General features: G+C 60.8%; 59 protein-coding genes, 1 tRNA gene and 1 pseudogene (2 of these 61 only partly in view). 20 read left to right on the top strand and 41 right to left on the bottom strand.

The window, feature by feature from the left end; all coding sequences use genetic code 11:
- A protein-coding gene (prfB, locus tag K1X15_RS07660; RefSeq protein WP_220306882.1) for a peptide chain release factor 2 occupies positions 1 to 288 on the bottom strand; the annotation gives its coding sequence in 2 pieces (ribosomal slippage) (positions 1 to 218 and positions 220 to 288; 1,125 coding nt in all) (it extends 838 nt beyond the left edge of the window).
- A gap of 48 nt (positions 289 to 336) precedes the next feature.
- Positions 337 to 858, bottom strand: coding sequence for a peptide deformylase (locus K1X15_RS07655; RefSeq protein WP_220306881.1), 522 nt, complete (start codon positions 856 to 858; stop codon positions 337 to 339).
- 53 nt (positions 859 to 911) lie between these two features.
- Here K1X15_RS07655 and K1X15_RS07650 point away from each other — a divergent pair.
- Positions 912 to 988: transfer RNA gene (locus K1X15_RS07650), tRNA-Arg, on the top strand.
- Between the two features lie 125 nt (positions 989 to 1,113).
- Here the strand turns inward: K1X15_RS07650 and K1X15_RS07645 are convergent.
- Entirely contained in the window at positions 1,114 to 1,524 is a 411-nt protein-coding gene (locus K1X15_RS07645) for a hypothetical protein (protein ID WP_220306880.1), read from the bottom strand.
- Between K1X15_RS07645 and K1X15_RS07640 the strand changes: the two genes are divergently transcribed.
- Positions 1,514 to 1,885, top strand: a complete 372-nt coding sequence (locus K1X15_RS07640; protein ID WP_220306879.1) for a hypothetical protein — start codon at positions 1,514 to 1,516, stop codon at positions 1,883 to 1,885. The genes K1X15_RS07645 and K1X15_RS07640 overlap by 11 nt on opposite strands.
- Before the next feature lie 72 nt (positions 1,886 to 1,957).
- Positions 1,958 to 2,293 (top strand): hypothetical protein, encoded by a 336-nt coding sequence (locus K1X15_RS07635; protein WP_220306878.1) that lies wholly within the window; start codon positions 1,958 to 1,960, stop codon positions 2,291 to 2,293.
- Here the strand turns inward: K1X15_RS07635 and K1X15_RS07630 are convergent.
- From K1X15_RS07630 to K1X15_RS07565, 14 genes are all read right to left on the bottom strand, one after another.
- Positions 2,290 to 2,538, bottom strand: a complete 249-nt coding sequence (locus K1X15_RS07630) for a hypothetical protein (protein ID WP_220306877.1) — start codon at positions 2,536 to 2,538, stop codon at positions 2,290 to 2,292. The two genes, K1X15_RS07635 and K1X15_RS07630, sit on opposite strands and share 4 nt — an antisense overlap.
- Positions 2,539 to 2,592: 54 nt before the next feature.
- Positions 2,593 to 3,414, bottom strand: a complete 822-nt coding sequence (locus K1X15_RS07625; protein WP_220306876.1) for a metallophosphoesterase — start codon at positions 3,412 to 3,414, stop codon at positions 2,593 to 2,595.
- Entirely contained in the window at positions 3,411 to 3,971 is a 561-nt protein-coding gene (locus tag K1X15_RS07620) for a metallophosphoesterase family protein (RefSeq protein WP_220306875.1), read from the bottom strand. Before K1X15_RS07620 ends, K1X15_RS07625 begins: the two co-directional genes overlap by 4 nt.
- 62 nt (positions 3,972 to 4,033) lie before the next feature.
- Positions 4,034 to 4,507, bottom strand: a complete 474-nt coding sequence (locus K1X15_RS07615) for a helix-turn-helix domain-containing protein (RefSeq protein ID WP_220306874.1) — start codon at positions 4,505 to 4,507, stop codon at positions 4,034 to 4,036.
- A complete protein-coding gene (locus tag K1X15_RS07610; RefSeq protein ID WP_220306873.1) occupies positions 4,504 to 6,051 on the bottom strand; it encodes a DNA cytosine methyltransferase in 1,548 nt (515 codons plus the stop codon). Before K1X15_RS07610 ends, K1X15_RS07615 begins: the two co-directional genes overlap by 4 nt.
- A 101-nt stretch (positions 6,052 to 6,152) precedes the next feature.
- Positions 6,153 to 6,902, bottom strand: a complete 750-nt coding sequence (locus K1X15_RS07605; protein ID WP_220306872.1) for a hypothetical protein — start codon at positions 6,900 to 6,902, stop codon at positions 6,153 to 6,155.
- A complete protein-coding gene (locus K1X15_RS07600) occupies positions 6,902 to 7,321 on the bottom strand; it encodes a hypothetical protein (protein WP_220306871.1) in 420 nt (139 codons plus the stop codon). Before K1X15_RS07600 ends, K1X15_RS07605 begins: the two co-directional genes overlap by 1 nt.
- A gap of 85 nt (positions 7,322 to 7,406) precedes the next feature.
- Positions 7,407 to 7,553: a hypothetical protein gene (locus K1X15_RS07595; RefSeq protein ID WP_220306870.1), complete on the bottom strand. Its 147-nt coding sequence runs from the start codon at positions 7,551 to 7,553 to the stop codon at positions 7,407 to 7,409.
- A complete protein-coding gene (locus K1X15_RS07590; RefSeq protein ID WP_220306869.1) occupies positions 7,550 to 7,909 on the bottom strand; it encodes a hypothetical protein in 360 nt (119 codons plus the stop codon). The genes K1X15_RS07595 and K1X15_RS07590 overlap by 4 nt, the downstream gene beginning before the upstream one ends.
- Positions 7,906 to 8,415: a hypothetical protein gene (locus K1X15_RS07585; RefSeq protein WP_220306868.1), complete on the bottom strand. Its 510-nt coding sequence runs from the start codon at positions 8,413 to 8,415 to the stop codon at positions 7,906 to 7,908. Before K1X15_RS07585 ends, K1X15_RS07590 begins: the two co-directional genes overlap by 4 nt.
- Complete coding sequence (locus tag K1X15_RS07580; protein ID WP_220306867.1) at positions 8,415 to 8,921, bottom strand: hypothetical protein; 507 nt, start codon at positions 8,919 to 8,921, stop codon at positions 8,415 to 8,417. The genes K1X15_RS07585 and K1X15_RS07580 overlap by 1 nt, the downstream gene beginning before the upstream one ends.
- A complete protein-coding gene (locus K1X15_RS07575) occupies positions 8,921 to 9,166 on the bottom strand; it encodes a hypothetical protein (protein WP_220306866.1) in 246 nt (81 codons plus the stop codon). Before K1X15_RS07575 ends, K1X15_RS07580 begins: the two co-directional genes overlap by 1 nt.
- Positions 9,163 to 9,558 carry a hypothetical protein gene (locus tag K1X15_RS07570; protein ID WP_220306865.1) on the bottom strand — a complete coding sequence of 132 codons (396 nt, stop codon included), beginning with the start codon at positions 9,556 to 9,558 and terminating at the stop codon, positions 9,163 to 9,165. The genes K1X15_RS07575 and K1X15_RS07570 overlap by 4 nt, the downstream gene beginning before the upstream one ends.
- A complete protein-coding gene (locus K1X15_RS07565; RefSeq protein WP_220306864.1) occupies positions 9,558 to 9,905 on the bottom strand; it encodes a hypothetical protein in 348 nt (115 codons plus the stop codon). Before K1X15_RS07565 ends, K1X15_RS07570 begins: the two co-directional genes overlap by 1 nt.
- Before the next feature lie 299 nt (positions 9,906 to 10,204).
- On the opposite strand from K1X15_RS07565, the gene K1X15_RS07560 reads away from it, so the two are divergent.
- Positions 10,205 to 10,684, top strand: coding sequence for a hypothetical protein (locus K1X15_RS07560; RefSeq protein ID WP_220306863.1), 480 nt, complete (start codon positions 10,205 to 10,207; stop codon positions 10,682 to 10,684).
- Positions 10,685 to 10,730: 46 nt separating this feature from the next.
- Here K1X15_RS07560 and K1X15_RS07555 read toward each other — a convergent pair whose 3' ends face one another.
- Both K1X15_RS07555 and K1X15_RS07550 read right to left on the bottom strand, forming a co-directional pair.
- Positions 10,731 to 10,949, bottom strand: a complete 219-nt coding sequence (locus K1X15_RS07555) for a hypothetical protein (protein ID WP_220306862.1) — start codon at positions 10,947 to 10,949, stop codon at positions 10,731 to 10,733.
- A gap of 71 nt (positions 10,950 to 11,020) precedes the next feature.
- Positions 11,021 to 11,857 carry a hypothetical protein gene (locus K1X15_RS07550; RefSeq protein ID WP_220306861.1) on the bottom strand — a complete coding sequence of 279 codons (837 nt, stop codon included), beginning with the start codon at positions 11,855 to 11,857 and terminating at the stop codon, positions 11,021 to 11,023.
- Positions 11,858 to 12,350: 493 nt separating this feature from the next.
- Here K1X15_RS07550 and K1X15_RS07545 point away from each other — a divergent pair, with 493 nt between their 5' ends.
- Positions 12,351 to 12,713, top strand: coding sequence for a hypothetical protein (locus K1X15_RS07545; protein ID WP_220306860.1), 363 nt, complete (start codon positions 12,351 to 12,353; stop codon positions 12,711 to 12,713).
- Positions 12,714 to 12,975: 262 nt separating this feature from the next.
- On the opposite strand, the gene K1X15_RS07540 is transcribed toward K1X15_RS07545, so the two are convergent.
- The 4 genes from K1X15_RS07540 to K1X15_RS07525 form a co-directional block, all read right to left on the bottom strand.
- Positions 12,976 to 13,380 carry a hypothetical protein gene (locus tag K1X15_RS07540; RefSeq protein ID WP_220306859.1) on the bottom strand — a complete coding sequence of 135 codons (405 nt, stop codon included), beginning with the start codon at positions 13,378 to 13,380 and terminating at the stop codon, positions 12,976 to 12,978.
- A 41-nt stretch (positions 13,381 to 13,421) separates the two neighbouring features.
- Positions 13,422 to 17,591 (bottom strand): hypothetical protein, encoded by a 4,170-nt coding sequence (locus tag K1X15_RS07535; protein ID WP_220306858.1) that lies wholly within the window; start codon positions 17,589 to 17,591, stop codon positions 13,422 to 13,424.
- Between the two features lie 799 nt (positions 17,592 to 18,390).
- Positions 18,391 to 19,659 (bottom strand): ATP-binding domain-containing protein, encoded by a 1,269-nt coding sequence (locus K1X15_RS07530; RefSeq protein WP_220306857.1) that lies wholly within the window; start codon positions 19,657 to 19,659, stop codon positions 18,391 to 18,393.
- On the bottom strand, positions 19,656 to 21,470 hold the full coding sequence (locus K1X15_RS07525; protein WP_220306856.1) for an ATP-dependent nuclease: 1,815 nt from the start codon (positions 21,468 to 21,470) through the stop codon (positions 19,656 to 19,658). Before K1X15_RS07525 ends, K1X15_RS07530 begins: the two co-directional genes overlap by 4 nt.
- A 466-nt stretch (positions 21,471 to 21,936) precedes the next feature.
- Between K1X15_RS07525 and K1X15_RS07520 the strand changes: the two genes are divergently transcribed.
- From K1X15_RS07520 to K1X15_RS07510, 3 genes are all read left to right on the top strand, one after another.
- On the top strand, positions 21,937 to 22,857 hold the full coding sequence (locus tag K1X15_RS07520) for a LysR family transcriptional regulator (protein WP_220306855.1): 921 nt from the start codon (positions 21,937 to 21,939) through the stop codon (positions 22,855 to 22,857).
- A gap of 158 nt (positions 22,858 to 23,015) precedes the next feature.
- Positions 23,016 to 23,477 carry a cytochrome P460 family protein gene (locus tag K1X15_RS07515; RefSeq protein WP_220306854.1) on the top strand — a complete coding sequence of 154 codons (462 nt, stop codon included), beginning with the start codon at positions 23,016 to 23,018 and terminating at the stop codon, positions 23,475 to 23,477.
- Positions 23,474 to 24,157 carry a DUF4405 domain-containing protein gene (locus K1X15_RS07510; RefSeq protein WP_220306853.1) on the top strand — a complete coding sequence of 228 codons (684 nt, stop codon included), beginning with the start codon at positions 23,474 to 23,476 and terminating at the stop codon, positions 24,155 to 24,157. The genes K1X15_RS07515 and K1X15_RS07510 overlap by 4 nt, the downstream gene beginning before the upstream one ends.
- On the opposite strand, the gene K1X15_RS07505 is transcribed toward K1X15_RS07510, so the two are convergent.
- Positions 24,154 to 25,038, bottom strand: coding sequence for an alpha/beta hydrolase (locus K1X15_RS07505; RefSeq protein ID WP_220307469.1), 885 nt, complete (start codon positions 25,036 to 25,038; stop codon positions 24,154 to 24,156). The two genes, K1X15_RS07510 and K1X15_RS07505, sit on opposite strands and share 4 nt — an antisense overlap.
- 483 nt (positions 25,039 to 25,521) lie before the next feature.
- Here K1X15_RS07505 and K1X15_RS07500 point away from each other — a divergent pair, with 483 nt between their 5' ends.
- The 3 genes from K1X15_RS07500 (at position 25,522) to K1X15_RS07490 (ending at position 28,771) form a co-directional block, all read left to right on the top strand.
- Entirely contained in the window at positions 25,522 to 26,403 is an 882-nt protein-coding gene (locus tag K1X15_RS07500) for an aldo/keto reductase (RefSeq protein ID WP_220306852.1), read from the top strand.
- A gap of 103 nt (positions 26,404 to 26,506) precedes the next feature.
- The gene (locus K1X15_RS07495; RefSeq protein WP_220306851.1) at positions 26,507 to 27,496 is read left to right on the top strand and encodes an aldo/keto reductase; all 990 of its coding nucleotides are present in this window, start codon (positions 26,507 to 26,509) and stop codon (positions 27,494 to 27,496) included.
- A 120-nt stretch (positions 27,497 to 27,616) separates the two neighbouring features.
- Entirely contained in the window at positions 27,617 to 28,771 is a 1,155-nt protein-coding gene (locus K1X15_RS07490) for an aldo/keto reductase (RefSeq protein WP_220306850.1), read from the top strand.
- 381 nt (positions 28,772 to 29,152) lie between these two features.
- Here the strand turns inward: K1X15_RS07490 and K1X15_RS07485 are convergent, their stop codons facing one another.
- Positions 29,153 to 29,926, bottom strand: a complete 774-nt coding sequence (locus K1X15_RS07485; protein WP_220306849.1) for a glutaredoxin family protein — start codon at positions 29,924 to 29,926, stop codon at positions 29,153 to 29,155.
- Between the two features lie 167 nt (positions 29,927 to 30,093).
- Here K1X15_RS07485 and K1X15_RS07480 point away from each other — a divergent pair, with 167 nt between their 5' ends.
- Positions 30,094 to 30,960 carry a DUF6692 family protein gene (locus K1X15_RS07480; RefSeq protein ID WP_220306848.1) on the top strand — a complete coding sequence of 289 codons (867 nt, stop codon included), beginning with the start codon at positions 30,094 to 30,096 and terminating at the stop codon, positions 30,958 to 30,960.
- A gap of 47 nt (positions 30,961 to 31,007) precedes the next feature.
- On the opposite strand, the gene K1X15_RS07475 is transcribed toward K1X15_RS07480, so the two are convergent.
- From K1X15_RS07475 to K1X15_RS07450, 6 genes and pseudogenes are all read right to left on the bottom strand, one after another.
- Positions 31,008 to 31,940, bottom strand: a complete 933-nt coding sequence (locus K1X15_RS07475; RefSeq protein ID WP_240549744.1) for a 2Fe-2S iron-sulfur cluster-binding protein — start codon at positions 31,938 to 31,940, stop codon at positions 31,008 to 31,010.
- A gap of 38 nt (positions 31,941 to 31,978) precedes the next feature.
- Positions 31,979 to 32,251 (bottom strand): glutaredoxin family protein, encoded by a 273-nt coding sequence (locus K1X15_RS07470; RefSeq protein WP_220306846.1) that lies wholly within the window; start codon positions 32,249 to 32,251, stop codon positions 31,979 to 31,981.
- A gap of 112 nt (positions 32,252 to 32,363) precedes the next feature.
- Positions 32,364 to 32,974: pseudogene (gene wrbA, locus K1X15_RS07465) on the bottom strand (NAD(P)H:quinone oxidoreductase).
- A 214-nt stretch (positions 32,975 to 33,188) separates the two neighbouring features.
- Positions 33,189 to 34,604, bottom strand: coding sequence for an MFS transporter (locus K1X15_RS07460; protein WP_220306845.1), 1,416 nt, complete (start codon positions 34,602 to 34,604; stop codon positions 33,189 to 33,191).
- A 136-nt stretch (positions 34,605 to 34,740) separates the two neighbouring features.
- A complete protein-coding gene (gene cueR, locus K1X15_RS07455; RefSeq protein WP_220306844.1) occupies positions 34,741 to 35,202 on the bottom strand; it encodes a Cu(I)-responsive transcriptional regulator in 462 nt (153 codons plus the stop codon).
- Positions 35,199 to 37,727 (bottom strand): heavy metal translocating P-type ATPase, encoded by a 2,529-nt coding sequence (locus K1X15_RS07450; RefSeq protein ID WP_220306843.1) that lies wholly within the window; start codon positions 37,725 to 37,727, stop codon positions 35,199 to 35,201. Before K1X15_RS07450 ends, cueR begins: the two co-directional genes overlap by 4 nt.
- 171 nt (positions 37,728 to 37,898) lie before the next feature.
- Between K1X15_RS07450 and K1X15_RS07445 the strand changes: the two genes are divergently transcribed.
- The 3 genes from K1X15_RS07445 to K1X15_RS07435 all read left to right on the top strand — a co-directional run bounded on the left by K1X15_RS07445 (position 37,899) and on the right by K1X15_RS07435 (position 40,618).
- Positions 37,899 to 38,099 (top strand): heavy-metal-associated domain-containing protein, encoded by a 201-nt coding sequence (locus K1X15_RS07445; protein ID WP_220306842.1) that lies wholly within the window; start codon positions 37,899 to 37,901, stop codon positions 38,097 to 38,099.
- 122 nt (positions 38,100 to 38,221) lie between these two features.
- Positions 38,222 to 38,701, top strand: coding sequence for a DUF411 domain-containing protein (locus tag K1X15_RS07440; RefSeq protein ID WP_220306841.1), 480 nt, complete (start codon positions 38,222 to 38,224; stop codon positions 38,699 to 38,701).
- Positions 38,702 to 39,154: 453 nt separating this feature from the next.
- Positions 39,155 to 40,618 carry a multicopper oxidase family protein gene (locus tag K1X15_RS07435; protein WP_220306840.1) on the top strand — a complete coding sequence of 488 codons (1,464 nt, stop codon included), beginning with the start codon at positions 39,155 to 39,157 and terminating at the stop codon, positions 40,616 to 40,618.
- Here the strand turns inward: K1X15_RS07435 and K1X15_RS07430 are convergent.
- The 7 genes from K1X15_RS07430 to K1X15_RS07400 all read right to left on the bottom strand — a co-directional run bounded on the left by K1X15_RS07430 (position 40,609) and on the right by K1X15_RS07400 (position 49,257).
- Positions 40,609 to 40,962, bottom strand: a complete 354-nt coding sequence (locus K1X15_RS07430) for a hypothetical protein (RefSeq protein WP_220306839.1) — start codon at positions 40,960 to 40,962, stop codon at positions 40,609 to 40,611. The two genes, K1X15_RS07435 and K1X15_RS07430, sit on opposite strands and share 10 nt — an antisense overlap.
- Before the next feature lie 61 nt (positions 40,963 to 41,023).
- Entirely contained in the window at positions 41,024 to 43,393 is a 2,370-nt protein-coding gene (locus tag K1X15_RS07425; RefSeq protein WP_220306838.1) for a heavy metal translocating P-type ATPase, read from the bottom strand.
- Between the two features lie 84 nt (positions 43,394 to 43,477).
- Complete coding sequence (locus K1X15_RS07420; RefSeq protein WP_220306837.1) at positions 43,478 to 44,365, bottom strand: c-type cytochrome; 888 nt, start codon at positions 44,363 to 44,365, stop codon at positions 43,478 to 43,480.
- Between the two features lie 4 nt (positions 44,366 to 44,369).
- Complete coding sequence (locus tag K1X15_RS07415; protein WP_220306836.1) at positions 44,370 to 44,987, bottom strand: cytochrome c; 618 nt, start codon at positions 44,985 to 44,987, stop codon at positions 44,370 to 44,372.
- Positions 44,988 to 45,484: 497 nt separating this feature from the next.
- On the bottom strand, positions 45,485 to 46,411 hold the full coding sequence (locus tag K1X15_RS07410) for a FecR domain-containing protein (RefSeq protein ID WP_220306835.1): 927 nt from the start codon (positions 46,409 to 46,411) through the stop codon (positions 45,485 to 45,487).
- 303 nt (positions 46,412 to 46,714) lie between these two features.
- Entirely contained in the window at positions 46,715 to 48,004 is a 1,290-nt protein-coding gene (locus tag K1X15_RS07405) for a diguanylate cyclase (RefSeq protein WP_220306834.1), read from the bottom strand.
- 242 nt (positions 48,005 to 48,246) lie between these two features.
- Entirely contained in the window at positions 48,247 to 49,257 is a 1,011-nt protein-coding gene (locus K1X15_RS07400) for a PAS domain S-box protein (protein ID WP_220306833.1), read from the bottom strand.
- 420 nt (positions 49,258 to 49,677) lie between these two features.
- On the opposite strand from K1X15_RS07400, the gene K1X15_RS07395 reads away from it, so the two are divergent.
- Complete coding sequence (locus K1X15_RS07395) at positions 49,678 to 49,902, top strand: VOC family protein (RefSeq protein ID WP_220306832.1); 225 nt, start codon at positions 49,678 to 49,680, stop codon at positions 49,900 to 49,902.
- Between the two features lie 100 nt (positions 49,903 to 50,002).
- On the opposite strand, the gene K1X15_RS07390 is transcribed toward K1X15_RS07395, so the two are convergent.
- From K1X15_RS07390 to K1X15_RS07385, 3 genes are read right to left on the bottom strand one after another with little or no spacing between them, the layout of a single operon-like run.
- Complete coding sequence (locus K1X15_RS07390) at positions 50,003 to 50,884, bottom strand: sensor histidine kinase (RefSeq protein ID WP_338033494.1); 882 nt, start codon at positions 50,882 to 50,884, stop codon at positions 50,003 to 50,005.
- Between the two features lie 30 nt (positions 50,885 to 50,914).
- Positions 50,915 to 51,145: a PAS domain-containing protein gene (locus K1X15_RS21500; RefSeq protein WP_338033493.1), complete on the bottom strand. Its 231-nt coding sequence runs from the start codon at positions 51,143 to 51,145 to the stop codon at positions 50,915 to 50,917.
- Entirely contained in the window at positions 51,132 to 51,920 is a 789-nt protein-coding gene (locus K1X15_RS07385) for an alpha/beta fold hydrolase (RefSeq protein ID WP_220306831.1), read from the bottom strand. Before K1X15_RS07385 ends, K1X15_RS21500 begins: the two co-directional genes overlap by 14 nt.
- A gap of 156 nt (positions 51,921 to 52,076) precedes the next feature.
- Here K1X15_RS07385 and K1X15_RS07380 point away from each other — a divergent pair, with 156 nt between their 5' ends.
- The 4 genes from K1X15_RS07380 to treY form a co-directional block, all read left to right on the top strand.
- Entirely contained in the window at positions 52,077 to 52,442 is a 366-nt protein-coding gene (locus tag K1X15_RS07380; protein WP_240549685.1) for a response regulator, read from the top strand.
- Positions 52,443 to 52,739: 297 nt separating this feature from the next.
- The gene (locus tag K1X15_RS07375; protein ID WP_220306829.1) at positions 52,740 to 52,949 is read left to right on the top strand and encodes a DUF2934 domain-containing protein; all 210 of its coding nucleotides are present in this window, start codon (positions 52,740 to 52,742) and stop codon (positions 52,947 to 52,949) included.
- A 23-nt stretch (positions 52,950 to 52,972) separates the two neighbouring features.
- Positions 52,973 to 54,661, top strand: a complete 1,689-nt coding sequence (gene treZ / locus K1X15_RS07370; RefSeq protein WP_220306828.1) for a malto-oligosyltrehalose trehalohydrolase — start codon at positions 52,973 to 52,975, stop codon at positions 54,659 to 54,661.
- Positions 54,658 to 55,384: the start of a malto-oligosyltrehalose synthase gene (treY, locus tag K1X15_RS07365; protein WP_220306827.1), read on the top strand. The gene runs 1,538 nt beyond the window's last position; 727 of the gene's 2,265 nt are visible here — the first part of the coding sequence; its start codon is at positions 54,658 to 54,660; its stop codon lies beyond the right edge, outside the window. Before treZ ends, treY begins: the two co-directional genes overlap by 4 nt.

Here is a 55,384-nt window from a genome sequence, read left to right as displayed (position 1 = left end):
TCACGCACGATCTCCTCGTCGCCCTCGGCCTCGCCCAGTTCGATCAGTTCGACATTGTCGCGAATGCCGGCCTCAAGCTCGCGAACGGTCTTGACCGCCACGTCGAGCTCATCGCGCTCGCGCATGGTGACGCGCGCCTTTTCGGGGTCATTCCAGAATTCGGGAGATTCGGTTTGCGCGGTCAGCGCGTCGAGACGGAGTTGAGCTGTATCCCAGTCAAAGATGCCTCCTCAGCAGGGTCAGAACCTGCTCGATTTCGGCGACGGTCTTTTCGATTTCCGTGCGCATTGGTCTTCCTTTTGTGTGGCTGTCGTTTAGCGAAGCGCCGCTCCAGGATCAACCCATGCGGCGCTTGAGCTTGGTGTAGCGCTTGATCGCCGCGTCACGTTTGAGGCGGGAGACCCGCTCAAGAAAGAAGACGCCGTTGACCTGATCGATCTCATGCTGGGCAACGCGTGCGGCAAAGCCGGACAATTCGAGGGTCGCGGGATGCCCCGCCTCATCGTGGAAGGCGATTCTGGCCCTGTCCGGTCTCAGTACATCGACCTCAATTCCCGGCATGGATACGGACCCCTCCTTGCCAGTGACCATGTCTCCAAAGGTCTCGACTATGCGCGGGTTGAAAAGAACCCGGTAGTCGCGGCGTTCGGCCTCATCCAGGCTGATGACGGCGACCGGCGCGACCTGACCGATATGGACCGCTGCCAGACCATAGGCCTGCGCCGCTTGCGCCGCCCGCAGCAGACCAGCGCCCAATTCGCGCAGCGCCTCGTCCACGGGGCACTCCGCAGCGGCGGTGTGAAATCGGCTGTCCGGAAAATAGATGAAGGCAGGTACGGTCGGGTGCAAGCGGGTCATTCCTTTCGGCCATCTTGCAAGTCCTGCCCCCTGCTGGTACGTCGATCAAGGCTGGTCCCGTAGCTCAGCAGGATAGAGCACAGGATTCCTAATCCTGGGGTCGTGGGTTCGAATCCCGCCGGGACCACCATCTAATTTCCTGCCAGCCTTACATTTTCTGTTTTGGTCACTGGGGCGACTAGCCTACTGGGGCGACATTGGGGCGACTTCGGCGGAATCAATGCTCGATAGCAGGATGTCCCTGTGGGCAACCTATCAGCGATTCAGCGGCTCCAATCCTGTGGGCACGTGGCCCGGATCGGTCTCCCCGAAGCGCATCCCGGCCTGCTGATAGAACTGAATCGCCAGCGACGTGGCCTCTGGCGATGCCTTTGCGAGGTGTCCCCAAATCTCACGCCCGTAGATCCGCAACTCGGGATACATGAGCGCCCGTGCCGAGTGCAGCCAGACATGCAGGCCGACGCCGCTCGCCGACCGGTCGCGCTGCAGGGCTTTGATGGAGCGGCCGAGCTCCACAGGGAACATCAAGCGCTGCGGCAACCACGAATCCATTTCGTAGAGATCGATACCGGTCTCAGAATACTTCTGCGCCCAGAACCAAGCCAGAGCGGCGATGCTGTCCAGACCATCCTGGTCTATGCCTCGCAGGCTGTCGATGAAGCGCACTGCCTCCTCACGCTGCGTGTTCTCAGCCTTCTTCGCGAACCATCCGAACATTGGTGCCCCCACTTATGCCGGATGCAGTCTATTCCATTTCTGGGACGTCACCAGCCTGGAACAGAACTTCGCTGTCGCCAAATTCGCCTTCGTCCGGCTTGGCAAGTCGCTTCCAAGCAATCACGCCGGCATGAGCCCGCGACATCAGTTTCGCTCGCTGCACGGCCGCATGCTCGCTGGGCATCTGCTGCGCCTCGAATGCGGGCCGCAGTTCGCCTTCCTCATCGCTCGAAGGCAGCCAGGACGATCAGCGTCGTGCTCTTTGCCACTGGCGGCTGGCCTGTGGATTGCTGTTGAAGTCGCATCGTGAACGCTCCCGTCCTTGCCATTCTCGACCCCCCGAAAGTAGAACAGAACGAGAACACAAAGCAATCAGGATTCGATGAGCAACAGCCCGCCCAGCTCCATGTTCTACCGCCCTCGCCTCGGCGCCGCCGCCGACAAGGGCCTGCTGCTGGTGGCTCGATGCAACTTTTGCCGGCGCGCTCGCGCGTATCTCGCAACCGATCTCCTGCAGATCTATCACCGCGACACCTTCCTCGACGATCTGTTCGATGGCTGCTGCCCGCGGTGCGGCAAGAGCGACTTCTGGCGTGTGCGGCAGCGGTATCCAAGCAACAGCGATGTCGGCATGCTCGTCGTTCGCCGGCTCGCGGGGACGCGGACCACTCACCTATGGCGCGACGAGCTCTACAGTGCGCCAGCGAAAGACGTCTAGACGTCGGCCAGGAACTCGTCGATCGTCATCAGCGTGACGGCGCCATCGCTGGTCTGCTGCGACCGCTCATGCCCGGGGGCACCGAGATCTGCGAGCAGCGCCCTGCACGTGTCCTCGCCGGCGTCCGCACATTCGCCCTCGCGGCGGCTCGCTGGAATCGATTGGAAATACGCCAGCTTCTTCTCAAGCCGCCGGATCAGGGCCTGTCGCTCTCGCTCGGCTTTCCCCGAATTCGGAACACGCATGCTGCCCCCCTGCCCTGACTGGACGATAGCGAGGGCGTAGCGGCGGCGCCAGCCCTACGGTACCTGCGGTCGTGGCACCGGCTCGCCGATTTCGACGACGAGCTGAGGGTCAAAGCCGTGCCGGTTCTCGAGACGATACCCCTTCGGATTCGTCATGATCCGCGTGCGACCGATCGCATAGTCAAAGGACTCATGCACGTGGCCGTGGTACCACAGCGCTGGCTGGTATTTCTCGATCAGCCATTCGAGGTCGCTGACGTACGCGGCTGTCAGCGCGTCGTTCTTGTATCGCTCGCCGATAGACCCGCGCGCCGGGCCATGATGGGTCACCACCACGGTTTCACCGTCAAACGGCTCAGCAAGAACTGACTCAATATATGCCACGCTGCGCTTGTGGATCTCCCGAGCATGGGCAGGGATGAAAGGCCTGCTGCTGCTGTCGACGAGCCTGACGATCCGGTGGTCATTCAAGCCGCTGCGCGCTGTGTACATTGCGGCGTCGCGCAGGATTGGATCGCCGGCGGGATTCCACAAGTCGTAGTCGGTCCACAGTGTCGCTCCCACGAACCTGACGCCTTCGACGGTCCAAGTCATATCATCCAAGACACGCACGTCGCCCCATGCGCTGGCCCTGCCGGCAGCGAGGCGTTCGGACTCGATCGATGACCGGTAGAATTCGTGGTTGCCCAGCACCGACACCACACCGCTGCGCGTATGCGGCGCGACGTTCTCCTGCAGCCACTCGACGTGCTCCCGCCCGCCGCGCGCGATATCACCGGCACACAAAGCAACGTCGACGTCGTCGGGCACACCGAAATGGGCGACGTTGTGGTACTCGACTTCGAGATGCAGGTCGGATAGCAGCCAGATTTTCATGGCTTGATCTCGATGGCTTCGACGACATCAGAGTCATCGCGGAAGTCCAGCTTCGGCTGCAGTTCGAGCCGAGCTTTGATCTGAGGCCACGTCACCGGCGCATAGCCCATGACATCCACTCCCACGTCGATACTCTGCGCCGTCCCCGGGAGATTCCCGTGGCTGTGGCCATAGAGCTGGACGGCGCCCCTTCTCATATTGCGCCAGACGCGCAAGGAGTAATGGCAGAGAACGAGTGTCTGGCCATCGACCGTGGTCTCGGTCAGCTGGTCGATCGAAGCCCACGGCAGCTTCAAAGTCTCGCCCTTGAAATCATGATTCCCGACAACGAGCCTTTTGGTGCCGTTCAACATCTCGAACAGGCGGCGGGTCCACTTCGGCGACGCACGATATGCGAAATCGCCCAGGTGCCAGACCTCGTCGTCAGGCCCGACGACCACGTTCCAGTTCTCGACGAGGCCCATGTCGTGGGCGGTGATATTGTCGTAGGGGCGATGGCACATGCCGATGACGTTGGCATGCCCGAAATGCGTGTCGGCGGTGAAGAAGGTGGTCATCTCGATCTCCCGGTGATGACCAGCTTCTGCCCCGGGGACATGAAAGGCACACGCGAAAACTTTCAGGGCGCGGCCACGCTGTCAGTCTGGGTGACTGACAGCCCATCCCATGCCCGCTGCCGGCGCTCGCTGCGCGGTGCCTTCGACCTGACCTCGTCGTCGAGCGGCGTACAGAGCGTGCGGCCGGGACTGACTTTCCGCAGCCGCAGGTAGGACAGGACGGCAGGACCCGGCTCGCGGCGACCGCTCATCACGTCAGCGAGGCTCTGGCGCGTGATGCCGATCTGCCGAGCGAGAGCAGCATCGCTTCCGGCTTTCCGCGAGGCGGCACGAAGGCGGGTGTCCACGCCGAGTGTATCGAGCATGGCTGGCCCCTGTCGGAGGCTTTCGAGACCACGCAATATCTGCTGGCGCAGTTCGGCAGCGGTCATGATCTCGCCGCCGATCAGCATGCCGGCGTCGTCGGGGTCGACCTCTTCGAAATGGCTGACGAAATGTAGCGCGGCCTGAAGGGCGATGGTGGCGGTGGCGGTCATGCTGCGACCTCATCGAAGAGCCAGCCCTGATTAGCGGGAACGAATGCCCGCTGCTGCGGCCGGAAATTGGCAGCGACAAGAGCAGCTGCGACAGGTGGGCAGACGCTGTTGCCGATCTTGCGCCGCTGCTCCGTTTCGCAGAGGAAGCCGTCCTCGAACGGTGCGGCAAGGATGTAGTCGTCTGGGAATCCCTGCGCCCTTGCCAGCTCGCGCGGCGTTAGCATGCGCATGCCAATGTCGACGATGACACGGTCGCCCAAGGTGACCAGGCCGTCGCCATTCCATGCCCCATATCGTCGCAGGAAGTCGGCGACACGCTGCGCGCTGGCATATTGCTCATGCGACAGCGGCGGCTGGGCGAGCGTGCTGACGACTGGCTCGATCTTGGGAATGCCCGTGATAGTCCGTATCGGCGCGTCGACCGGCGAGCCGACGTCGGTGCCATAGTGCGCTGTCATGAACGGTGCGCACATCGCTTCGACGACACCGAACCTCGGTTCGGTTGTAATCGTCCGAAGCGGCTCGTCAACGGGAGCAGCGCGGTCATTCCGGCCGCCGCTTTCGCCATAGCAACTAGTGATGAAAGGCATCGTGGTCGGGACGACCCTTCCATGGGCGTCGCGAGCGCCTGCAATGGTCAAGAATGGGTCGCGCAGCCCCTGCCCCCGGAAGCCTGAACCGCTGTGATTGCAGGTTACGATGAATGGATCGGCGGCTTCGAGCACATAGCGCCGCACGCCGGCGGCGATGCGTGCCATCGTGTTGTCGGCCAAGGGTCGAATGATGCGCCGGCCGGTGGACTTGGTGTAGACTTTGGCGTCGTTCTTGCTCATGAGGATAGATGGGCAAGGAAGGTCCCAGTCTATGATCTCGGCCGCAGTCACCCACGGCATGCGCTTGCCATTGCGGACACCGGGCGAATTCGGAGCGCCGTGCGTCGGCGACGGCCAGACAATCTTCTCGCCGTCGCGCCGCATGATGATGTAGAGCCGCTTGCGAATCGTAGGTGCCCCGAAGTCGCAGGCTCTCAGGACGCGCCACTCTACACGGTACCCAGCCTTCTTGAAGCGTCCGATCCACTGCTGAAAAGTCTCACCAATCCGCTCTGGGTCCGGGATCTCTTTCCCCTTCGGACCCATGATCAGCGGGCCCCAGCCGAGAAACTCTTCGACATTCTCGAGGAAGATCATTCGGGGCTGCACTTGCTCGGCCCAATGGGCGATGCTCCACGCTAGCCCGCGGATCTTCTTAGACACGGGGGTGCTCCCCTTCGCACGGCTGAAATGCCTGCAATCAGGGGACGTCCAGAGCAGACCCACGGGCCGGCCGGCCGTTGTCGAGAGCGGGTCCACAGTCCAAATGTCCGACTCCATGTGCAGCGTACCCGGGTGGTTCGCGGCGTGCATCGCCAAGGCCGGGCCGTTGTGATTGATCGCGATATCCACGATCGGGTCGCCGTGGCCCATGGCCTCAAGGGCTAACTCGATGCCGGTGCTGGCACCGCCACCACCGGCAAAGCTATCGATAATAATCTCTGACTGCATGCATTCACTCACTCGAATCGATGTCGTTGACATGATTGTCGAATCAGCGGTGCAATTCAGGCGAGCGGTTTCGAAATCGAGATTAACAGCCGTTAACTCTGTCATATCGCGAAGCCTTCCAGAGCGGTGATATCGGCCGGGGCCAGAATGGTGGACTTCGGCATGTGGCGAACGGTGGCCCACGTGTTCTTGAGCGCCATCGTCGTCGTGTAGGGCTCGTTCGCTTCCATCGCGTCGATGCAGTCGAGGATCAACTGCTGGCAAGACCCGACGTCGTCGAACCCGGCGATGGCGAACTTCTCCAGCCTGCCGCTCAGCTTGGTCTCCGGGGCGCGATCGACGATCGCATCGAGCAGGACCTTAATCTGCGGACCGAACTCAGCGATCTCGCGCAGCCGGGCGCGCTCTCGCCTGCCCAACCCTCCCTTCCAGAGCTTGGCGGCGACAAGGGCTTCGCCTTCGTCGACATGCCCCCGGACACGAAGTGACCGCTCATTCCGGTGCCCGCCGATGATTTCGAACTGGCGCTCCGTTTCCAGCAGCCGCCAGATTTGGCCCCCGAGGACGCGCTCGACGATGCCATGCTCCAGCGCCCATCCGAGGCTTTCGCCAACGCGCAGCGCGCAGAATTGCTCGCTCCAATCAGGATGCTGCTCGGACATATGCGCGATCAACTCGGAACTGGTGCGCTCGCGGCGGTCGCCGAATCCAGCGAGGATCTCGCGGTTGCGGATGGCATCCGCACACGCACCAAGGTCATAGCGGTCGTGGCCGCGGCGCGAGGCAAAGTCGAGGACCGTCAGGACATCGTGGGCATGAAGCGGTTTGCCGGCGAGGAAGATCATAGCCATCACGCTGCCTCCTCATTGCCGAACTGCTGCTCGAACAGCAGGCCCCTGGTGTTGGCGGCAGACATGATGCGGTCGCCAAGGTTGTCGCTGCCAAGGATCTCGCGGATGAGATAGTAGGCCCGCCCGGGCGTCATGGGCTGCTGGGCCAACCGGACGAGGTCGAGGATCAGGTGTGATAGCGGACGGACGTAGCCGCGATCGTCGTGGATACGGATGCCGGCGCGCTGATCGAGCAAGTGCGGCTCATCGAAGATGCACATCCACACGGCGCGCATCACGGAACCGCAGAACTCGCCCCTGTGCATCGGGTTAACGTCGAAGAGCCGGCTGCGGATCTCGTTCCAGCGCTCATCGTGCTTTCCGAGATCGTAGCTGCCGTCAGCGCGGCGGCGAATGGCGATGTGGTTACGAGAATTCATGGTGTCCCTCCTAGGACGATAGCTGTGACGAACATCGCCGCTGTGATCAGCCCCGCCGCCGCGGCGATACGGGGGGCGATGCCGGTCATGTGGAACGGCTCCAAGCCACGATGGCGCTGGCGACAAGGACACCGATGGCGGTGTTGCCGATGCCGAAGCAGAAGGCGCTGGCGATGAGCATGCCGGCGACGGCGATATAGGCGGCGGTGATGATGATGTTGGGCCGGGTCATTGGGCACCGCCGCGCAGCTTAGCCAGCAGCGCTTTCGCACTAGCATCGATGACCGCCTGATCTTCGATGTGGCGCTCATTCAGCACGCGCTCGCGGATACGACCAGCGATCCTGCCGGACATGTTCTGAGCAGCGGGAGGGCGTTGGACGGAGACGCCGTATGTTTCAACAGGCATGAACAAGAAGGTTCCGCCTCGGAATTCGATCTCGACGTACTTTCGCTCCGAGAAGAAGTATTCCTTGCCGATCCTGACGACCCGAACTTCTTGCCAGTTGTTCAAGATTTCGAGGCCGATCTGATCGGCAGCAGAAACCTGCTTCGGCGGCAGACGGAGAAGTTTGCGGAGAAAGCTCATTTCATGAACTCCCAATCCACTGGCAGCGGGTAGTAATCGGCGAGGCGCTCGGTCTGGTTGCGGTAGTGCTCGACGAACAGCCGACCAACAGAGATCGCACGGTCACGATCAATACTGAGCATCGCCGCGCACCAATGCCCTTTCGAGGAGACCTCAGGCCCCCAGCCGAGGCCATTGAGGGCCTCAGCGCGATCTCCGTCGAGGCGCGTCATGGTGCGAATGACATGCTCGACATGATGCGCCGGCCAATCGACACCGCCCTCGACCTTGAGCGCGTCCATTTCGATCAGCTTGATCTTGGTCTTGCGGATCAATGCGGAAAGCTGCCGGCCCTCATGGGCGGTCAGGGGGCGCTCGATGGCGACGAGGCCGCGGACCCTCTTCTTGTCGGCGACGAAGGCACCCCAAGTATCGAGCATGTCCTGCGCCTCGGTGCGGATCTCCTCGGGGGTGCGGGGGATGAAAGTGCGACGCGGACGGTCGCCGAGATCGAGAACGGTCTGCATCACGCATACTCCTCGCGGAAAAAGGTCTTGGTGCCGATCGCGTGCCCCGGCGGGCAGCGGGTGATCCTGCCGGCGGCGATGGCTTCATCAGCCAAGCGGCGCATCTCGTCGCGATCACGCTGGCTCAGAGGGCGCTGCTTGCCGAACAGACCCTTCATGGATTCGCGAATGGCTTTGTCCTTCGGCCGCGGCTGGGGCACCCGCACATGCAGTGCGATGCCGTGCCGATCGCAGAAAGACCGGATGGTGCCATCGTTGCAGCCCAGTTCCCGGGCGATCCCCCAGGCACTGACATTCATCGCTGCCAAGGCTTCGATCCGGTCGCGCTGGCCTTCGAGACGGGCGCGGACGTCATTGCCGCCGATCTTGATGCCGGCGCGGGCAAAAGCCCCGGCGATAACGCCCTTGGTTGTGCCGAGGTCTATCGCGACTTCGGCCATGCTGCGGTGATCGGGGCGCTTCATTTCGAGCCGCAGCTCTTCGATCTGGTCGCGAGTGAGGGCCATCAGTTGGCTCCTTTCCATGCGCGGTCGAGCTCGGTCGCAGCGCGGTCGACGCGGTTCAATTCCGGCGTATGATCGCTGGCGGCGAGCTCGCCGAGCCAGTCGTGGATCATGCGATCGACGCCCTCGGCCTCTTTCGCCTGGTCGATTTCGCGCAGGCGAAAGAGGCCGAGGGCCATCGAACGGTCGCCGGCGTTGTGCCGGGCTACCCAATACGGCTCGTCAACAAGGGTGGCAGGCGCCATCATTTCGAGCCCCCGAGGCCGTGGCCGGGCCGCAGGCCAAAGACGTAATCCGGGAAGCCGCACCGGCCCGGTCGGCGAGTACGCTTGAGATGGCGCCCTTCGCGGATGTCGGCGACGGAGAGGCCCTTTTTCTTCACTGCGACGTGGACTGCAGAAGTAGTGACACCGGACTCGGCGGCAATGTCGCGGGGATGCTCGCCAGCTTCGATGCGGCGCACGATCTCGGCGAGAGGCGGCAACTTGCGCGCCGCGCCACGACGGCCGTAACTGAGCCCATGGTGGGCCAGCAGGTCATACACTTGCCTCCGGCCGAGGCCGGTGATGCCGACGAGATCTTTGTGGGTGGCACCGGCGGCGATGCGGTCGGCAAGGAAGGCCTTGGTGATCTTTTCCATCAGCGTGCCCTCCTCGATGCCAGGCGCAGCCGGGCGATGCCTTCTGGAGAGCTGTCGTTGACCGCTGGCGTGGCCGCGATCGTGGTCATCATGTCGTAGGCGTCGATGATGTCGCCGAGTCCCGGATACTCGACGTCGGGGCGGCGGCTGGCGCGGAAGAGCAACTTCGCAAGCGTCATGGGCGCAGTCTCTTTGGTCTGCCACCCGAATTGCTGGCGCATGCCTTCTTCCAGCAGCTCGATCGCGCACTGCAGCGCGTCCCTGTGAATGGTGATGAGGTCGGCTGCAGCCTTTTCCAAGGCGAGCGATTCCGTGGCGCCTGAAGGCGCATTTTTCGCGTTTGTCATTGTGGTCTTTCCGATGTCAGTCTGTGCTGTGCAAAACAGGTTCAGGTCTTGACTGCATGATTCGATGCTCGCCTAGCTTTCGAGAAACTCAAAGGTTAATTTTGATCAAATGTCGAAGAAACCGCCGGAAAGGTCCTGATTTCGCTCTGAAATGGTGTCAACAATTTTGATCACATTCATATGGGAGAGGGCCTGTCGGGCTGGTGTGGCAGATTTGCCACGCGCCGATCACAAAGTTGCGAGGGGTGGTTTCTTGCTGGCCTCGATGCCATCTTTCGGCATCGAAAACGGAGGCTTTGATGCTGAAACAGATACTGAGATCGATTCGCGCCATGCTCGCCGCCCTGCCCCGATTCGTGACCGAACGATTCTTCGATGGGGTGCGGTGGATCAGCCGGCTGGTGGCGATGCCGGCACCGGTGCTGGAGCCGGATGTCGATCCGGCAGGCACAGCGGCTGACACCGGTGATGCCGAGCACATCGCCGCCTTGAGGACCGTCGCCAGCCATTTCGCTGCCGGCAGCAATCCCCCGGCCGATGCCGTCCAGCGCCTGCGCGAGGCTGATCTGGAATGGCTGATGGCCCTGCCTAGGCCGATGCTGTGTCGAGTCGCCGTGGCGAGCGATGTGGCTTTGGCGGCTCATATCAGGAGACAGCGTCCAATGCCGGGGCTACTTGCTCATGACCCGGCGGCGGTGGCTGACTACCAGAGATCGGTCAGGATGGAGCGAGCGCGGCGGGACGATACCGAAGCCAAGCTCGATTTCATCGCCGCATAAGAGAAGGGGCCCTCGCGGGCCCCTTTCGATTCCATGCTATCAGCGATCAGTGCTTGGCGAGATAGGCGGCGATGCGCTGCTGATGCCGCCCTGCCCGCTCCGCGATCAGCTGGCCGTTCTCGCGCTCAAGCTGCTGGATGCGGCGGCGTAGGCGATTGATCTCGGCATCACGACCGGCGACGACTGCCTGCGCTGCGCGCTGGTCCTGCCGGATGCGGCTGGCAAAGCCCATCGCGAGACCCATTTCGGTATCGGTGATATGCATGCGCGCCCTCCTTGGTTGAGATGGTGATAGCACCATTCTCCTGGTGAAGTCCGGAGGGCATCGGCGGCATTTTATCCATCGGCCTCACGGGCCTTTGCCGGATCCGTGACGATGTGCTTCCGCTCATCGTATTCAGCCTTCGCCTTCATGGCTTCATTCAGCTCGCGCAGCGACGGCACTGCTCGCAGCTTGGACATGCTGATCTCGACATATGACCATGCCCGCCCCCTGCCCCTCTCGGGCACTGCAGGGCGAGCGTCGACGACTTGCCCATCGATCGCCGTCCAAAGGTCTTTGACGGCGGGCGCAATGAGCTGCTCATGGATTCGAGACAGGCTCGTCCACTGAAAGGTCCCTTCGGATTTGGTGGTGCGCTTGATGGCGGCACGTTGGGCATAGGGGCCAAAGATGGCCACGGCATCCATGTCGGTCAGGCGCAGGCGAAAGTCCTCGTTGCTGCCTGACTGCCTCTCGATGGCCAGCCTGAGCCACAGCAGGATGCCAGGCACAGTGGTCAGCTTCACCAGCTCGCCGGTGTCCAAGCTGACCTTCTGGCCGCGCCATTGCAGGCGGCTGATCTCGTCCATGAATTCCGGCGATATCGTCCCGCTGATGATGCCGGCAAGGCGCTTCTGGACGCCGGGTGTGTATTCGATGGAATCGAATGCCGGGACAGCGACGCCGTCCACAGCGAGGGTCGAGGACCGCAGGCGCTCGAGTAAGCGGTCGGCGTTATCGAGGCGCAGGCCGGCCAACTGCTCGAGCTCGGGCTTCGTGATGCTGAATGAGCTGCCGTTGCCAGCGCGGCTGATCAGCACCAGCGCAGCACGATAAGCCGGCGCGGTCAGGCCGGTCAGCATGCGGCCTGAGGCAAGGGCAAGAGGCACAGAGACGGCGATGCTTGGCATATCCATTTACCCGCGTTTTACGTCCACTATTAAGATATGCAGAGCCGATGAAATAAGCAAGAGCCGCTGAAGTTTCATAAAGTTCGGGTTGCTATATAGAGATCTTACTTATAGATAGCTTACAGACGCACGCACGCGCGCGAGGGCAGCGTTGGCTCTGGTGGCCCGCTGGGCCACCATTCGCACTCGGGTGAGCAGGGCTATCGTTGCATCATGATAGCGCGCCTCTCCGAGGCGCAGGGCACTACGCCGACAGCCGAGTTGATTCTGATTTTAAGATGGGCCGATCCCCGCTACGCGGGGGAAGTGATGGCATTGCGCTGACTATGTCGATGATACGCTAGCGCTGCTGCCTCAGCACCCTGCCCTTCATGAGCGTAGCGGGACGGCCTTAGCTCACCTGCCGCCGGTGGCCGGACACGTCCGTGGACATTGCCGTTGTGCCTTGCTGCGGCGGTGGACATTTTCGCCTCATCGAATCGGAGGGCAGCACATGCCACGCACAATCGCCGAGATCCGTCGCCATGACCGCGAGCGCAAGCGGGCGCAGCGCGCCGCTGCGGCTGCCGCCGGCATTCCCAACAGCGCCCAGGTGCACAACGCCATCGTCGAGGCGGTCAGCTACGCAGCGAGCGCTGGTGTCAACATTGAAGCAGCTCGATCTGGTGGGGAGCCCGCGATCACGATGTCAGCGATCCTGAGCGCAGCTCACCGCGTTCTCGTCGACCGCCTTGGCTTCGATGCCGATGCCAGTCGTGCGGCGCTGCTCAAGGCGTTGGCGCCGCGGCCAGAACATCGCTGGCCGTCTTTCGTGCCGTCGCATGCAGCGATGCCGACCACCCGCCACGATGCCTAGGATCAATTTTGCGGGCATGAAAGGTGCGAGATCGACCCGTGCCCCATCGGCGGCGGTTTGACCCTGCCAGCGTCGATCCTGGGACGCGTCCGACATGGAATTCACGACAGCCCCGTTACTCCCTCAGGACACGTCCACGGAGGTAACAGAAATATCGAAGATCGCGGGGCCTCTTGTCGCATGCTGCTGCCCAGCGTATATTCCTGACTGTCCGCGATCGTCAGTCGCAGAATTCGAGGGCCAGTGTTTCCAGCGCTGGCCCTCACCTATTTCCCGACATCGATATCGGCATGGTTGGATACAACGGCGTCCCCCACCTTCCCCCTGCCGTCCACCGGGCAGTCGCCGCAATACGGTGTTGATAGTCGCCGGCGCGACGAACACCGCCGTCGATCTGGTACTTGAGGTACTGCGACTGCATCGACCGGACGAAGACCGTGAATTCGATGTCGTCCTGCCTTGTGCCTGACTTGTAGATCCAGATGCCGCGCTTGGTGAAGTCGACAGGCATGTCGAGATCGCGCTCGAGCTCCGCTGTCAACTCCTGCCGCACCTTATCTGCGGCGGCCTCCAACCCTGCCGAAATAGCCGGGCGTACGGTCGTGTCGATGTACGCCGCAGCTTCGGCGGCGAACTGGCTGCTGTCATAGTCTAGATCGATCCTCATGAGCGCAGCCTCGCCCGCGCCCATGCATCCGGCAATGCCGATCAGCCAGTTGCGGCACCGGGCAAGTAATCTCCGCGACCTAGCCTGATCTCGAACTCCGACCGCGGAATTTCGGCATCCATCTCGCGATGCAGCCTGCTGACCTCAGCCTCGAGCGCAGCTTGATCGTCGCGATTGACGTCGCGCTTGTCGGCTGGCTTCCGCTTCGCAACCGGTGCCGCCAGCCGTGCTGGTTTCTCGACGAGATCTTGAGGCAGTTCGCCGTGACGCTCGCTCAGCGCAAGCCAGGCGTCAACAGGATCGCCGTCGATCCAGCCCGCCAGTATCAGCGCGCGGCGCCGGCGACCAGGTGCGGATGCAAGCTCATAACCCACGCTTTGGAACGCACCGGCGAACCGCTCTAGGAAGCGCTTGTCGCTGGGCAGTGTCGCCTTGATCATCGTTTCTAGATCGCTTCCCTGCAGGATATCCTGTGACCCCGGAATGCGCGGGGTGACATTGTCAGCCAGCACCCCGCCGCCGAGACGAACAAGCTCTGCCATCGGCGAGATCTTGATCATCGACTGCATCTCAACAAGCTCGTCGACGACTATGCCCGCGGGCAGGATCTTGCCGACAGCCAGCCAAACAGGTGGCGGTAGATCATCGTCGACGCCGCGATACACCGGGCGCAAGCGACCCACGAATTGCCGGATCTCTTCCTCGCGCCAAGACTCCTCAAGCTCCGTGGCCCACATACGGTGCGTGGCCTTCAGTTGGCCATCGGGCCAGCGCTCCTCTCGCTTGGGCATCTCCGGCACAAGATGCTCGACGTCCTGCCCGGATCGCATGGCGATCGTGCGCCACCCTTGCTTGCGGAAGAGCACCTTGCCCTCTTGCGTGATACCGGTGCCGAGGGCGTCGTAGGGCTCTTCGGGCTCGTCGTCGTCGAATGTCAGTGCAGCGACATAGCCATCAACGATCGAGATTGGCTGCTCGGAGCGACCGATGCTGATCGCCGCGACATGGCCCTTGGCGAAGTCGAGACCGCGCAATGCGCCGTAGTGCACGAAATCGATGTTTGGTGGCGGCACCCAGCCGCCGCCGGTCAGGACCTCGCGAACGGCGATGGTGGTGCCGACAAGGACGCGGCCATGACCGTAGAGGACAGCCGTGGTGGTGATGAGGCGGCGGGCTTCGGAAATCGTCTGCGCGATGGCTTTGATCTCGTCGGGCGCGGAATCGGGCCGTGGGACGAAGGCCGAGTTCGCCCAGGTGCGCTCGATCATTGCCACGCACCTCACATGCAACGGCGCGGCGACGTCGCGGACCTCGGGCTTGTACCCGAAGGTCTTTTCTATGATGCGCCCGTTGGCGCTGGCGTCGAGGAGCAACATGGGAATGCCCGACCAATTCGGACCGCGGCGCCAGCTCAGGCGCACATGGGGCGTCCACTCGACGCGCTTGCCCTCCTCGGTCTCCTTCGTCTCCCAGTCCATGACCATTTGCCACCTGGCATCGCGCTTGCCCTTGGCTGTGCCGGCGCGCGTCCATTCGATGCGCTCGCGGACAGTCTTCCAGAAGCGGATCTCGGCGATGAGATGACGGCCCACTGGCTCCTCGGAAAGCGTGACCACCTGCATGGCGGTCAGGTCGGGGCGCACCTTGCGGTCGAGCATGTGGCTGCGATCGCAGACAGAGATCGCCGACATCAGCAGCGTATAGCACCGGTCGTGCTTCATCAGCTCGGCGGCGACATCGAGACCGTCGAGAAGCCATTTCGTGACGATGCCACAAAGCTCTTCGCGGTCCTGCACCATCGATTCCGCGATCTGTTCGTCGCTGGCGCCGGGGTTGAGCTTGCGGTCGAGCTTCGTCACGTAGGGCTTCTGACGGGGTGCGTTCAGCGTGGAGACTGGGAACCGCGTCTGCTGCAGGAGCTGATAGGTGGTGCTCTCGTCGATGATTACAGCCCGGGGATTCTTGAGCTCCTTCGGCAGCGAATTCAGCGTGAGGTATGCATGGGCGACGATGACGACGTCGGCCGTCTCCAGTTCGTTGAATTGCCGATAGTACTCGCACTCACCACGCTCGCGGAACGGGCACTGAATAGTCTTGTAAGGCAGCTTCTTGCCTTCTTTCCAAGATTCGCGGGCGTCACGGGCATCGCCATCCTCGACGCGTGCTTCGCACAGACCAGTCGAGCGAATGCCCTTGTCCGACAGTGCTCGCATCTCCGCGCTGCGCTGGCAGCCGCTGGCCTCGCGCCCGCGGAAGCGGGCGATCTTGACGCCGGCCTTCTTCCCCTCGGCGATGAGCTCGACGACCTCTGCTTCGGTCATGCCGGGCACGATCATGCCGTTGCGCTCGGCCATGGCGATGGCTTCGTCGGCATTGGCGTGGGTCGGCAGCACCAGCAATATGGGGCCGTCGCCCGGCTGGCGCGGGTGCTCATGACAGAAGTCAGCCAGTGAAACGATGACCGAAACGGTCTTGCCGGCACCGGTAGGGGCGCGCAGCACCCACGGCGCTTGAGGCTCCTTCGTCTCCTGCTGCAGGTAGACCGAGACCGATTCCATCAGCCAGGCACCGATGTGACCACGAACGCCCGACGACACGACATCGCCTGTGGCCTTGCGCTGCGCCTGCGTATCGATCAGGGCCCTAGCCGCATAGTCGCGAAAAACCTCCTCGGCCTTCTTCTTGACGATGGTAGTCTTCGCCCGCGGCTGGATGTCGGAGAATGCCGCAACGGGGCATGTGTCCACCGGCAGCCAGTCCAGCGACCCGTCCTCCGGGCGTTCAGATCGAACGCGCTGGGGTGTCGGGCGTCGGCCATCCGATGCGACCTTCCAAGGCACGGTGGCCTTGTGATAGCCATCGCCGCGCTCGAAGCTGGCGATGGACGCTTTCCACTTCTCGACCGCACGCTTGAGCTTGGTGACAACGGCCCGCTCGACCGCCGACTCCGAGCTGAGGGCTTTGTTCTCGCGACGCACGCTGAGGAGCTTGCGCTTCGCGAGGGAAATCAATCCCTCTTCTATGTTTTGAACCCCTAGACGGTCGAGGTCGTGGGCATTCGCCCCACATGCCGCCCAGACCTGATCCGTCAGCCACTGCTCTGCGCCATCGACGACGTTGCCATTCTCGTCCACCGTCCAGTCGCCACTGCCAGCGCTGGGAATCCACAGGCGCCTGCCGTGATGGTCTCTCTTCTCGCTGAAATCGGTGATCGTCGCCTTGCCACCGAATGGATTCGACGAGGCGCCGGCTCTGGTCTTGATGATGGGGCGAAGTGCCTGGACGGCATTCACGAAGTCCCTCATCATCGCCTTGGTGACAATGGGCGCATGCTCGGGCCCCGCGGCTGCAGGATGCAAAGTTCCAGTCGACCAGTCGAAGTCGCGGCCTGTCTTGTGGTGCACGCCGTAAGCAGTAATGATCGCGCCTTCGCCAAGATATTCGACGATATTAAGCGGCTTCCCTTCGTCGTCGAGGTCCGGATTGCCATCGGCATCGCCGAGAACCATCGTTTCCTTCTTCAGCGCCAGATCCTCCTCACCCTCTACTCGATAGATGAGCATGAGCTTTGGGGCGCTGCCGATGCGGACGAATGGCGTGGCGCCAAGATGCTTGAATGCAAGTTGCTTGATGGCCTCGGCCACTTCCGGCGTACGGCAGTCGATGTCCCAAGCTCTGGCGTTGCCGCTGGCGGCGCAGCACTGAATTGCAAGGTTCGCCTCGAGCAGTTCGTGGAGCTGCACGAACTGGCGCAAGGTCATGAGCCGATCGCGCCATTTCGCCGGATAGAATTGCTCCCAGAAGACCTTCGACCCGCCCTTCGACTCGTACGAATACGGAATGCGCGACGGCTTGCGGGCCTCGCCGCCGTCTGGAGCACCCCACGTTCCCGGTCGATCCTGCGGCAAGATTGACCAGCCATGGTGCAGGCAGGCACCGCCTAGGTGCTGGACAGTATAGAGATGAGAGTACGGCCCGTCCGGCTCGACGCCCCAGTTCGCGATCACCTTGGCATTGTTGTCGACGTAGATCTGCTTAATCTCGTCGTCCGTCAGCGCCCACGCCGTCACCAACTTGGGATTCGTATAGCGATGCGTGGCGAGGATCTTGAGCTGTTCAAGCGAGCGGTTCGCCGGGTCGCGCCATGATGGCTGTCCCTGCCCTGCCCGGCTTGTCGGCCGGTTCAGCGCAGCAAGGGGTGAGATATTCATTGTTCGTCCGTGGTGTCGATGTCAGTCGGCGTTTCCAGCGCCACGCATAGGATCACCTGGTATCTCGAAATCCGCAATAAGAAATCGTATAGTCTCTGTAAGTTTCTATTCGACAATTTTTTGTCGCATAGGTTTTATTGAACAGCGTTCAGTAAAACATGACTGCTTTATCGATCCATCACCTTTTACGGATTTGTTAGCCACTGCTTGATATTTTCATCGATTCGTAGCACGATTTCATTGCACACTTGTCGAATCGCGCCTGAGTTCTAAAGATGTACCCAATACAGCCGGACAAGCATCGCAGTCATCGAGAGCGGAAATTCCGCGATCAACTGATGTCGGCTGTTCACAAAGTGGCCTATTCCGAGACATCATCGTCTCCGACCGCCCCTTGCTGACGGTCGTTCGCACCCGTATTGTGCGCGGCGAGATTGACGGCATCTCGCTCTCAAGGGCACTGCTGATCGCCGACGCCGTGAGTCTCGATCTCAATGAAGACCTCGTCGCCAATCCCACACCGCCCGCACCTAAGCCTGGACCTCCCGGTCCGGCTGCCGCCCGTATGGTGAGATCGACCTGGACTTTGCCCAACCGATGCCGGGAGCCAAGGTTCCAGACATGCTGCGAACGATGTGGTTCACATTCGCCACACGATAGGACGGCGACACGACGCGATAACCTTCACTTATCGCGTAGTGAAGGTCTAGCAGCCGATGCTCGATACAAGGAAATTGAAGCTTGCGTCTCCAAGCTTCACATATAGTACGTATTCGTCACGACATCCCGCAGCACCTCACTAGAGGAACGGAGGCGCGTTTCGAATATTCTGGCCCTGCACGATCACGTTGCACCATTTCCGGGCTCTGGTGACTGCGTTGTAAAGCAGACGTCTCTTTTGTTCGGCGCTCCCCGCGACGGTGTGAGGCCATACCACGACCACGCCGTCGAATTCCCTGTTCTTGGCCTGATGAACGGTCATTGCGGTGAAGCGACTTGATTGGTTGCCGCCATACTGGCGCTGCATTGTCACGAAACGTCCGATCATCGTTTCGATCTCGACGCGTGTAAAATCTGTCCGACCGGCAGCGTGAACCTGCCTATTTACCCATATCATCGTCTGTTGAACTGGCCCGATCCGGGGCAAGAGATGCAAAGCCGCAAGAGCTGTGGCTCCTGAGGCCTCCGTGTCCATATCTAGCGTGGCAGTGATGGCGTGCGTCTCATCACTATCGGACCCTTCCCAGGCAATCGGGTACGGCCCGTTCCCTTGATTGGACGTGGTGGTGCCGACGCGATCCACGACCTGCTGGGCGAATCCTCCTGTCCTCGAAGGCGTGATGATGGCGATATCATTCGTTCCAGGATGCCAACCGATCGCATTGGACATCATGGTGGCGGCTAGTGGTACGCTCTGACCAACCATGACCCTGAAATGCTGGCCTGCGTCCACAGGCGCCTGCCCACCTCGAATGGCTGTCGCAGCGTTCAGCAACCCGGCCACGTTCGTGCGATAGACCTGAGTGAGAACCTGCGGTTGCGTTGCAGCCTGTATCCAGCCGACAAATGGGTTCGGATTGAGGGCAGCATCGAGGCATTGGAATTCGTCGGCCGCCACCAGGAGATCGGTCGTCTCCGCAAGGGCAGTGAGCATTCTGAGTCTCTGTGAATGGAGGTCTTGGCCCTCGTCAACCAGTATGACTGGGAAGCTCTTGGCGACCCAAGAACTGACTGCTGGCTGCTCTAGTAAGAGACCAGCGGCATTGCACACCTGATCGAATTGCTCTTCGGTCAGGTTGGGGATGCCCAGCGTCAAAGCGAGCCCACGCCAGCGCCGTACCAACCGCCATGCAAACCCGTCGATCGTACTGCAGTCTACTCTTCCCCTCAGGCCGGCAACTTTGGCGAGGCGGTCGACAAGTCGTCGCCTGGCGCCATGCATGAAGGTCAGGGCGAGCACGCGCTGGCCCTCCTTCAAAGGCGTGGCGACAATTCTCTCCGCCAGCAACTCCATCAACCTGAAGGTCTTGCCGCAGCCGGCTGCGCCTTCGAGCGCCGTGAGAGTCAAGGCTGGAACACTTTGATGGAGGGCTGGGCAGGGTCGGCAACGAAAAGAGGATTTGCCTCACCCCGCAAGGCGGCGGTGAGGCCATTGAGCAAGGTCGCGGCCCTGGTTCGACATAGAGCGCTCGCCCCGATGGCGTCGATGATTGCCTCATATGAGGACGTGTCCTTCTTGATGCCGCCGGCGCTTCGATCCTCCGACTTCAGGCGAGAGACCAATTGCGCGACCGACGTCGCCGCTGGAAGAATCAAGATGGCTCCGAGGCAGGCGTTCGCGTCGGCATCGACAATCCAGCCGATGACGTCCTCCATGGTCCATCCGTCCGGCCATCTGATGATGGTGAAGGCGTCGGATATTCCAATTTCGACCAACGCGTTGGAATAGCCAACACCGGCCGGGTCGCCGTCCACCAGCGCAGCGAGGCGCGGATGCAACGGCGACAATGCCTGTGCGCTGGCAACCACGGCGCCGTCATGGGTGGGAACCACGCCCACGAAGGAGTCGAAGGTGCGGTCTTCGGCCAGCGCCCAGCCTTGATGCAGATCGACAGCCCGGACCAGCAGTCCCAGCCATTCGAAATCGGTGCGTCCCTCTGGGATCAACACGTATTGGTGCATGAGCGCTGCGATCGTCTCAACACGATTGACTTGGAAGAGCTTGCGGACGCTGTTCGGCGTTGCCGCCGGCAGCGTCGATCTCAGCAACGGCACTGAGGAAAGAACGCCGCTATCGTTGCGCAGGACGGAGACGCCCTTCGGGTCGGCCAGGGCCGCGACGATGGGAGAGTGTGTGGTGACGAACGTCTGGGAGGACAATGCCTGGATACGATTTACCAGTCGACGCTGGAGAGCCGGTGGTACGTGAAGTTCCGGCTCCTCCAGCGCCATCCAGAAACCTTTGTGCGCCTCGCTTCGCATGCGGCCGAATTGCAGGAGCAGCATCAGGTGCTGTAAGGAAAGCAAACCGCTGCCATGGCGGCGAGCAGGGAGAGCGACCGTGTCGTTCCCTTGGGCATAATGCGGCACCACAGCCTCTAGTAAGCCATCGCTGTCGGTCGGAGTGACTCGCAGGCGGAGCGCAGGGGACGTGTGGAGGAACCCCTTCAACTCGTCGTTCAAGCGGGCGACGATCGGAGAGAGATTGGCGTCCTCCTCGAGCTTGGCGTCAGGGTTTCGAAGACGGTCCCGCTCTTGTAGAACCGATGCCGACGGCTGCCCACCGCCAGTGGCCACCACACGACGAAACAGCTCCGATCCGAACGATAGCGTGCGGTCCCAAGTCCTTGAGGCCGGCACCAAGAACAGGCCGATGTCCCGGATCAATTGGGCAGGGAATGGTGTGATCGCTTCGTCGGTGAATACGTCGCCCACGGTATCATCATCATGGAAGTATCGAGCGGTCTCCACTTCAAGGGACGGGCGGTCGAAGCGAGCGACGAAGGCGACTTGGCACGCGAGCTGCCAATTGGGGTTGGTACGCTGCGGATGCACTTCCGAAGTGTCAGGATTCCACCACTTCGGTATCCCTCTCCCATCTCGGAACCAGTCGAGGTGTTGGGCGGGATCATCACCCTCGAAGCCGATCACCGTGGCGACCAAGCGAATGCGGTTCTCCGGTTGTGGGTCGCTGCCGAAGAAGTCGTGCTCGGTAAGGGAACGTACCATTCGATCGCGCCCGAACAGAAGCGCCATCGCCTCCAGCACAGTTGTTTTCCCAGCGTTATTGGCGCCGATCAGGACTGCATGGTCAGCAAAATGTACAAGGCCTTCTCGGATGCCACGGAAATTCTCGATCCTTAGGCTAGCAATTCTCATATCATCCCCCACAGCGGGTGAATCGATACCTGAATCTTCCAAGTTCTCGCAGCAATAACTGTAAGATAAAGGCAGTGAGCTACTATAGCCTTCCGACCGGCCATCACGCACCGTTCCTTTTCAGGGCCGCTTCTTCGGCCTGAAAGCCGAAAGCTGACCCTCAGCTTACGGCCCCTGCCCTGCCCTTCCACGCGGTTGGCCAATGACCAAAACGGGGCCGGTTGCGGAATGTCGGCTCTGGTCCGTCCATCGCAAAAACCGGACAATTGGTTAGCTTGGGAGATCGCAGACGGAGCCTTGCGGAACAGGTCTCAAGCGCGGTCACGACCACGGCCACCAGCGGCAACCGCCTTCCATCGAGACCCGCACTCACGCAAGCCGCGGCGTGGTCATCACGCGAATGCGACTTTCGCATTTATCGGCCCGCCGATAAGAGCTAAGGGGCAGAAATTAGCGGGACTAATCAATGGCTCTGCCGAACTTCAATGACCTGGCGGCCTTTGTCGCTGTGGCGCGCGAGCAAAGCTTTACGCGGGCAGCTGCCAAACTCGGCGTATCCCAGTCCTCGCTCAGTCAAACCATTCGCGGGCTCGAGGCCCGGCTTGATATTCGGCTTCTGACACGAACCACCCGAAGCGTATCGCCGACTGAAGCGGGCGAGCGCCTGCTCCAGACTCTAGAACCGCACTTCGAGGAAATTCAGGGCGAGCTGACCGCGCTGGCCGAAATGAAGGACCGGCCCTCCGGCAATATTCGGATCACCGCGGGCGAGCATCCGGCCATTTCGGTGCTGCAACCGGCGATGCCGAAATTCCTGCTGGCCAACCCCGATGTGCATGTCGAGATCATCGTGGACTATGGCCTCACCGATATTGTCGCGGAGCGCTACGATGCCGGCGTGAGGCTGGGAGCCCAGATTGCCCGCGATATGATCGCGGTGCGCGTCGGACCCGACATCACCATGGCGGTGGTCGGCACGCCCGGTTATCTCGCGCGCTATCCCGCCCCGTCGCGTCCGGAAGACCTTACGTCCCACAATTGCATCAACATCCGCCTGCCCACCCTCGGCAACCTGTTCTCCTGGGAGTTCGAGAAGGACGGGCAGGAGATTAAGGTGAGGGTCGAAGGACAGGCCGTCTACAACAACATCGCCATGCGCCTGTCGTCGGTTCTGGATGGCATCGGCCTCGCCTATATGCCCGTGGACCAGGTGCAGAAATACATCGACAATGGTCGGTTGATCCGGGTGCTCGAAGACTGGAGCCCGACCTTCACGGGTTACCATCTCTACTACCCAAACCGCCGGCACCATTCGCTCGCCTTCTCTGCCTTCGTCGATGCGTTGCGATACCGTGGCCCGACCGCGGCAGTGTCGCCGGGCGCATAAACTGCTATTCAGTGGCTTTCCTTATCGGCTCATGCGCGACATGGCGGGTAATGCCGATCGCCGCGACGGCCTATTGTCGGACTGTCCAGGAGCGACCCACCCCGTAAACGGGCAGGTTGAGACCAGACACCCGATAAATGGCATGTCGAAGAGGTCCCATGAAACTCCGTCTCAACCTGGCACTGGGCGCCTGCCTGCTCACCGGTCTTTTGGCCCTCGACACATTGCCCGCACTCGCGGAGCCCAACAGGGTGACGTTTCCCGACCTTGATGCCCTTGAGCACTACACCACGGTCAATCGTGGCGAGGTGACCGAGCACATGCTCACGACCCCGGAGGCCCTGGCAGCGGTGCGTGCCGGTGAACCGATGCCGGACGGTACGCATGTCGTGCTGGTGGATTACCGCGGCGGCGAAGTATTCCGTTACTTTGTCATGCAGAAAGGCGCCGGCTGGGGTGCCGATTACGACAATCGAACCGAGGACTGGCAATTCCAGGCCTTCCACCCGGACCAGTCGATTAACCTGGCGGAAAATGCCGCGCGCTGCATGGGCTGTCATCAGTCGCGTGGCGAGACCGAATATCAGTTCCTCTACAACGACACTCTTGAGCCCCGATGACCACGCGGCCCTCGACACGGATCGCAGTTGCGATCACCGCTGCGATCCTGTTCGTGCTTGGACTGGTCTATTGGTGGCAGGGCAACCTGTTTCATGAAGTGGTCGGCACGCTCTTCCTGGTCCTGCTGATCTTGCACAATGTCGCGGTGCTGCGCTGGTACTCAGCCCTTGGCAAGGGCAAGTGGACAGTTCGACGGACCTATTCAACGGTGGTGAACGCCTTCATCCTGCTGCTCATGTTATCCTTGGTGGTCACCAGCATCCTGGTCTCGCAAAGCCTCTTTGCGGCCCTGCCCATCAATATCGGCTATGCCGCCCGCGAAGCCCATGTGATCGTGGCCTATTGGGCGCTGGTCGCCATGGGCCTGCATCTGGGGCTGCACTGGTCCCGCGTCCTGGCCGTGGTTCAGAAAGCCGCCCCAGTCGTTTCAACGGCCGCCGGCACCATGATCGCCCGGGTTCTGGCGCTGGTGATTGCCATTTATGGGGTGCAAAGCTCCCTGGTCATGCTGCTGCCCGAAAAGCTGCTGGCCATTCCGGCACTCGATATGTGGGATTTCACCATCGACGCCGGCGGTTTCTTCATCCGTTACGCCGCGATCGTGGGGCTCTTCGTCGTCATCGGCCACTCGCTCGCCACGGGCCTCCAGGCTTTCCGCGGTGCACCGGCCCGAACCTAATTTTCATTCTGTGCTTGTGAAGCGTGGGCCTGCCAGAAGGTCACGGCATCGCTGATCCAGCCCTCGGCGGTAGTGCCGAGGCCGGTGCCGAAACCATGGCCGACACCCGCCACGATCCGGAACTCGACCGGCGTATCCATGCCGCGCAGCAGCGCCACACGCCGCTCCATATTCGAGGGCGGCGCAATGCCATCGCGTCCGCCCATGATGACAAAGGTAGGTGGTTCTGACTGGCCGATATCGGCGTGGCTGGTATAGGCCATGATCACCGCGGAGGGCTTGGGCAGGTCATCGCCACCGAATGCGAAAGGGCCGTGGGTGCCGATAAGCGCAGCCATGCGCGCGCCAGCGGAGCTGCCCCAGACTGAATAGTTGGATGGGCTCACCCCCAGTTCATTGGCGTGCTCGAAGGTGAACGAAATGGCACGGGCCATATCCTCTGTGGCGGCCTGTTGCCCCAGCCCGACTCTATAGCGCACGACGAATGCATTCAGTCCCGCAGCACTGATTGCGGTGGCATAGGGCAGTCCCTCATGGACGGTGCCCACATAGGAAAAGCCCCCACCCGGCGCGATAATGGCGAATGATGCATCCGGCTCCCCGCGCAGCAGGAAAATACCGGTAGCGGCCTTGTCGGGATCGGCCGCGATCTCGTCGGGAGTGTAGATCGAATAGAAGACCTGCTCACCTGCGCGCACGTCCCCCGCCAGCCGATCGAACGCCTGGACCAGTTCCTGGGGGCGAACGTTACTGTGATAGGGCAGAAGGTCGCCGATCCGATCGAGCGTCACCTCCCCATCGGAGAGCCGGCCGGGCCGGGGCAGCAGATGTTCGCCGAAGCCCTGGAAGTCAGGGTGTTCGATAACATCGCCGAGACGCATATCCACGGAAAACCCGCTCTCTGCCGGCAGAGCAGCATCGGCCTGGACAATGCTGTTTCAAGGGCCGGTTTCTGCCGCTGCTGGAAGGGCCGCCGACAGGCCAAGAGTAGTCACCCATCCGGCCACGGTCAGACGGCTCCCGCGCTTGAGCCCGGCACTCATAGTTCTCTTACTCGACATGTGCCTCTCCAGTGCGTGCTGGGGCGAGGATACGGTGCCTGCCGGTGAGCGGTACCCACCGGTCCGCGATAGGCCTCATAAGCCGCGCCACTGAGTTGGCATGCCTCAGCCCGCATTTATCGAAACGCCGCAACTGCCCACCCGAATTCATTAGCAGCGGTTATTGGACCATGCGTCCATGGCCACCTAATCGAGGGCACCAGCGGGGACTAAATTAAACCCGACATTCCTCAGGCGTGTCGAACCCATCGGTGGCACGGGGGTCGACAAGTATCGTCATCAAAATAATCAGGGCATTCGCAAATGACAGTACCCAATCTGACCTTGAACAATGGCGTCGAGATGCCCGCGCTGGGCTACGGTGTCTTCCAGACGCCGCCCGACGAGACCACCACGGCCGTCGAGGAAGCCCTGCGCGTCGGCTACCGGCACATTGATACTGCCGCCGCCTATGCCAATGAACGTGGCGTCGGCGACGCGATCAAGCGGTCAGGCCTTACTCGGGACGACGTGTTCATCGAGACCAAGGTCTGGATTAGTGACTATGGCTATGACGAGACGCTTCACAGTTTTGAAAAGAGCGCGCGCAAGCTCGGTGTTGAGCAGATCGATCTACTGATCCTGCACCAGGCGCTGCCCTCTGCCTTCGATCGTACGCTGGAAGCGTATCGTGCTCTCGAAACGCTGCTTGCCGATGGAAAAGTCCGGGCAATCGGGGTGAGCAATTTCATGCCCGAGCACCTGGAACAGCTCCTCGGCGTGGCCAAGGTCGTGCCTGCGGTCAACCAGATCGAGGTCCATCCCTACTTCCAGCAGCCCCGGCTGCAGAAAATGAACCGGGAGCATGGCATTCTGTCACAGGCCTGGTCCCCCATCGGCGGGATCACGTTCTACCGTGGCGGCGACAAGAGCACGCTCGAAGACCCCGTCATCCTCGCCATCGCGGCGGCCCATGGAAAGTCAGCGGCGCAGGTCATGCTGCGCTGGCACCTGCAGGAAGGGCGCTCGGTCATTCCAAAGTCGGTCAAGCCTGCCCGTATCGCGGAGAATTTCGACATTTTCGATTTCGAGCTGACCCTGGACGACGTGGCCCGGATCGACGGGCTCGACACTGGCGTCCGCAGTGGCCCGGCGCCCGAGTTCATCACCCTCGAGAACTTCGGCCGCGTCATTCCGGAGGAGTGACCGGGATTATCACCCGGCACCCAGGACGGTTGAGCCGCATCTGCGGCTCGACCCGCCCTCGCAGGCGGTGAACATCCACCCAATCAAACGTCAGGAGCATACCATGAAGAAAAGAACGCTCGGCCAGGGACTCGAGGTCTCTGCCATCGGCCTGGGCTGCATGGGCATGAGCGCCGCCTTTGGCGCCCCGATGGATCGCAGCGAGGCTATAGCGCTGATCCGGGCCGCCTTCGACTGCGGGATGACCTTTTTCGACACTGCGGAAGTCTATGGCCCCTATGCCAATGAGGAACTTGTCGGCGAGGCGCTCCGCCCCATGCGTGACAAGGTGGTGATAGCGACCAAGTTCGGCTTTGACATCGAAGGCAGTGGCGGCTTTGCCCGCAAGCCGGTCAGCAGACCCGATCATATTCGCACGGTGATCGAAGGCTCGCTCAAGCGTCTCCAGACGGACTATATCGACCTCTACTATCAGCATCGCGTCGATCCTGACACGCCGGTGGAAGACGTTGCCGGCACAATCAAGGACCTGATCGCGGCGGGCAAGGTTCGTCATTTCGGCATGTCGGAAGCCGGTGCCCAGTCCATCCGGCGCGCCCATGCGGTGCAGCCGGTGAGCGCGCTGCAGAGCGAATATTCCCTGTGGTACCGCGAACCCGAGAAGGACATCATTCCCCTGCTCGAAGAGCTTGGGATTGGCTTCGTCCCCTTCGCGCCCCTGGGCAAGGGCTTCCTGACCGGCACCGTCTCTGCCGACCAGACGTTCGGCGCCGACGATTTCAGGAGCAAGCAGCCGCGCTTCGCCGAGGAAAACCGCCGGGCCAACCAGGTCTTTGTCGACATCATCAATTCCGTTGCCAAAAGCAAGCAGGTGACCGCTGCGCAGGTTACTCTGTCCTGGCTGCTTGCGCAGAAGCCCTGGATCGCACCCATTCCCGGCACCACCAAGCTGCACCGGGTGGAAGAGAATATCGGCGCCGCCGACATCGAACTGGGCGACGATGACCTTAACGCCATCGAGACAGCACTCGCCGGCGTCCAAATGCGGGGCGACCGTTATCCGCCCGAAAATAAGGCAATGGCCGGCCGCTAAGGGCCTTACACCATCGACGACGATATCAACGCCGGGGCGTCGCGCATGCGGGATCGGCGATAGCGAACGACTGCCCACCGGGTAGCGGTTCGATCTTCCCTCAGAGCATGGAGAATGCACATGGCTACCAATGAATCATCCGGCATCAGCCGCCGGGGCCTGTTGGCCGCTGCCGGCGCCCTGGCCGCAGTTCCTCTGGTCGGTACGGCCTACGCTCAAACGGAGACACCCTCGGCGACCCCCGCGAGTGGCGTTGCGGCTGGCGATATTCCACACCGCATGCTCGGGTCGCTCGAAGTGTCCGCCGTGGGCCTGGGTGTGCAGAATATGAGCCGGACCTATCAGACGACTATCCCCACGCGCTCGCAGATGCACGACATCATCAGGGCTGCCCATGAACGGGGCGTGACCTTCTTCGACGCGGCCGAAGCCTATGGACCGTGGGAAGTGGAACGCATCCTGGGTGAGGCGGTGGAAGGTTTCCGGGATGACATCGTCATCGCAACCAAGTTCGGCTGGAACATCGACCAGGAAACAGGTGGGCGCTTGCCGGGTTACAACAGTCGACCCGACCACATCAAAGTGGTTGTCGACAACATGCTCAAGCGCCTCAACACCGATCGCATTGACCTGCTGTACCAGCATCGCGTCGATCCTGAAGTGCCGATCGAGGAAGTGGCCGGTGCCATCAAGGACTTGATGGCGGAAGGCAAGGTGCTGAACTGGGGCATGTGCGAGATGGGGCTCAATACGCTGCGCCGCGCCCATGCCGAACAGCCGCTGGCTGCCGTTCAGAGCGAATATTCCATGCTCTGGCGCGGACCCGAAAATGAGGTCCTGGCGACCTGCGAAGAACTGGGCATTGGTTTCGTGCCGTGGAGCCCCCTTGGCGTTGGCTTCATGACGGGCGCCATCGATGAAAACACCCGGTTTGCCGAAGGCGATATCCGCGGCGCCGAGGGCCGCTTCTCGCCAGAAAACCTGCACAACAATCTTCAAATGGTCGAGATTGCTCGCGACTGGGCCGAGCGCAAGCTGGCCGCACCGGGACAGATTGCACTGGCCTGGCTGATGGCCCAGCGGCCCTGGATCGTACCCATTCCGGGCACGACGCAAATGGCGCACATGATCGAGAATGTCGGCGCGACCAGCGTCGAGTTCACCGCCGACGAGTTGAACGAACTGAACGCGGCCGTGGCCGCGATAGAAGTGCAGGGCCTGCGCCTGCCGGAGCCTGTCCTCGCCATGTCGGGCACTGAAGCCCCACTGCCGTAAGTGATCTGCGCCAGGGCCGCTACACCACGGCCTTGGCGCGCCGACACATCAGGCCTGGCTGCGCGCCAGCAAGTTTGTCTCGCCGGCCCTACCGAGGGGGTCTTTGTCTTTTGGGAAACGGATTTGCTACCGATATCCGCCCGTTGCCTAGACTACGGTGTAGCGCCTGGGGCGCACTGGGAACCCCGTCGTCATAACCACGAGTTGACCGACCGCTTTCAGGCAACCGAAAAACTCGCCTGAACCGCCGAAATGAGGGCGCCCACCTGCCCGGCGGGTTATGGAAGCCCCCTGCCCCACAATTCCACGCCAGCGCCTTTAGCGGGGCCGTTTGCGGTCGGTCCTGTTCCGGAGTGCGCGGGCCAGATAGCGGACCATTGTTTAGGCCGCCGAAAGCAGAGCTCTTGAAACGAGCATCCATAGAGCCATTGCGACCATCATCAGATTTTCCGTGAGCGACACGAACCCGAGTGGCACATTGCTCGAGCCGCCAACACAGGCGCATTTGAGTTCACGCCGGTCGATATAGACCGCCTTGTAAACAGACGCCGCTCCCACGGTACCGATGAAGAGCGCAACAGGAACCGAGAGCCAGATGAGCGCCCCGGCTATCATCAGGAGCCCGGCAAGGGCCTCGGCATAAGGGTAAATATAGCTGTAGGGCACCCATCGCCGCCCAAGCAGGTCGTAGTTGAGAAACATCGTGCTGAACTGTTCGACATCCTGAAGCTTCAGGAGAGCGAGGGCGACCATTGAGAAGCTGATGAACCATTCCACAGTGCGCACCACGAAAGGCGTTCCATAGGCTGCATAGCTGGCGGCGACGGCGGTGAAGGCCGTGAGTGCGAACAACACGATGACCGGTCGATAACTGGTGGCGTTGGGGTCGGCGACCGGCTTTCCGAGGAAGCGCCGTAGATCATCATGACCACCAATCCTGGACCCGTTGATAAATGTCTGCGGCGTAGTTTCGACCTGGTGTTCGCGCTTGAACGCGTTAGTTTCTTCCCTGGATTTGAGGTGATGGTCCTCCACCGTATAGCCCGCCCGCTCAAGGAGATCCTTCGACTTCAGGCCGTACGGGCAAATGTGGGACGGCATAACCATTCGGTAGAGAGAAGCGGACCGTGGTCCTGCAGTTTGCTGTTGGGACATAATGCGCCCTCCTTCAATCGCCGTCGACGCTCAGTGTTCGACAATGAATGAGTGCCTGGGGGACCAGGAAGTTCCGATTTTTCCCTGGGCACATAGTAAAATTGCGCGGTCGTGCAACCTTCCCACGTGGAAAGGTCATTTCCCATCGGACAATGATGGAGGAACCGATGAAATACGGCCGCTTTTTCCTGATGATCGCCACGTCAACCGTCGTGATGTTCGGTCTGATGTACCTCAATACCTATCTCTTCAGCCACGTCTTCTGGTCGGAGACGCGGGCCTGGATGGCATTGGTGATGGGTGGAGCAATGGCCATCATCATGCTGGCCTTCATGCTCTCCATGTATAAGAACAAGGCGCTCAACGTTGCCATCTTTGCGGGTGCGGCTGTGGTTTTCGGATTGTCGCTTTGGCTGGTGCGCAGCCAGGTCACGGTCGACGACAGCGACTATATGAGTGCGATGATTCCGCACCACTCCATCGCCATCATGACCTCGTCGCGGGCGGGTATCGAAGACGGCCGGGTGCGCAAGCTGGCCGACGAGATCATTTATGCCCAGGACAAGGAAATTTCGGAGATGAAGTACTTGCTGGCGTCGATCGCCGAAGATGGCAAACAGCCGGCCAATCCAACAACGCCTGCGCCAATGGTCGACAGCATCGCTGCTGCCCTGGCAAGCGCCGAAGTTACTGTGCTCGATCCAGAGTTTCTGAGCCCGGAAGAGATCTCAGCGGCCCTGCCCGCCGGGTCACAGTGCACCTTCCTGTACACAGAAGACAGCAAACCGGCGCTGGCAATCGGACCTGGTGATGCGGGCACCTTCGCGGCGCTGAAGTTGTCTGGCGATGTCGTGCGGATCGGGAGCGACAATATGGGTTCGTTTGCTTCGGGCGACCTTAGCCTCACCCTTGCGGGCAAAGACGGCCAGGCGATTGAAGAACTCACTGACCAGGACTTGCCCGAGGTTATCATGGAACTGGCGATCGCTGACCAATTGCAGGCCGGTTACATGGGCTACCTTCGCTGTCCCTAAGGATTTGGATCGGCGGATGATTTTCGCCGATCCATTCGCTCCCTCAGTCAAGAAGCCGCGGCGGCGCTCAATTCGAACCTGTCGGTAAGGATGGCGCCGGTGAGGCAGTGCCGGGCCGAGACCAGTGCCGCCGCCGCGTCAACAAAGCCCGACGGCCCGGCGATGTAGACCTGCCCTGAGAGCAAGCTGCAATCGAGCTGGTGTATCGCCTCTGCCAAAGGCGATGCCGATTTGCCCCTTGCGACGGCTCCGGTCGTGATCGCTTGGTAGGTGAAGCGGGTGTCCGCCTCGGCCGCGCGGGTGAAGAGGCCGTTGAGATAGAAGCCGTCGTGCTGACGCGCAAAGGAGACAAGATGCACGCGCCGGCCGTCGTTTGAGATCAATATCGACTGGACCGGTGCGTGGCCTGTCGAGGCGGCAATCGCAAGGATTGGTCCCGAGGCCTGGTCATCGCCAATGGCAGTTCCGAACGGCCCGGAAACGCGGACAACGTCGCCCAGCTCACGCTCCCTAACAAGAATGCCGGAAGCGCGTCCACCGGCTATGGCGCGAATGTGGAACTCCAGATCGAGTGCCCCTTGCTCGCTGGCTACCGAGTAGCTGCGGGTGATGCCGGGCGCCAGTTCGATTTCGAAAAACTGACCGGGTGAAAAGGCAATCGGTTCATCGGGGCGTAGGACCAGCCGATAGATATCGGGCGCCATGGTATGGAGCGCGACGATCCGGGCCTGCGCACCGACGACGACCTGTTCATTGCGCCAGGCGACGGCAACGTCCGTCAGCGGCACGGCGCGGCAGGCCAGGATGTTGCCAGCCGTCCTCTCCGAAGCGTCGAGCGCGAATGGCGAATGCTGCAGCATCATCACCTCGCCCGAGAGGAGTTGGGACTTGCATGCGCCGCACCGACCGGACCGACAGCTATGGGGAAACGGCACATTCGCCTGGAGTGCGGCCTCGAGCACAGTTTGCCCTTCGGTCATTTCGATGCGTGATTGGCACTGGGGAAGACGGAGAGTTGTCATCGTCCGTTCCCGAACAGGCCGGGCCAATCCTGACGCAACCGAGCGCGCTGTGTGTCATGGGTACCGTAATAGACCTTGGTCCCGACCACTGTGATGGGTGCGACCCGCACACCGGTTCGTGCCTTGGCCTGCTCGGCCACGCCAGGGCGGGCAAGGTCGTGTTCCTCGAAGGGGATGCCAAGCTGATCGAACCACGCCTTGAGCTGCCGGCAGTCCGGGCAAGTCGGGGTCGTGTAAATTTCGATGGTTGTGGAAGATGACGTCTGCATTTTGCACCTCTTGGGATGGTGTTGTCTGTCATCGGCCTTCCAACGCTGGGCAGGTCAATGCCCTATCGTCGTGCAAGCAGGATTGGCGGAGACATCATCTCCGCCAACGGGATCAAGCCGCTAATTTGTGAGCGAGCCGCGAGGCCAGGGTAGCTACGTGATGGCCCTGGAAGCGAGCTCCGGCCAGTTCGGCGGCGGTTGGCATCCGTTCGCCATCGCTGCCGACGATCGCTCCGGCGCCGTAAGGGCTGCCCCCTTGACTTCCTCCAGCCCGGCTTGACCCTCAAAGGTGTAGGGGAGGCCAACAATGATCATTCCAAGATGGAACAGCGTCGGCATCGCCGTCAGAATTGTGGTCTCCTGACCACCGTGCTGGGTGCCCGAGGTGGTGAAAATTGCGCTGACTTTTCCAACGAGCGCATTGCGAGACCAAAGTCCGCCAGCCCGTTCTAGGAATGCCCGCATTGGGGCAGCCATGGAGCCGAAACGGGTGGGCGTGCCGATAATAATGGCGTCGAAGTCTGCAAGCTCATCGATGCAAGCGAGCGGTGCCGACTGGTCTATCAGGTGGCCGTCCCTTTCGGCCGCCGACAAAGGCACAATCTCCGGCACGCGGCGAATGGAGACGGATGCTCCCGCCTGGCTGGCGCCTTCAGCGACGGCATGAGCCATGGATTCTATATGGCCCCAGGCCGAGTAGTAGAGAACGAGTACGCGTGTCATTTGCTTGATCTTTCCGAGAGAGTTCCGAGCCCGTCGAGCCCGATGTCTTTGAGGAGATGAGGGTTGGGAGCCGGGTGCCTTGGTTTTAGGCTGAACCAGGCACGCCAGCGGAACCATCGACGGGTTGGTTTCGGCGGCTCCACATAATGAGTGAAATCTTCGAACATGATGATCTGCCGGGACGTGGCGAGCCCAAGCCCGCCACGCCTGGGGTTTAGCCCACCGGCACCTCCCGCTGGGCGGCGCCGCCGCGAATGAGGAGGAGTGTTGCCAGAGCAGCAACGGCTGCAACGACACCTGCGCCCTGGAACGCCGCCTGGAAGCCCTGAAGCATTTCTGCCGGGCCAGCGCTGCCATGGCCGAAGCCGGCGGTGGAGATCACCACCATGACGGCAAGACCAATGGCCGAGCCAATCTGGTAGGTGGTGTTGATGAGGCCCGAGGCCAGACCGGTTTCCTCAGGCTTGGCGCCTGCCATGCCCGACATGGTGGCCGGGATATAGGCCAGGGCCATGCCCAGTGCCGCCAGCAGGGAAGCCGGCAGAACGTTGATCACGTATGATCCATCCAGCGGCAGGTTAGCGAAGAGGATGAGGGACGCCCCCATCAGCATCAGGCCGAGGATAAGATTGGTCTTCGGTCCGAAGCGGCCGATCAGCTTGCCGGAGAAGCCCACCATCACGATCATGATCAGAACCGTCATCGGCAGGAGCGCAAGGCCACTGGCGAGGGCGGAGAGACCGAGGATCTGCTGCAAATATAGATTGAGGAAGAACCACAGCGGGATCCAGGCCGCACCCAGAAGGGCCATGACCAGATTGCCGGCGGCCAGGTTCGGCGCCTTGAAGATACCGAGGGGCAGCAGCGGTTCGCGGCGAACGCGCTGGGCGACCAGGAAGATCACGAAGAGCGCCAGCGAAATGCCGAGCAGCGACAGGATCAGCGGCGAGCCAAGGCCGGCCGTCTCGATGGTGACAATGGCATAGACCAGCGACACCAACGCACCGGTGACAGTAATCGCGCCGAACCAGTCAACCTTGCCGCGTGCCTGTTCGGACTTGCGCAGAACGGCCGGGATGGAGGCCAGCACGATCAGGCCAAGCGGCACATTGATGAGGAAGGTCCAAGGCCAGGCCATCCACTCGGTGATCACGCCGCCGAGGAAGACACCGGCGGAGCCACCGGCTGCAGCGGCAGCACCCCAGAAACCGAAGGCCTTGCCCAGTTCGGCACCATTGTGCCCGAAGAGGCGCATGACGATGGTAAGGGCCGATGGTGCAATCAGGGCCGCACCGATTCCTTGCAGGGCGCGGCCTGCTAGCAGGATTTCCTGGCTTGTGGCGAGGCCGGCAAGGAGGGAAGCGGCGGTCAGGATGACAAAGCCGGTGGTGAAGATACGGCGGGCGCCGAACAGGTCGCTCAACCGTCCGCCGAGCAGCAACAGGCCGCCAAAGGCGATGACATAGGCGTTGAAGATCCAGCTCAGACCGCTGGCGGAAAAGCCGAGGTCGGCCTGGATAGCGGGCAGCGCCACGCCGATGATGGAGGTGTCGAGGATGACGATGAATTGGGCGGCACACAGCAATGCCAGAGCGGCCCATCTCTTCGGATCCGGTGTGAACTTCTGCATTGGAGTTCCCCAGAAAAAGGTTTCTCGCTGATTGCGATTAACCCCGGTGTCCGGCTTCCAACGCTGGTCGAGTCAAGAGGGGTTAGGAGAAATGTTTCAAACAAAAAAGGCGATGAAAATTCACCGCCTTAAATGATTAGTGGGTATGCGGGTCAATCTCACCCGCAACACCAAATCGAGGCTTTCTACGGATCAGTACTTTTGGTGCCGGAGAAACAGCAAACTCTTCGATGATAGGGCAATCCGGCCTGTCATCGCCGTGACAATTTTCCGCCAGATGCTCAAGTGTTCGACTCATTGCCTCGAGAGCCAGCGCTTTTTCTTTCAGCTTGGCGACATGCTCGAGCGCGATCGACTTCACATCGGCGCTGGCGCGGCTGCGGTCCCGCCACAGCGCCAGGAGGTCTCGCATCTGTTCGACCGAGAAACCGAGGTCCCGGGCGCGATTGATGAAGCGAAGCGCATGGATGTCGTGATCGGTATAGACGCGATACCCGGCATCTGATCGGTGTGCAGGAGTGATCAGACCGATGGTCTCATAGTAGCGGATCATCTTAGTCGAGATGCCTGTAGCCTTAGCTGCGTGTCCGATGTTCATTTTGCATACTCCAGCTCAAGTGGCGCAACAGCGGTACCTGCTTCGGAGCCAACCTGCGCTCCAAAGGACCGCAGACGGAGGGCATTGGCGAGCACGAAGACGCTCGACAGGGCCATGGCGCCAGCGGCAAGGGCCGGCGAGAGCGGCGTCCCCGTGAAGGGATAGGCGATCCCGGCAGCAACCGGCACCAGTGTAGCATTGTATGCGAAGGCCCAGAACAGGTTCTGCTTGATGTTCCGGATCGTGGCCCGGCTGATCGCGAGGGCCGTGGAAACACCGCGCAGATCACCCGACATCAGGACCACGTCCGCACTCTCTATGGCAATGTCGGTGCCGGTGCCAACGGCCAGGCCAACATCTGCCTCAGCCAGGGCCGGCGCGTCATTGATACCGTCGCCGACAAAGGCCACCTTGCGACCATCGGCACGCAGACGCTTGATGGTGTCGACCTTGCCATCGGGCAAGACCTCGGCAACAACTTCGTCGATCCCCAGCTGGCGGGCGATGGCATGGGCGGTGCGGGCATTGTCGCCAGTGATCATTGCCACTTTCAGACCCTGCTCATGGAGAGCCGCAATGGCGCTGCGGCTGGTCGGCTTGATCGGGTCGGCGACGGCGATGATGGCGGCAAGCGTGCCGTCGATGGCGGCATAGAGCGGGCTCTTGCCTTCATCACCCAACTGGCGGGCATTGCCGGCGAAGTGATCGACCGCAATGCCCGCCTTGGCCAGGGCGCGATCGGCGCCGACAAGAACCTTGCGGCCTTCAACAATGCCGGAAATCCCATAGCCCGGCGTAGCCTCAAAGCCCCGGGGCGCCGTCAGAACCAGTCCGCCCTTTTCAGCCGCGGCAACAATAGCTTCGGCAATCGGGTGCTCCGAAAGGGTTTCAAGGCTTGCCACCTGACGAAGAACGTCGGTGCGATCAAAGCCCTCGGTCACGATCAGGTCGGTCAGTTCCGGGCGGCCCTTGGTGAGAGTGCCGGTCTTGTCGAGGGCAACAACCTCAACATCACGCAGGGTCTGCAGGGCTTCGCCCTTACGGAAGAGGATACCCAGTTCGGCGGCGCGGCCGGTTCCGACCATGATGGAAGTCGGTGTCGCCAGGCCCATGGCACACGGGCAGGCGATGATGAGCACGGCAACGGCATTGACCAAGGCGAAGGTGAGCTGCGGCGACGGGCCAAAGACAAACCAGACGGCAAAGGTGGCCAGGGCGATGGCAATGACGACCGGGACAAAGACCCCGGTGACGCGATCGACCAGCGCCTGGATGGGCAGCTTTGAGCCCTGGGCGGCCTCGACCATGCGGATGATCTGCGCCAGAAGCGTGTCTGCGCCAACCTTGGTGGCTTCGAATTCGAAGGAGCCGGTCTTGTTGATCGTGCCGCCCACTACTTCGTCACCCTCGCCCTTGCGGACCGGAATGGGCTCGCCGGTGATCATGGCTTCGTCAACATAAGACTCACCGGACCGCACGATACCATCGACCGGAACCTTGTCGCCGGGGCGGATCCGGATGCGGTCGCCGGCACGGACGGCCTCGAGCGGCAGTTCGATCACGGCCCCGTCGCGCACAACGCGTGCGGTCTTGGCCTGCAAGCCGACGAGGCGCTGGATGGCCTGGCTGGTGCGGCCCTTGGCGCGCGCTTCAAGGAGACGCCCGAGAAGGATCAGCGTCACGATGACCGATGCCGCTTCATAATAGACATTGGCGGTGCCGGCAGGCAGCAGGCCGCCGAAGAAAGTGGAGACAACCGAGAAGCCCCAGGCCGCCGACGTGCCCAGGACGACGAGCGAGTTCATGTCCGGCGCACCGCGCAGCAGGGCCGGAATACCCTTCTGGTAGAAGCGCAGGCCGGGCCCAAACAGGACAACGGTGGCCAGGATGAACTGCAGATAGTGATTGGTCTGCATGCCGATGGTGTTCATGATGAACATGTGCACCGCCGGAATGAAGTGCGAGCCCATTTCCATGACGAAAAGCGGGGCAGTCAACACTGCCGAGAGGCCGAAGGCCCAGCTGAGCTTGCGGGCCTCGGCCGCCTTGCGGTCGGCGGCGGGAACCGGCTCGGCACCGGCTTCGGACGCGACCTGACGGACGTCATAGCCAGCCTCCTTGACCGTCGCTTCAAGCACGGCGCGCGTGACCAGACCACCCGTTGCACTGACGGTGGCCTTTTCAGTGGCGAGATTGACACTGGCACTGATGACGCCAGGTACGGCGGACAGAGCCCGTTCGATGCGTCCGACGCATGAAGCGCAGGTCATGCCCTCGATTTCGAGTTCAAAGCTTTCGACGCTGGTTTCGTAACCGGCCGAGTTAATGGCGGCGATGATGGCGCTCGGTTGCACCGATCCATCTGTTTCGACACTTGCCCGCTCGGTCGCCAGGTTGACAATGGCTTTGATCGTACCAGGAACAGCAGCAATCGCCTTTTCCACCCGCAGCACGCAGGAGGCGCAGGTCATGCCTTCAATGGGGAACTCGAAACTGGATCCGGAAGTAATGGTGTCCGTAGACATTTTGCAGTCCTTTCATTTCGACTGCCACTCCATCTGGGGCTTCCAACGTTGGTAAGGTCAAGCGCTTTTTGCGATAAAAGTCATGGATTGAAAGATTTTCAGATCGGGCCTTGACCCTCCCACCGTGGGAAGAACCATCTTCCATCGTGTCTCAACCAGAAAGGACACGATATGTATAACTTCACTGTCTCGGACATGACCTGCGGCCATTGCGCCTCGACCATTGAGAAGGCCGTCAAAAGCACCGACCCGACTTGCGAAATCAAGATCGACGTCGCGACCCGAAAGGTGCAGGTGGAAACGGCCCGCCCCGCGCAGGACATCGCCGATGCCATCAAGCTGGCGGGATATTCCGGCACGCTCGCCGCCTGATTGCGCCAGATCAATGGCAGCCGGGCAAAGCGGTCTTATGGTCGCTTTGTCCGGTTTGCCATCACGCGGACAGAATGACACGTCATCAATTGACCGGTTTCCTAGAATGCAAAGGTCCCATCATGCCGATCAGCCGACGTATTTTCACCATTGGCGCCCTGAGCCTCGCGGGCGCGACCTTGATGGGGCCGGCGCTGGCGCGAGGCGCAGGCCCGGTGATCTCGATCAAGAAAGATCCCTGGTGTGGCTGCTGCACAGGGTGGGCCCGCCACCTTGAGCAAGCCGGATTTGCGATCGACGTGGAAGAAATCGAGGAGATGGAGACTGTCAAGGACAATCTCGGAGTTCCGACTGAGCTTCGTTCATGCCACACGGCGACAATTGACGGATATGTGCTTGAAGGTCATGTGCCTGCCGAAGCCGTCGTTGCCTTGCTTGATCAGCGTCCGCAGATCCGAGGTCTGGCCGTTCCTGGCATGCCCATTGGCTCACCAGGGATGGAAGGTCCGGCAGGGAGCGCCCCCGATGAGTACGACGTGATGGCATTCGATGTGTCGGGTGATTTTGTCTTCATGCGGTTCGCCGGTCACCAACGTGTGTAACCCTTGACCCCGCCAGATAGCGGGACCAGATGAAAGCGACGTTATTCATCGAGCACAAATGACGCGGATAGTTCAGGCACTGCTGACCTTGTTGATGGCGCTGACACTCAACGCCTCGATGGTCTTTACTTCGACGGGACATGCCGCAACGCATCACGCTGAAACGACCATAGCGCAACCCTGCGACCATCATGGTCATGGTCCAAAAAGAACAGGCCATGTGAGTGAACTGTCGGTCGAGGACTGTGCTCTGCAGATCTGCCCCTCCTGTGTGGGCTTGCCACTGTCTCTTACCGCTGAATTAGGTCTGGCCACGTCTCGAATTTCCGCGATTCCGAGATTGACTCAAAGGTCTCCGTCCTGGCAGCCGCCTCTGTTCCGGCCGCCTATCCATATCTGAAGCTCCGTTGACGGCCTCCGGGCCGATCCCTCTTTCAGATATTGGAGTTTTCCATGAGCACTCTGCTCTCTCGCCGCGCCTTTGTGGGCGCATCCCTCGCCCTTGCCGGTAGCGTGGCCCTCCCGCGCTTGGCGCTGGCCCAGCAATCAACTCCCCGCACTCTGGTTGCCGAGCGGCGCGTCATTGACGTTCTGGGCAAACCGGCCAACGTCTTCGGCATTCGTGATCAGGACGGACGACAAGGTCTGTTTCTGCCTGCCGGCGAACGCTTTCTGGTCGACCTCGAAAACCAGGTCGGCACTGAAACCATCATCCACTGGCACGGCCAGGTTCCCGATCCCGCTCAAGACGGTGTATCCGACACCGGCTATGTCTCCCCGCTGGCTGCGGGGGAAACACGATCGTTCGACTTTCCGGCGCGAAGCGGGACGCACTGGATGCATTCCCATCACGGGCTGCAGGAACAGTCACTGCTCGCCGCGCCGCTCGTCGTTTATTCGGCCGAGGATGAGGCGGCGGACCTGCAGGATGAAACTGTCCTCCTGCACGATTTTTCGTTCCGTAGCCCCGATGAAATTCTGGCCGAATTGACAGGCGGACAGGCCGGGGGCCACGACATGCACAATATGACCGGTGGGGAAATGCCCTCGGGCGGCGCCATGACCATGGATGGCGGCATGATGATGGGCGGCATGGACCATGGAATGATGTCCATGGACCTCAACGACGTCGCCTATGATGCTTTCCTGGCCAATGATCGTACGTTGGCTGACCCGCAGGTCATCCGGACCGAACCTGATGGCAGGGTCAGGCTGCGCCTCATCAATGGAGCAACCTCAAGTGCCTTCTGGATCAACCTGGGCGAAGCCGAAGCGACCGTCTTGGCCGTGGACGGAAATGACGTCGAACCCATCACCGGCAACCGCTTCCCCATGACGCCAGCCCAGCGACTTGACCTCCTGATTGACATGAAGGGCAAATCGGTGGTTCCGGTCTTGGCGCAGGTGGAGGGCCTCGCGGACCGCACCGGCGTCATCATTGCCGTCAATGGCGCCGAGATTCCGAAGATTTCGCGAATGGCCGAACAGGACGAGGCGCCAGTCGATCTGTCACTGGAAGAAAAGCTGGTCTCGCGCCATCCTCTGGTGTCGAGGGCAGCCGACCGGACGATCCAGACCATGATCATGGGGTCAATGGCCCCCTATGCCTGGAACCTGGACAATGCCCCCTGGCCCAATCGTCGCCCGTTGACGGTGGCCGAGGGTGAAAGGGTGACGCTGGAGATCATGAACCATTCGATGATGGCCCACCCCATGCACCTGCATGGTCATCATTTCCAGGTCACGTCGCTCAACGGGCGGGCCTTGAACGGCGCGGTGCGCGACACCGTTCTCGTGCCGCCCATGGCCACGGTCGGCATCAGCTTCGATGCTGATAATCCAGGACGTTGGTTGTTCCACTGCCACAACCTCTATCACATGGCCACAGGCATGATGACCGAGGTGGTTTACGGCTGACGCCGATCCTCCGAGGCAACTGCTCCGCTCGCGCCATCGACCCGATGGGCGCGGCGGAGCAACATGTTGGTGCCGACCAGAAGCACTGTCGGCCAGAGCATGGTGTTGACGATGTCTTTCGCCGAGCCACCAAGTTCGGCTGTGGACGGACCATGATGGAAAATGTCGACGGCCTCGTTGACCAGTTCAAACGCGAGCACGGCTACCCAAGGGAGCCAGAGCCGGCGGCCCCGCGCCAAAGTCAGCAAGACGACCAGATAGATCGCCAGCCCCAGATGAATATGGAGCGCATCCTTGCTGAGGTGGAGAAGCTCGCTGAGATTGGTCTTGAGCGCATTGAGCATGGTGGCCCTCCCCGAGTGGGCTACCACGACCACCTTAGCGACAGGTTACATTGCGCCGCCGCTACTTGATCCGGGCGGAACGCAGACGAAGCGAGTTGCCGATCACACTGACCGAGGACAGGGCCATGGCCGCCGCCGCAATGGCCGGAGACAAGGTCAGGCCAAAGACCGGGTAGAGCACGCCCGCGGCGACGGGGACCCCGGCCGCGTTATAGACGAAGGCCAGGAACAGGTTCTGGCGGATGTTCTGCATTGTAGCGTGCGACAGGCGCTTTGCCCTGGCAATGCCGACTAGATCGCCATTGAGCAAGGTCACGCCAGCACTTTCCATGGCCACATCGGTGCCGGTGCCCATGGCGATGCCGACATCAGCCGCCGCAAGGGCCGGTGCGTCGTTGACACCATCGCCAGCCATAGCGACGACCTTGCCCTGACTTCTCAGATGCTCGACCACTGCACTTTTGCGCTCGGGAAGGACATCGGCTTCGACATTGTCGATCCCGAGCTTTGCGCCGACTGCCTTGGCGGTAACGGCATTGTCGCCCGTCATCATGACCACACTCATGCCCTGGCTCCGCAAGTCGGCAAGCGCTTGTGCGGTCGTGGCACGGATCGGATCCGCTATCCCAAGGGCGCCAGCGACATTGCCGTCGACCGCGACCAGAACAACTGTCGCCCCCTCGGCGCGTACGTCGTCAGCGCGGGATCGCCAAATGCCGAGCTCCACGCCTTCGGTCTCGAGGTACTTTGCGCTGCCGATCAGAACCCGGTGGCCTTCGACTATGCCGGTCAGGCCCTTGCCGACAGGAGAGTCAACATCGCTCGGCGCAGACAATTTGAGTTTGCGATCCTCCGCTGCGGCAACGATGGCCACGCCCAGAGGATGTTCGCTGGCGCGTTCGAGACTGGCTGCAAGCGTCAGGAGCTGGGTCTCTTCGACACTATCCGCCGACATTATCCGGGTGAGGCTTGGACGGCCCTCCGTTAACGTTCCGGTCTTGTCGACCACGATCGTGTCGATCTTTTCCAGCCGCTCAAGCGCCTCGGCATTCTTGATCAGGAGGCCCAGCTGGGCGCCCTTGCCGACACCCACCATGATGGACATGGGCGTGGCCAGACCCAGGGCGCATGGACAGGCGATTATCAGAACAGAGACCGCGGCGACCAAAGCGTGCGCCAGGCGGGGCTCGGGGCCCCAAACCATCCAGGCTACGAAAGCCAGGACAGCGATGACAATCACCAAAGGCACGAACCAGCCCGACACCTGATCGGCAAGCCGCTGGATTGGCGCCCGTGATCGCTGCGCCGCAGCGACCAGTTGAACGATGCGCGACAACATGGTGTCGCGCCCGATCTCGGTGGCCTGCATGACGAGGCCCCCCGAGCGGTTTATCGTTCCGCCGATCAGCCGCGCGCCCTCGGCCTTAGTGACCGGCATGGATTCTCCGGTGACCATGGACTCGTCCACGGCACTGCGCCCCTCCAGAACAGTGCCGTCGACCGGCACCTTCTCGCCGGGCCGAACGCGCAGATGGTCGCCAACCATCACTGCGTCCACCTCGACTTCCTCGTCGGACCCATCCGGCCGGATGCGCCTCGCCGTCTTGGGGGCAAGACCAAGCAGGGCTTTCATCGCACCCGATGTCTGTTCGCGGGCCCGAAGTTCGAGAACCTGCCCAAGCAAAGCCAGCGCGGTGATGACCGCGGCTGCCTCGAAGTAAACGGGTACGGCGCCATCCATGCCACGCATGGATGCCGGGAAAATGTCCGGTATCAATGTCGCCAGCATCGAATAGAGCCAGGCTACCCCAATACCCATGGCGATCAGCGTGAACATGTTCAGGCTGCGATTGACCACGGACGCAGCACCGCGCTGGAAGAAGGGCCATCCGGCCCAGAGAACGACGGGCGTGGCCAGAACAAGCTGTATCCAGTTGAGCGCCTGACCAGAAAGGACCCCATGCAGATCGACAAGATGCGCGGTCATCTCCAGGACGAAGACCGGTGCGGCGAGCGCCGTACCGACCCAGAAACGCAACGTCATGTCGCGTAACTCAGGACTAGGAGCATCGTCGGCCGTGGGCATTTCCGGTTCCAGCGCCATCCCACATATGGGGCATGAGCCGGGCTCTGACCGCTGGATCTGCGGATGCATGGGACAGGTCCAGACAGTGCCTTCGGGTGCCGGTGCTGCCTTTGCCGGCGCCACAGCTACATATTGCTCCGGATTTGCCTTGAACTTGTCGTGACAGTTCTGCGAGCAGAAATAGAAGGTTCGTCCGTCGAAAGTGGCCTGAAACACGGCTGTCGACGGGTCGACATCCATGCCGCAAACGGGATCCTTGGTCATGGTTGGCGGCGACTTGTCTTCATGCTGATGCGACGCGTGACCATGCGCATGAGCGTGGTGGTGGTCGTGGGCGTTTGGCATGGTGGCACCTCCGGGAGCCAGAAATCTTGCACCTTCCTACCGTGGCAAGGTCAACCCAGATTCATCATGGACTTCGGGAGCAGATCAGGGTTCATCCGTATCCAATAAGTATGTCGCCATGTCCTGCAGGTGGCGATCAAGTAGGTAGGCCGTGCTGCCATGCACCACTTCTGCCATCGAGCCGCCAAACGCATCGCCGTCAGGACCGATTCCCGTTCTCAAAGCACGGACCAACGTTTCGACGGTGTACCCCTTCTCGCGGAGATCGGAACTGGTCAAGGCGGGTGACTGCCCGCCGTCCAGCATGTTCGGGTCGCCGGCAAGCGTCATGTCTGAAGGCAATCCGCCAATAACATTGCGCGGCGTGTGACAGGCAGCACAGTGCGCGGGACCGAAAACCAGATAGCGGCCACGATTCCAGGCCGCGGTGCGGTCGGGCTGTGCCGCATAGACGTGGGGCTTTTCGAAGAACGACCGCCAGATCTTAAGGCCGTTTCTGATATTGTACGGAAAGCCGACATCATGTTGTTGATCGGACCGGCTAACTGGAGGCGTTGCCTGGATCGCGGACCACAGGTCCGCAAGATCCTGATCAGTCAGGCTGGCATAGAACTCATACGGAAACGCTGGGTAATAGGGTTCGCCGGCCGGTGAAACGCCTTGCCGCACTGCGGCAACAAACTGCGCAAAGGTCCATGCTCCGATTCCGGTCTCCGGGTCAGGGGTAATGTTGGGCGGATAGAAAGTGCCAAATCGCGAGGTTAGTGGGCTTCCACCGGACAAGGCGGCGGCCTCGGGCGCAGTGTGGCAGGTAATACAACCGGAAAGACGGGCGAGATATGCACCGCGTTTGGGGTTGCCGGCAAGATTTGCAGCAGGCACGCTCGCTTCGAGCGGCCAGAGTTGCAGAGTGATCACGGCCGTAAAGGCCAGGGCTACGGCACATGCCAAAACAACAAGCAGTCTGTTCATGGCCCTACCGCCTAAACGACGCATGGCAAGACGCGCAGGTCTGAGCAATATCGGCATAAATGTCGCCAACGGACCGCCCAATGACTTCTTCCGCTTCCGCTTGTACCTGCGCATCCTCATGATTGGCCGTTGCAGCTGGCCTGGATGACAGACCCATCAGCCAGGCAAAATCCATCCCCTCCCACTCAGTTGTGGGGCGAGGCGCAGGGTTTTCCGCACTGGGCGAGACCGATCCCGTGGTGACGGGATCTCTCGCAACGTCACGCAATTCGGCGCCGAGACTTTCGAGTTCCCCGGCTAACCGGCTGAAATCCTGCCATCGCTCCCAGATTTCCGGTCGGGCCACGCTGGGAGTGTCCAGGCTACCTTCGGGGAATAGGTCCGTCATGGACGCGCCCGCATGCCTGAGGATCATGGCTGCGGCCTGTTCTACAGCGGCACGGTCCGTCTGCATTGGACTTTCCGCCAACGGCGCCAATATCTGCATCTGTTGGCCGAGCATCATCATGCCCATCATGCGGTCGGCAACAATGCCAGTTGCGCCATTATGACCGAGTGCAACGGCGGTGGTCAGAAGTGTCCCAAAGGCAATCGCCCCGAGATTGGGTAATTTAAATGTCATGTCTCTTTCCGGATGCTGAACGCTGGGGTGAGCGGTTCAGCCTCGCGGAGGGCGTGGGATCTCAGTCACCAAGCCAAATGATCGCTCGAGTTCGAGCGAGAAATAGGACACGTAGACGACCTCGAGCTGCATGGAGTCGCAGACAGCCGAGGGCACAAGAATAGGCACGCCACAGTGCACCGAAGGGCTTGTACTATCGTGGTGCGATTCCGAGGCGCCTGGGCCAACAGAGTTCTGCGCAACTAGCGTTCGGCCGGCGCCATGAGGGTGCGCGTATTCGTCCGAGTGAGCGGACACCGCGCCTAGGAGAATGACCATGGCGATGGCCAGAATATTGACGATGGCGCGCAGCTCGGACAACAGCGAATCCCATCAGGACATTCAGTGCATAGCTTGAACGGTGTACTTCAATCCATCAAGGGCTTAGATCCGCGCCCGTCTTGGCAGCTCGCAGAGGCGCGTAGGATGACCGAATTATAGTGGCTATCACTGAATATCTAGTCGTCATTCTTACCATTACCTTTCTCGTTCCCGTTGCTGTTGCCGTTCCCGCTTCCGTTGCCGGCTCCGTTCCCGTTCCCGTTTCCGTTTCCGTTCCCGTTCCCGTTCCCGCTTCCGTTGCCGGCTCCGTTCCCGTTTCCGTTCCCGTTGCCGGCTCCGTTGCCGTTCCCGTTGCCGGCTCCGTTGCCGTTCCCGTTCCCGTTGTTTGTACGATCGTCATTGTTCGGGTTTTTACCGTTGGCATTTGGATTGGCGTTGCCCACGGCTCGCGACTGGACGGCCTCCAGCGCGTCTTTAGGCTCGAGTTCTCCGCTTAAAACAGCATCCTTTGCTGCAGCGGGCACGACTTCACCTTCGATGAGATAGACTACCCGCTCTGCGCCGGGCCCGCTGACGTCAAGAGGCGTGGCTTGGCTCGCGGCGGCGGTCTGTCCGCGCGTCACGTCGGCAACCATGCTGTGATTATTGTCCTGAACTTGGACAACGCCCTCGCGCACATCAACGCGGGCCTGCCCATTGCGATAGGTCACTGTGAATTGTGTGCCTTTGACCACCGCCGCCAACACCGGCGTCTGCACTGAAAAGTGCTGTACGTTTCGTCGCTCGGCCTGAATAGTGACACTGCCCATGGTTTGAATGACGCTGGTCATCTTCTGACCAGCAGCGTCACGAACGGCAACCTCCGTGTTGGAACCTAGGGCGATGCGTTCCTGACCGCGCACCAACTCCGCTCGACCGTCCCCTAGCGTTCGAACCTTCCCCCCATTGGGAATAACGTCCCCCCGATCTAGCGCCACCCAAGCACCGCCCTCTAACTGAAGGACACTGCCCCTCAAGCGGTCCGCGACCCAATCCTGAGCGAGAACTGACATACTGATTGACGACAGCAACGCGCCGACGAGGATAGTTTTGATAACTCGCATTTCTTGCCTCCCACAGGCTCCTGCCTGCATCTGTGCAGCGAGTTCGCGCCCTACACCTTTAACCCAAGCCTAATTCATTCTCGCAATGCATCCTAAGTCGATCACACTATGAGCGTAGGTGAATTTTTGGTTGCGTTGTTCGATCCGCCTGAGCGGTCAGTGGTGCAGGTGCAGCCTGCCGCCTGATCCACGATGCAGACCAACTCCAAATAACGCAGACCGACCGCTTGCGGGGAATCTGCAAGACTACGTGAACGGCGGGAATGGGGCGCATTTTTCCCGTTAGATGAGGCGCGAGACCCGTCAGCTTTGTCCTTCGGCTCGGAGCACTGCGCCTTCAGCTGTTGCGACCCGGTTGCGGCCGGAACGCTTCGCCTGGTAACAAGCAAGGTCTGCACTTTTGATGAGGGCGCTGGCAGACCGATTGGTAGGTGACGAGCCTGCTACGCCTATACTTGCGCTCAGTTTTGTGTCAGTTCCAAACCCTTCAATTGATCTTCGGATGCCGTTGGCAAGTGTCTCGGCTTCTTGGACCGAGCCTTGCACAATAGCCGCAAACTCATCGCCGCCCAGGCGCGCCACATCCTCGCCTTCTACAGCCCACCTTAATACGTTCGCGGTCTGACATAAAGCCCGATCGCCAGCGGCATGGCCGCCTTGATCGTTTATGGCCTTGAAATGATCCAGATCGATAATCAGCACGCAAACAGGATTTGCGCCTGCGGCTGCGAGACTGACCCGAAGGCGCTGCTTGAAGGCTGTCCTGTTCAAAAGCCCAGTGAGGCCGTCATGATCTGCAGCCCATTGTAGTGCCGCTCGCTGATCGGTCTCAACCGTGACGTCTCGAATTGTTCCGATCACTCGGTTGGCTCCATTTGGCACCGGCACTAATTTGGCGAAGGTCTCCACATGCCGGATCTGCGCGCTTGGCAGAACAATACGGTACCGGATGACTTGAGTCTCCAGACCGACGTTTTCGTGGGCATGTTCCGTCGATGCTTTGTCGTCCGGATGCAGGTAGGCGTGCCATGAATTCAAGGGCTGGCTTTCACCATCACCACCAAGGCCGAAAATCTCTCGGGTGCGGCTGTCCCAGTAACTGGTCTCGGTGGCAAAATCGACTTCCCATACGCCGACATCACTCGCATCGAGCGCGAGCCGAAAGCGTTCGTTTGCCCGCTCTAGATCGAGTTCTGCGGCCTTTTGCTTGGTTATGTCGGTTTGGACGCCAATCATTCGCGTTGGTCGCCCTAGTTCGTCACGCTCGATTATCCCGCCGCGATCAAGGGCCCAAAGCCACGTTCCGTCCTTCCGCTTGAGACGCAACTCGGTTTCGATTTCAGTAGTCTCGCCCCGTAGGTGGCGCTCGCCGCTCTCAATCGCTCTTTGGCGATCATCTGGGTGCGTCAATTCCAGCCAGAGTTCACTGCTCGGTTGTAGCTCCCCCGACGCATAGCCCAGCATCGCGTACCAGCTATCAGAATAAACGCAGTCGCCGGTGACAAGATCCCAATCCCAAACACCAAGCCTGGCGCGCGTAACGCCATGCACAAAGGCGTCGAAATCTAAGGTATGAGGACTCGAGGAACACATGACACAATTCAGAGCTGGTCAGCAATCTTGCGTCCAGAGGCACCAAGATATGCTTAAATCTCGCTGAGAATTTTATCGGTCGGGAGGTGGTACTGCCGAATTGAACGATCCTAAGCGGACAGACCGCTGCAAGGCGGTTGACGCGCTGTTGGAACGGAAGGAATGGGGACGCACGTGTCCGGCGCGTTATGGAAGCCTTCTGCCCCATAATCCACCATGCCAACGCCTTATTCGGGGCACTGTCAGACCTTGAGGTTCAGCGGAAGACTGATCGCTACCGAAAGTCCCGTTTGCTGCCACTCGCGGTTGATCGTTGCATTCAGAGCCAACGCCAGATTGCGTGCCAACTGGCTTCCGAAGCCCGACGCACTTTCGCTTGGCAAGGTTTTGCTACCTTTTTCTACCCAATCGATCCGCACGCATTCGTCGGCTTCGTGGACGCGGACTGCAAGCTTTCCATTTGCAGTGGACAATGCACCATATTTGGCGGCGTTGGTGGCAAGTTCGTAAATCAGAAGCGCGACATTTGTGATGGCGTGACCGCTAATGATGATGTGGTCGCCCTCTACTCGGATGCGATTGCCACCGCTATAGGGCGCCAGGACGGTCCCTATCATCGCCAAAAGGTCGCCACCGACACCCTCGTCCATGTCGGTCGACCAGCCGCTCGTCGTCAGTTCGTGGGCGCGGGCGAGAGCCGACAATCGGGCGTGAATGGTAGTCGCCAGCGCCTCAGCTGTTGCCTCTTGTCGCGCGGTGAGTGAGACGATGGACGATGCCACCGCGAAGAGGTTCTTGACCCGGTGCTGCATCTCTCCAATGAGCAGGCGCTGTCTTTGCTCGGCCAAGCGGCGTTCGGAGATATCGCGGGCAATCTTGGATGCACCAACGATAACCCCCCATGCGTCACGGATGGGCGAGATGGTCAGGGAGATATCGACCGCTGACCCGTCCTTGCGTCTTCGGACCGTTTCGAAGTGATCAACGCGTTCGCCGTTTCTTATTTTGGCAAGAATGCGTGGTTCTTCATCATGCCGGTCTTCAGGGATCAGAATGGTAATCGGCTTTCCGATCACCTCGTCCGCTGCGTAGCCGAAAATGCGCATGGCTCCTGGGTTCCAACTCTGAATCTGCCCCGAGAGATCCTTGCTGATAATTGCATCGTCTGACCCATCGATGATGGCCGCAAGCCAGTCACGAGGATCGGGATGATGGGCCGGAATCACACTGCCAGTGAGGTCAGACTTTGCCATGGTAAATTTGCTCCCGAGCTCAATTCCATGCTATCGAAGATTTGGCGCAGGAGTTTTCGGATCGATTGGATCCTTGTCAGCATATGGTCTTGCTGTGCGGACAGATGAGACCCAACGAACGCCGGTGTCAAGCAGACATCCCTGCAGTCGTCCTAATGTCGATCACGAAAGGGGGTCGAGATCCGTGGCCCCTTAGGGTTACTTTGGGCCGAAGGGCAAGGAACCGCGAGGAAGCGCGTGCCATTTTCTTCGATCGGAAGACAGAACCGGAGGCGCCTAAATGCAAATCGACAAGGTTTTCGTCAGCGTCAACGCCAGAGACTTTTCGGGCCTATCGGAGTGTGGAGCAAGGTACTCGAACGAAAATGGTACAGGGAGCCTATGCCCAGCTGCCGCGAGTGGGATGTGGCCGGGTCCGTGTTGTTTCAGGTGCTCGACAATCCCAAGGCGACCGGATCGACGGTTACTAACCTCCGCATTGCTGATCTTGATCGGCACATCGAACGGCTACGCAGCATTGGAGTAGAGCTTGACGACGCTGTTCAAGTCGAAGGCTTTGAATTCCTTCGCTATTGTCAATTTCACGACCTGGAGGGGAACGAAGTGGGCTTGCTGGAGGGCGGAGTAGTGCCGTCGGCCGGGTGAGCGACCTTCTTGTGCTTTCCTGCCGACTTCGGCTCTCGACCCATTTCGGAGATGGCACTGTGGGCCGGCATTGCCGAACAGCAGCAAGATAACTACGCCCTTAGGAGTTGCCAAAATCTTTGGCCATCGGCATCCGAAGAACGAACTTCGTCTCATTCTTGTCAGACGCTACTTCAATGCGACCGCCATGGGCCTGAGCAATCTGGTTGGCGATATAGAGCCCTAGACCGAGGCCCTGGGCGCTCGGGCGCACCTCTCCACGGTAGAAAGGTTGGAACAGTCGGTCCAACGCCGGCTGCGGGATCGGCTCGCCACCATTGGCAATCGACAACGCGAACTCCCCGCCGTCCATCTTGGCTTCTATGACGACAGGCTGCTCCTCGGAACCATGAGTGATTGCATTGCCGAGAAGGTTGGAGAACATCTGCGCCAGACGCGCGTGGTCGACGTCCACGGGCTGAGACAAATCGAACGCCATTTGGATGTCGCGATCAGGATGACCAGCCTTCATCTCGTTCACAACCTGGGCCAGCAGAGGCTCGATCCGCTCTCCTGTTGATTTTTGTATGGTTATACCGCCACCGAGCCGACCACGGGCAAAGTCCATGAGGTTCTCGGTTAACCCGCTCATGCGGGCGATGCTCTCGTTCATGAGGCGCAAGATGCGCGCTGATTTGGGGTCGGTGTGCGATTGCCCCAGCATCTTGATGCCGCCCGACAGACCTGCAAGCGGGTTTCGAAGGTCGTGGCCGAGAACAGCGATAAACTGCTCGCGCAATTCGGCGTTCCTTTCTGACAACGCCTGCAACTTCGCTGCGTCCGAGACTTGAGCCTGAAGCTGTCGACGAGACTCCGCAAGTTCGCGTTCATGCCGTCGCCTTTGCGGGGCTCGGAACAGTGTGACGCGCGTGAACACGACATTGTCAAACCGGCGCTCGGCAGCATTGGCGAGCACCGGCATAATGGTGCCGTCCGCTTTCACCAGATGGAGCGCCACCTCCTCAAAAAAGCCCTACATGCGCAGCAGTGGGGCAAAGTGCGTTTCGTAAAAGATGCTGCCGGCGACGTTGAGCAGATCCCGCAGGCGCTTGCCGGTCAGCTCATTCTGCGTCTGGCCCAACCAGCTGCACAGGGTTGTGTTGACCCGAACGATCCGGCCATCCGGTCCGAGCGACAAGTACCCGCATGGCGCCTGATCATACAGATCCTGGAAATCGCTGTCGGTTTGATCAGAGGAACTCATTCATGGCCGCTGTTACTGCGCCGGGCGAGCTCAAATTGGGGCAATGACCAGACGCATCGAGATAGGCGATGCGACTGCCTTCGATTTCCCGGTTGACGTATTCCCCGACCCGCTCGGACGCGATGATGTCGTCGCGGGTTTGCAGGATCAGGGTTTTGGCCCTGACCTTCTTCAGGTCGGCACGGTTGTCAGAAGTGAAGGTCGCGCGGGCGAACTGCTTGGCGATCTCGGGATCCGTACGGCAGAACGAGTTGATTAGCTCTTCGCCGAGCTCGGGACGATCCGGATTGCCCATGATCGCCCGAGCCATCGCTGCCGACCACCCGAGATGATTGTCGGACAGCGAGGCCAGAAGCTCTTCAATCTGGGATGCACTGAAGCCGCCGTAGTAGTCGCCGTTGTCAATGTACCGTGGAGAAGGACCCACCATTACCAGCTTGCCGAACATTCCGGGCGCCTCGATTGACGCAAGGGCACCGATCATGGCGCTGACGGAGTGGCCCACGAAGACGGCGTCGTCTAGATCGAGCGCGCGACCGATCTCGACGAGGTCAGAGGCATAACCCTGGAGGGGGGCGTATTTGTCCCTCTCATAGGCGTTCAGGTCCGACCGCCCAGCGCCGACATGATCAAAAAGCACGGTCCGGTATCGATCGCGGAAGGACGGCTCCACGTATCGCCACATGTTTTGGTCGCAGCCAAAGCCATGGGCGAACACCATCGTACGGTCGCCCGATCCATTAAACTGGATGTTGTTTCTGCCAAAAAAGGTCATTGAAGCCCTCGTCATCCATTCTCTGCGGCTTATCAGAAGTTATCAACGGAACGAGGTCACATTACGTTTCGTGACAGCGAGATGGGATCGAATTTCCTTCGTGACAGTTGTGCAGTATCGGTCTCGAAGCGGACCTCAGCCAGTATCGGATTTGCAGTGCCCCTAGCTATCACCATCCTCGTAATGGAAGACGAGCCTCTCATTCGGATGGACATAGCGGATCAATTGCAGAATTTGGGCTTCAGGGTGATCGAGGCGGCAAACGCGCGCGAGGCCGTCGCACAGCTTGATGCCAACAATGACATTCAGGTGATGTTTACCGATGTCGACATGCCCGGTGACATGGACGGCCTGATGCTGGCTGAAGCAGTTCGCAACCGCTGGCCGCCGATAAAGATCATCGTCACGTCCGGTCTCCGAGGCGTGCTGTTAAGCGACATGCCAAATGGGAGCCGCTGTTTCGGCAAACCCTACAAGGTTAGTGATATCGCCGACGCCGCACGCGAATTGCTAGCAGCTTAGCTCGTCTATTGTTCGAAGGCAGACTGCTTTCTTGATACCTCAAACCGCAGCTGTTGACTGCAGCCAGCGAGGGCCGAAAGGGGCGGGATGTCCGGGTTGGCGCACGCGCCTGTTTAAAGAGTTTTTGGAAGTACCCTACCCCTCCCAGGAGTTTCGGAGGTGACGAGTCAGGGGCCACACCCGACCGATAGGGTACGGTGTCGCCAATTGCACGACTGCAAATTGACTGCGAGCTCACGCGGGCAATGGAGCGAAACGCGCTGCCCCGCATTGTCGCTCTGCATTTGGAGAGCGCTGATGCAGAAAGACAGAACGGACCCCTGGGTCGATCCCCTTTTCGAGCAACGGGTACGTGAAACCGCGTACTTCCTGTGGGAACAAGCTGGCAGACCCGATGGGCAGGAACAACAATACTGGTTTGAAGCTCTCGAGCGTTGCCTGCGCGAAAGGCAAGCCGATGATTTGCTTCAAAACCAGCCCCCAGCTTTGCCGGAAAGCCATTCCTGATGTCTCGTTGGGGTGTGAAGCGAATGGGCGCGCAGTGGCGAGCCGGATTATGGGCGCCCTCGGCGGGCTCGGTGGCGGTAGCAATAGGGAGCGAGCGATCTATCCCTCTCCTCCGTGGCGACAACGGCTTCTGGGAGGCCTGCTTTCCCGCTGAGGAAGGTGAAGATTACAGCTTCATCGTTGATGGCATACGCTATCCGGATCCTGCCAGCCGCCTGCAGGTCTCGGACGTCCACGGGCCTTCACGGTTGGTTTCGGGCGCGGATTTCGAGTGGTCACATTCCTGGAGGGGACGTTCCTTCAACGAATATGTCCTTTATGAACTTCACATAGGCACCTTTACCTCGAGCGGAACATTCCGCGCCGCGGCCGAGAAGATGGAGGAATTCGCAAAGCTCGGTTTCACGGCAATTGAGATCATGCCGATCAGCCAGTTTCCCGGGTCGCGAGGCTGGGGCTATGACGGGGTGCTGCCCTTTGCCCCCCATCCAGCGTATGGTTCGCCAAACGATCTGAGGCAGCTCGTCAATACCGCGCAGAGCCACGGGCTATGCGTCATTCTTGATCTGGTCATGAACCATTTCGGTCCAGACGGCGCCTATCTCCACACGATTGCGCCGGAATTTTTCAACCCGGACCGACACACGCCTTGGGGCGCTGCGATCGACTTCTCGCAGAATGCGGTGCGTCAGTTCTGGATCGATTGCGCGCTAATGTGGCTAAACGAGTATCGGCTCGATGGGCTACGGCTTGATGCCGTGCATCAAATCCAGGGCGAAGGGGCACCGGAGTTCATGATGGAATTGGGCCAGGCTGTCCGGAAACTGGACCTGGGCAGGCCGCTCCATCTCATCGTCGAGGATGAACGTAACGAGCCCACTTTGCGCGAGTCGGGGCTTTATGCCGCCAGTTGGAACGATGATTTCCACCATGCGGTGCATACAAGCCTGACAGGCGAAAGCCAGGATTACTATGTCTCCTTCGCAAACGAGCCGATCGCAGATCTGGTGCGGGCCCTGGAGCGCGGACATATCGAGGAAGGCCAGCCGCGTATTGGGCTCGACACACCACGCGGCTCCGACTGCGCCCACTTGCCGGTCACCAGCTTCATAAATTCTATCCAGACCCACGATCAGGTCGGCAATCGCGCCCAGGGCGAACGGCTTCTGACGCTGGCGGATGAAAAAGCGGTGAAGACGGCGTACGCCCTGCTGCTCACTGCCCCCTATACGCCCATGATCTTCATGGGCGAGGAACGCGGCGCCGTGTCTCCATTCCAGTTCTTTGCCGACTACGACGGCGATCTGGCTGAAGCGGTGCGCCAGGGCCGGGCCGAGGAATTCGCTGGCATCGCCGCGCTCGGCGAGTCGGTGCCCGACCCAATCGATCCGGCAACTTTCCGACACTCCCGACTGGACTGGTCGCCATCTCCGGCTGCAAATGACTGGCTGCGGCTGACTCACCAGGTTCTCGCATTTCGTCAGGCAGCGATCTTCCCGCTGACGGCGACCTCCCGTCAGCATAGTGCGGCTCATGTCGTCGGCGAAAAGGCCTTGACGGCGCACTGGCAGTTCGAGGCGGGCGAGTTGATTATTGATCTCAATTTTGGAGAGATCGGCCGCCATGCGCTCAGGGCGCGCACGCCCGACTTCGCGCTCTTCGACCTCAAACGCGATCCCTACGCCCTTGCCGTCTGGAGCAAATTGACATGATGCACTCGGCCCCGACCGCCACATACCGGGTACAGTTGCGGGAGGGCGTCGACTTCGACAATCTTGCCCGGCATGTCGACTATATCGCTGGGCTGGGCATGTCCCATCTCTACCTCTCCCCGATCTTCACCGCCTCGACGGGCTCTACCCATGGCTACGATGTCATCAATCCTAATCAGATCGACCCGACGCTGGGAGGGCGAGGTGCATTTGAACGGCTTGTAGGAGCCGCAAGGCAGGTCGGGCTGGGGATCATACTCGACATCGTTCCGAACCACACCGCCTTCACCTTGGAGAATCCCTGGCTGCTGGAGGTGCTGCGCGACGGTGAGAACAGTCCTTACGCCAGCCATTTCGATATTGATTGGAATGCCGGCCCCCTGGTTCTGCCTATTCTGCCCGAGCCTTTCGAGCAAATGCTGGCCGCCGGCCGCTTCAGCGTAAAGAACGGCCATTTCGTCTTCGATGGAACGCGGGTCCCGCTAGCGGATACAGCACCATATGACATGACGGACATAGATGCGTTGCGCAAAGTGCACGAGCAGCAGCATTGGCGCCTGAAGCATTGGGAGGCCGAACGCGATGTCATCACCCACCGTCGCTTTTTCAACGTCACAGGCTTGATCGGCATGCGTGTCGAGGATCCCGAAGTCTTCGAGGACACTCATGCGCTGACGCTAGATCTGGTCCGGGCGGGATTGGTCGATGGCTTGCGCGTGGACC

This window comes from Devosia salina (assembly GCF_019504385.1).
In the GTDB taxonomy this organism is placed as follows: Bacteria; Pseudomonadota; Alphaproteobacteria; order Rhizobiales; family Devosiaceae; genus Devosia; species Devosia salina.
The sequence above is the reverse complement of the archived record's forward strand: the minus strand, read 5'-3'. Positions and strand labels throughout refer to the sequence as shown.

Coding starts and splice junctions, on each gene's coding strand:
- K1X15_RS07620 (WP_220306875.1), bottom strand. CDS start 3,971: ATGACCACCTTCTTCACCGCCGACACGCATTTCGGGCATGCCAACGTC.
- K1X15_RS07600 (WP_220306871.1), bottom strand. CDS start 7,321: ATGAATTCTCGTAACCACATCGCCATTCGCCGCCGCGCTGACGGCAGC.
- K1X15_RS07450 (WP_220306843.1), bottom strand. CDS start 37,727: ATGTCTACGGACACCATTACTTCCGGATCCAGTTTCGAGTTCCCCATT.
- K1X15_RS07585 (WP_220306868.1), bottom strand. CDS start 8,415: ATGCAGACCGTTCTCGATCTCGGCGACCGTCCGCGTCGCACTTTCATC.
- K1X15_RS07580 (WP_220306867.1), bottom strand. CDS start 8,921: ATGGCCCTCACTCGCGACCAGATCGAAGAGCTGCGGCTCGAAATGAAG.
- K1X15_RS07575 (WP_220306866.1), bottom strand. CDS start 9,166: ATGATGGCGCCTGCCACCCTTGTTGACGAGCCGTATTGGGTAGCCCGG.
- K1X15_RS07480 (WP_220306848.1), top strand. CDS start 30,094: ATGAAATACGGCCGCTTTTTCCTGATGATCGCCACGTCAACCGTCGTG.
- K1X15_RS07570 (WP_220306865.1), bottom strand. CDS start 9,558: ATGGAAAAGATCACCAAGGCCTTCCTTGCCGACCGCATCGCCGCCGGT.
- K1X15_RS07615 (WP_220306874.1), bottom strand. CDS start 4,507: ATGACCGCCACCGCCACCATCGCCCTTCAGGCCGCGCTACATTTCGTC.
- treZ (WP_220306828.1), top strand. CDS start 52,973: ATGGGCGCGCAGTGGCGAGCCGGATTATGGGCGCCCTCGGCGGGCTCG.
- K1X15_RS07425 (WP_220306838.1), bottom strand. CDS start 43,393: ATGCCAAACGCCCACGACCACCACCACGCTCATGCGCATGGTCACGCG.
- K1X15_RS07520 (WP_220306855.1), top strand. CDS start 21,937: ATGGCTCTGCCGAACTTCAATGACCTGGCGGCCTTTGTCGCTGTGGCG.
- K1X15_RS07490 (WP_220306850.1), top strand. CDS start 27,617: ATGGCTACCAATGAATCATCCGGCATCAGCCGCCGGGGCCTGTTGGCC.
- K1X15_RS07510 (WP_220306853.1), top strand. CDS start 23,474: ATGACCACGCGGCCCTCGACACGGATCGCAGTTGCGATCACCGCTGCG.
- K1X15_RS07440 (WP_220306841.1), top strand. CDS start 38,222: ATGCCGATCAGCCGACGTATTTTCACCATTGGCGCCCTGAGCCTCGCG.
- K1X15_RS07505 (WP_220307469.1), bottom strand. CDS start 25,038: ATGCGTCTCGGCGATGTTATCGAACACCCTGACTTCCAGGGCTTCGGC.
- K1X15_RS07410 (WP_220306835.1), bottom strand. CDS start 46,411: ATGCGAGTTATCAAAACTATCCTCGTCGGCGCGTTGCTGTCGTCAATC.
- K1X15_RS07415 (WP_220306836.1), bottom strand. CDS start 44,987: ATGACATTTAAATTACCCAATCTCGGGGCGATTGCCTTTGGGACACTT.
- K1X15_RS07400 (WP_220306833.1), bottom strand. CDS start 49,257: ATGGCAAAGTCTGACCTCACTGGCAGTGTGATTCCGGCCCATCATCCC.
- K1X15_RS07460 (WP_220306845.1), bottom strand. CDS start 34,604: ATGCAGAAGTTCACACCGGATCCGAAGAGATGGGCCGCTCTGGCATTG.
- K1X15_RS07605 (WP_220306872.1), bottom strand. CDS start 6,902: ATGGCTATGATCTTCCTCGCCGGCAAACCGCTTCATGCCCACGATGTC.
- K1X15_RS21500 (WP_338033493.1), bottom strand. CDS start 51,145: ATGAGTTCCTCTGATCAAACCGACAGCGATTTCCAGGATCTGTATGAT.
- K1X15_RS07485 (WP_220306849.1), bottom strand. CDS start 29,926: ATGTCCCAACAGCAAACTGCAGGACCACGGTCCGCTTCTCTCTACCGA.
- K1X15_RS07560 (WP_220306863.1), top strand. CDS start 10,205: ATGCTGAAACAGATACTGAGATCGATTCGCGCCATGCTCGCCGCCCTG.
- K1X15_RS07420 (WP_220306837.1), bottom strand. CDS start 44,365: ATGAACAGACTGCTTGTTGTTTTGGCATGTGCCGTAGCCCTGGCCTTT.
- K1X15_RS07635 (WP_220306878.1), top strand. CDS start 1,958: ATGAGCAACAGCCCGCCCAGCTCCATGTTCTACCGCCCTCGCCTCGGC.
- K1X15_RS07535 (WP_220306858.1), bottom strand. CDS start 17,591: ATGAATATCTCACCCCTTGCTGCGCTGAACCGGCCGACAAGCCGGGCA.
- K1X15_RS07540 (WP_220306859.1), bottom strand. CDS start 13,380: ATGAGGATCGATCTAGACTATGACAGCAGCCAGTTCGCCGCCGAAGCT.
- K1X15_RS07555 (WP_220306862.1), bottom strand. CDS start 10,949: ATGCATATCACCGATACCGAAATGGGTCTCGCGATGGGCTTTGCCAGC.
- K1X15_RS07610 (WP_220306873.1), bottom strand. CDS start 6,051: ATGCAGTCAGAGATTATTATCGATAGCTTTGCCGGTGGTGGCGGTGCC.
- K1X15_RS07375 (WP_220306829.1), top strand. CDS start 52,740: ATGCAGAAAGACAGAACGGACCCCTGGGTCGATCCCCTTTTCGAGCAA.
- K1X15_RS07470 (WP_220306846.1), bottom strand. CDS start 32,251: ATGCAGACGTCATCTTCCACAACCATCGAAATTTACACGACCCCGACT.
- K1X15_RS07565 (WP_220306864.1), bottom strand. CDS start 9,905: ATGACAAACGCGAAAAATGCGCCTTCAGGCGCCACGGAATCGCTCGCC.
- K1X15_RS07590 (WP_220306869.1), bottom strand. CDS start 7,909: ATGAGCTTTCTCCGCAAACTTCTCCGTCTGCCGCCGAAGCAGGTTTCT.
- K1X15_RS07445 (WP_220306842.1), top strand. CDS start 37,899: ATGTATAACTTCACTGTCTCGGACATGACCTGCGGCCATTGCGCCTCG.
- K1X15_RS07525 (WP_220306856.1), bottom strand. CDS start 21,470: ATGAGAATTGCTAGCCTAAGGATCGAGAATTTCCGTGGCATCCGAGAA.
- K1X15_RS07655 (WP_220306881.1), bottom strand. CDS start 858: ATGACCCGCTTGCACCCGACCGTACCTGCCTTCATCTATTTTCCGGAC.
- K1X15_RS07385 (WP_220306831.1), bottom strand. CDS start 51,920: ATGACCTTTTTTGGCAGAAACAACATCCAGTTTAATGGATCGGGCGAC.
- K1X15_RS07405 (WP_220306834.1), bottom strand. CDS start 48,004: ATGTGTTCCTCGAGTCCTCATACCTTAGATTTCGACGCCTTTGTGCAT.
- K1X15_RS07500 (WP_220306852.1), top strand. CDS start 25,522: ATGACAGTACCCAATCTGACCTTGAACAATGGCGTCGAGATGCCCGCG.
- K1X15_RS07435 (WP_220306840.1), top strand. CDS start 39,155: ATGAGCACTCTGCTCTCTCGCCGCGCCTTTGTGGGCGCATCCCTCGCC.
- K1X15_RS07630 (WP_220306877.1), bottom strand. CDS start 2,538: ATGCGTGTTCCGAATTCGGGGAAAGCCGAGCGAGAGCGACAGGCCCTG.
- K1X15_RS07550 (WP_220306861.1), bottom strand. CDS start 11,857: ATGCCAAGCATCGCCGTCTCTGTGCCTCTTGCCCTTGCCTCAGGCCGC.
- K1X15_RS07430 (WP_220306839.1), bottom strand. CDS start 40,962: ATGCTCAATGCGCTCAAGACCAATCTCAGCGAGCTTCTCCACCTCAGC.
- K1X15_RS07625 (WP_220306876.1), bottom strand. CDS start 3,414: ATGAAAATCTGGCTGCTATCCGACCTGCATCTCGAAGTCGAGTACCAC.
- K1X15_RS07545 (WP_220306860.1), top strand. CDS start 12,351: ATGCCACGCACAATCGCCGAGATCCGTCGCCATGACCGCGAGCGCAAG.
- K1X15_RS07515 (WP_220306854.1), top strand. CDS start 23,016: ATGAAACTCCGTCTCAACCTGGCACTGGGCGCCTGCCTGCTCACCGGT.
- cueR (WP_220306844.1), bottom strand. CDS start 35,202: ATGAACATCGGACACGCAGCTAAGGCTACAGGCATCTCGACTAAGATG.
- K1X15_RS07595 (WP_220306870.1), bottom strand. CDS start 7,553: ATGACCCGGCCCAACATCATCATCACCGCCGCCTATATCGCCGTCGCC.
- K1X15_RS07475 (WP_240549744.1), bottom strand. CDS start 31,940: ATGACCGAAGGGCAAACTGTGCTCGAGGCCGCACTCCAGGCGAATGTG.
- K1X15_RS07495 (WP_220306851.1), top strand. CDS start 26,507: ATGAAGAAAAGAACGCTCGGCCAGGGACTCGAGGTCTCTGCCATCGGC.
- K1X15_RS07640 (WP_220306879.1), top strand. CDS start 1,514: ATGAAGCGCACTGCCTCCTCACGCTGCGTGTTCTCAGCCTTCTTCGCG.